The sequence below is a fragment of the Dyadobacter sp. CY345 genome, assembly GCF_021502725.1.
Lineage (GTDB): Bacteria > Bacteroidota > Bacteroidia > Cytophagales > Spirosomataceae > Dyadobacter.
In genome coordinates this window covers 115,343-173,013 of sequence record NZ_JAKFFS010000003.1, presented here as the reverse complement: position 1 = coordinate 173,013, position 57,671 = coordinate 115,343, and the positions used below count along the sequence as shown (strand labels likewise).

Sequence of the window (57,671 nt, the reverse complement as noted above, 5' to 3'; positions counted from 1 at the left end):
CAGGCTTTTGTCAGACGAAGATTGGCAGCTTAAAAAGCCAACTGTGATAAATAATGCAATTATTAATTTTATTGCTCTCATATTCAATTTATTGATGTAGAATTACAGGTGTCCAAAAAAAATTAAATCCCTACCGATGGGCAATTCGTACCATTGAAAATTGCTAAGTTTGTAACGGCCTCATGGCAAGAAATAGTTCCTATCTACGTTGCTTTTAATAAATGGATTTTCCAAGTACATATCATGAACCCGTAATGCTGTCCGAGTGCCTGGATGGTTTGAATATTCGTCCCGACGGCATCTACGTTGATGTTACGTTTGGCGGTGGAGGACATTCGCGGGCTATTTTAGAAAAATTAACAACCGGGCGACTTTTGGTTTTTGACCAGGATCCGGATGCGGTTGCCAATGCTAAACAATGGAAAGACGATCCTAGATTTACATTCATAGCAGCCAATTTCAGACATATAAAACGATACCTTAAACTGCATAAAGCAGAAAAGGTTGACGGAATACTGGCCGATCTGGGCGTTTCATCACACCAGATCAACACGCCGGAGCGGGGTTTTTCGACGCGTTTTCAAGCCGATCTTGATATGCGTATGAACCCGAATAATGAAAAAACGGCTCGTGAAGTTTTGAATGTTCGTTCTGCGACTGAACTTCAATCGATTTTAAGCCGCTACGGTGAAGTGACGAATGCGCGTACAGCTGCGGAAGCTATTTTTTCAGCGCGCCATAATGCACCCATTGAAACGGTTGATGATCTGAAAGGAATTTTGATGCGTTATGCGCCGAAACATCGCGAGAACAAATATTTCGCCCAGGTTTTCCAGGCTTTGCGAATTGAAGTGAATGATGAAATGAAGGTGCTGGAAGAGTTTTTAACCCAGGTACCCGAAGTTTTGAATCCGGGAGGAAGATTGGTAGTGATGTCCTATCATTCTCTGGAAGACAGGCCGGTCAAAAATTTTATTCAAAAAGGAAAATTTGACGGGGAAGTTGAGAAAGATTTTTATGGTAATGAAATCAAGCCATTAAAAAGTATCACGAGGAAGCCAATTGAAGCGACGGAAGAAGAAGTGAAAAGAAATCCCCGTGCCAGAAGTGCAAAATTGAGAATTGCGGAAAAGCCGGAATAATCGACTTGCAGCGGCCTTCTGCCACCCGTTCCGGGTTTTAAATTCGTATTTTATTACGTTTTTCTATAATACTGTCATCCCTTCGGGATTTTGGCGAAATAGTTACGAAGCGTTATTCAATCCCGTAGGGATGGCAGTATTATAGAGAAATCAGCAAAATCGGCTACTTTAAACCCCGAGGGGGTGACATTGCCGATAAATGGTAAACACAAAGAAGAATTCTATTACGTTTTTCTACAATATGATCATCCCTTCGGGGTTTTGATGAAATATTTAAAAAGCGCTATTCAATCCCGTAGGGATGGAAGTATTATAGAGAAATCAGCAAAATCGGCTACTTTAAACCCCGAAGGGGTGACATGACCGATAAATGGTAAACCAAAGAAGTTTTTTATTACGTTTTTCCAAAATACTACCATCCCTTCGTGATTTTGACGAAATAGTTACGAAGCGTTATTCAATCCCGTAAGGATGGAAGTATTATAGAGAAATCAGCAAAACCGGCTACTTTGAACCCCGAAGGGGTGACATGACCGATAAATGGCAAACCAAAGAAGCTTTTTATTACGTTTTTCTATAATACTATCATCCCTTCGTGATTTTGACGAAATAGTTACGAAGCGCTATCAATCCCGTAGGGATGGAAGTATTATAGAGAAATCAGCAAAACCGGCTACTTTAAACCCCAAGGGGTGACATTGCCGATATAAATTGTAGACCCAAAGAAGAATACCTATCAATCCAATTGATAAAAATGAAATTGTAATAAATGATTTTTGATAACATATTCTGTGGCAAAAAAACATGGCTGAAAATAAACGAAGACCGAAAATAGCACCAGAAAAGCCACCAAAACCGCCACGTGAATACAGTTTATTCAACTGGCTGAACCGATTTTTACCTCTTGACAAAATTTTCGGGGATAAGGTACCGGGTCAGGAAGAAAGGGTTCCGGTGAAATACTTTTACTATTTCGGTTGGATCGTAATTCTTTTGGTAGTTTACGAAAGAATTGGGTTTCAGTCTGAGGAATATGTCAGAAATAGTATCAAATTAAAAAAAGAGGTCGATGATTTACGGGCGGAATATACTTCGATCCAGGCCGAATATATGAAGAGCGGAAAGCAGTCTGTGGTGATTGAAAAAGTGAAGCCCGACGGATTGGAAGAAAATCTTAATCCGCCGAAAAAGATTGTTCTCAAAAAAGAAGAGTAAAATTTTAATCTCTGTTTATTGACCAGCCCCCATGAAAAGCGATATAGATAGCGGCCAAAATAATAAGAAAGCATTGATTACCAGAGCACGTATGGTTGCTTTGGTTTTGTTTGTATTTGCGATAATGGTTTTTTTTAAACTTATACATGTCCAGTATTATGCTTCACATAAAGGCAAAACCTGGTCGGAATATGCTGTAAAAAATGATTTGAAACTGGATACGATTCCGGCGATGCGCGGAAGTATTTTTTCAAATGACGGCAGTCTGCTCGCGACCTCACTGCCATATTATTATGTAGGCTTTGATACAAAAGTTGCCGATTCTACATACTTCTACAACAATATTGATCAGCTGGCCAGTTTGCTTGTAAAAAACTTCGGTGAAAATACTTTTGATGGCTATAAAAGTAAAATACTTCGCTATCGTGTCAGCAAAAACAAACGCTATCTAAGGTTAAAAAATAAAGAGATCGGATATCTTGAAAGAGAAAAAGTTAAAGAATGGCCTTTTTTTGCAAAAGAAAAGAAGGGCGGAGGTGGAAAATTCGAAATGATCTACAAACGCTATAAACCATTCAGTCCAATGGCTGACCGCACAATCGGTGGCACTGATCCTAAAAGCGGACGCGGTTATATCGGTGTTGAAGCCAGTTTTGATAAGGACCTTGAAGGCAAAGAAGGAGTCAATCTTGTGGAACAGGTCGAAGGTGGAATTAAAATTCCAGTCGGTGATGCACTTAATATTCAGCCGGAAACCGGGAAGGATATTTACACAACCCTGGACATGAACTACCAGGATATGGCTGAAATTGCGCTGCGCAGAAAACTTACAGAAGCTAACGCCGAGTTCGGCTGTGTTGTTATTATGGAAGTTGCAACGGGCGAAATCAGGGCAATGGCAAACCTTACAAAACGGGCGGATAATAAATACGAAGAGGTTTTTAATTATGCCTTGGCGGGAAGTACCGACCCCGGTTCGACATTTAAGCTGCCAACGATGATGGCGCTTTTGGAAGAAACAAAAATGAATCCGAATCAGGTAACTGTCAATACGGGAACAGGCTCTGTTCGTTTTCGTGGACTTTCTATCAACGATTCAAAACGAGGCGGACATGGTGTATTGACAGCTGCTCAGGTTTTTGAAAAATCGTCAAATATTGGTGTGCATTTGCTTATGCAGCGGTATTTTTTCTCAAAACCTGATACGTATCTAAATTATCTCAAACAATTTCACGTGACCGAGCCGACAGGAATTCACATGAAAGGTGAGAATCCGCCTTACATTAAAGACCGGTCTTCGAAACAATGGAATAATTATTCGCTCACTTTCATGTCTTATGGCTATGAAATGCGAATGACGCCGCTGCAAACACTTGCCTTGTATAATGCCGTTGCAAATGATGGCTACTGGGTCCGGCCTATGGTGGTGAAAGAAGTGAGAAGCGCTGAAAAAGTGGAAGATAAAATCCCGCCTTACGTCTCCGAAAAGCCGATTTGTTCCCCTGAAACTTTACGAAAAATTAAGAGTATGCTGGAAGGTGTTGTAGAACACGGTTCAGCGAAAAATATCAGGACGGATCTCTATAAAATTGCAGGAAAAACAGGAACTGCGCAGAAATTGATCAATGGAATTCATACGGCAGGTAAATATTACACTTCATTTGCCGGTTACTTTCCTGCAAATAATCCGAAATACAGCTGCATCGTGATCATTGATACGCCTCGTGGTGCCAAGGAAAATTATCAGCTCTATGCGGGAAGTGTTGCCGCTCCGGTTTTTAAAGAAGTAGCTGACCGAATTTATGCGTATGACGTTAGCATTCAAAAAATGGCGAAGGACACAACCCACGGAGAGGAAAAACCAGTGAAATGGGCGGGCAGAACTTCGGATCTGAAGGTGATCAGCGATTACCTGAAATTAACTCCTGTTACGGAACAAGAAACGGAATATCTTTCCGGCTCGATCGTTGGAAAAGGAAAAACCAATTGGAAATCGCGTGATATCCAGTCAAAAGATGTCCCAGATCTGCAAGGAATGCCGATGCGCGACGCGTTATTCATTCTTGAAAATAAGGGTTTCAAAGTTACTTTTAAAGGTTCCGGAAAAGTTGTGGAACAATCTCTTCCTCCCGGCACAAACAAAAGCGGACTTAAAACGATCCTGTTAACATTACAGTAAATCCATTTATGGAAATTATTCAAAAACCAATTCATAGCTTAATCAGTGGAATCGCTGGCGTAACGGTACACGGATCAGAAAATGTCAGCGTCAATAAAATAATCATTGATTCAAGGCGCGTTCTGCCAGGAAGTTTATTTGTCGCGCTTCGAGGCACGCAGACGGACGGACATCAGTATATTGAAACTGCGTCCGACCTTGGCACTTCAGCGATCCTTTGTGAAGAATTACCGGCGCAGCTGCGAGATGGAATAACCTACATTCAGGTTCAGGATTCAGCGGCTGCGATGGGTTTTATTGCAGCTTCTTTTTACAATCAGCCTTCGAAAAAATTAACGTTAGTTGGTGTAACCGGTACAAATGGTAAAACATCTGTCGCAACTTTTTTATTCCAGCTTTTCAGGGCGCTGGGTTATCGCTGCGGCATGTTGTCAACTGTTCAGAATCAGATCGAGGACGAAGTTATTCCTTCCACGCATACCACGCCTGATGCAGTTGCGCTTAACGAACTTTTAGCATTGATGCATGAAAAAGGCTGTTCACATGTTTTTATGGAGGTGAGCTCCCATGCGGTGGCGCAGCATCGCATCACAGGGTTACATTTTGCAGGAGGTATTTTTACAAATATTACCCACGATCACCTGGATTTTCACAAAACGTTTGACAACTATATTGCAGCAAAAAAAGGCTTTTTCGATCAGTTGCCTAAAAGCGCTTTTGCCTTGGTAAATATTGATGATCGCCGCGGTTCAGTAATGGTTCAAAATACCAAAGCGAGGATTGAAACTTATTCCCTGCAAACGCTGGCTACTTACAACGGAAAAATTCTCTCGGATACGCTTACGGGTATGCACATGGAAATTAATAATCAGGAAGTCTGGTTCCGTGTGATTGGCAGGTTTAACGGTTATAATTTGCTTTCGGTATACGGAGCAGCCGTAGCTTTGGGTGAGTCGCCGGAAGAGGTGCTTACTGCCCTTTCCAACCTGAACAGTCCGCCCGGACGATTTGAACAAATCCATTCTGTGGATAACATCGTTGGGATTGTGGATTATGCGCATACACCGGATGCTCTGGAAAATGTTTTGCAAACGATCGCGCATCTTCGTAACGGTAATGAACAGGTGATCACCATCGTTGGCTGTGGCGGAAATCGTGATGTTACCAAAAGACCAAAAATGGCCGAAATTGCCTGCAATTTCAGCACACGTGTTATTCTTACCTCGGATAATCCAAGATATGAAGAGCCGCAGGATATTCTGGACCAGATGCTGAAAGGTGTGCCGCCTTTAAAATTCAAAAATACAACCGTAATTCCTGACCGCCACGAAGCAATTTTCAAAGCTGTGGCTGAGGCAAATCCGGAAGATATTATTTTAATTGCAGGAAAAGGACACGAAACATACCAGGAAATTCGGGGCGTCAAACATAATTTTGATGACAGGCAGGTGTTGAGAGAAGCATTTTCCAGTTTTCATTCCCACAAAGAATAAAAATTCAGGACCCGTTGCGTAGTCTGCAAGAAAAAGGCAACTTTGCAAGCGCTAATCACGATTTACATGCTTTATTATCTATTCGACTACCTAGACAAGCACTTTAACATACCCGGAGCCGGCGTATTTCAATATATTTCTTTCCGCGCACTAGGCGCGACCGTGCTGTCTTTGTTCATCGCTGCCACGTATGGAAAATGGATTATCAACTTCTTGCGGAGACAACAAGTAGGAGAATCGATCCGTGACTTGGGCCTTGAAGGTCAGATGGAAAAAACAGGAACGCCGACGATGGGAGGGTTTATTATTCTTGCCTCGCTGCTAGTTCCGGTATTGCTTTTTGCAAAACTTACCAATGTCTATATCGTTCTTCTGATCATTACGGCCATTTGGACAGGCTTGATAGGCTTTATTGATGACTATCTAAAAAAATTCAAAAATAATAAAGAAGGACTTCACGGACGTTTTAAAATTGTTGGCCAGGTCGGACTTGGGCTGATTGTAGGATTGACGCTCTCTTTCAGCGACCACGTGAAAATTCGTATTTACGAGCAACCTTTGTTAAGTTCTACTATTGGGGAAGTACAACGCTATAAGGACATCGTTCACCCGACAGTAACTACACTTCCCTTTTTCAAAAACAATGAATTTGACTATCGTACGCTGCTTTTCGGCTGGCTTCCGGAAGAATATACCTGGGTAATCTACACGATTCTCGCAATCTTTATCATCACGGCGGTTTCCAACGGCGCAAACATCACAGACGGAATTGATGGGCTGGCGGCTGGTATTTCAGGTATTATCGCTTTGACGCTGGGTGTGCTGGCTTATTTATCTGGTAACACGAAATTTTCGCAATACCTGAATATTATGTATATCCCAAATTCGGGAGAGCTGGTAATTTTCTGTGCAGCTTTTGTCGGGGCCTGTGTCGGGTTTCTCTGGTATAATGCTTATCCTGCGCAGGTGTTTATGGGCGATACCGGAAGTTTAATGCTGGGAGGCGTGATTGCCGTAGTGGCGCTGGCAATCCGGAAAGAATTAATGATCCCCATTTTATGCGGTGTATTCCTTTCCGAGCTAGTTTCCGTCATTATGCAAGTCAGCTATTTTAAGTACACCAAAAAGAAATTCGGAGAAGGCAGGCGAATTTTACTCATGTCGCCGCTTCATCATCATTACCAGAAAAAAGGTATCCACGAAGCGAAAATTGTGACCCGTTTCTGGGTAGTCGGAATCATTCTCGCCATTTTCACACTGGCAACTTTAAAATTGAGATAAACAAAAATGAGCCTGCTGAAATTATTCGGCAGGCTCATTTTCTATGTTTACATCAAAACAAAAACGTAAAAATTATCTGCCCACAGCCTCACTGTATCGTCTTGGATCATATCCTTTGGCAAAAAGCGGATACTGGTCAAAAATCCTGCGCACCACACTTCTATAGTGATTATTTGAGTTTTCAACACCTTTAAAAATTCCCGAAGCGTAACCTCTCCACACCACCTGATCACTTTCTGCATCAATCAAAGAAACGATTAAAGTACCTTTATCGAGGGCGTATTTTATTGGCTCATACCGGAACCCATCATTTTCAGTATCCACCCAGTTTTTGATAACCGGCTGCATATAACCCTGGTAACGAAGGTTGTCGTAGAAGATACCGTAATTGACTAATAATGTTGGTTTTTCAGCGGTAAGTTTGTAGCCTCTCACCTGCATTTGACGACGGATTGCCTCGTAAATTTCTGTACAAAGATTGTTAGTGTCACGCTCACATTCCAGAAATGTGTAGGACGAGTAATCTTTAAAGTTTGTTTCATAACTGTAGTCATGCTCCACAAATACTTTACGACCACTCGAGCAACCCGCTAATATCAATATCACTAATAAAGCGGCATAAGGTTTAATAGACTTCAGCATAAGCATTACTTTTTGTCAGGTTAAAAATAGATATATTCACTCTAATGTTGAAAACCCACTAATCAATAGCTTATGCTGTTCTTCTTCCCCGGAACTACCCCATATAATAAGCTATTGCTTTACGCATTTCAGAAACCGGAACGGCAATGTCATAACCGCATTTTCCTGCTCCTTCCAACAGAGAAAAACGAACCTCATTTCCTCTGTTCTTTTTATCCTGACGTGTCAGCCCAACGATCGCTTCCACATCTTCCGGATTTATTATTACTCTGCCGTATGTGGCAAAAAGAAATTCTTCTATATCAATTAAAGTTTTCTTGTCAATCAAATTTCTTTTGAAAGCCAGGTAACTTTCCATAATCATTCCCACTGCAATTGCCTCCCCGTGAAATAGCCTTTCACTTTCTGACTTACTTAAAAAACAGGTCTCAACGGCATGGCCCAAGGTATGTCCAAAATTAAGGATTTTCCGTAGTCCTTTTTCCGTAGGATCCTGATCTACAATCTGTTGTTTAATTTTCACAGAGTGGGCGATCAGATCTTCCCAGTTTTGTTCTTCAAAATCATTCTGGCGAATCACCTTCCATTTGTCCGCATCAGCAATCAGGCAGTGTTTGATGATTTCAGCAAAACCAGACCTGATTTCTCTTTCCGGTAATGTTTTCAGAAAAAAAGGATCTATTAGAACGCTGTTTGGTATATTAAAAACACCTAAATGATTTTTAAATCCTTGAAAATCCACGCCTAACTTGCCACCTACACTCGCATCAACCTGCGATAAAAGTGTAGTAGGTACCTGAATAAAATCAATCCCCCGTTTGTAAACTGCCGCACAAAAACCACCCATATCACCTATCACGCCACCACCGATATTGATCACCAATGCATGTCTGTCTAGTTCTGCATCCGTCATGGACTCCCAGATGGTTGTGCATGTCGCCAGTATCTTATGTTTTTCTCCACTTGGAACCGTTACTAATCTGTGTTTCGGCAAAAGAGGTTTTATTAAAGAATAACAATACTTGCGGGTATTGGCATCGGCTATTACAAAAACTTTCGAATACTGTGCAGAATTAATAAACGCTGGTAAACTTTCGGTAATGGGTGCTAAAACTACGGACTGAGTCATTCTTATTATTTCAATAAAAAAATATAATGCTCATCAAATATACGATGATGAGACCAAAATGGATGCGTGGATAATCAATTATTTTAATACAATATTTTGAAATTTATTATTTGACACATTAATTATTGGGTTTAATATACCAAAGAGAATACTAAGCATAACAATCAATATTTCAACAACAACCAATTTCTTTGTTAAAGTTAATGTTTCTCTCTCACAAATTTTATCGCCAGCGTGACCATGTGTGCATTTAGACCATTGGATCTGTGATAATAACCATATCTAAGATTTAATTCGTCAAACGAAATCCTCTTCGTCAGATATGCGGATGGCAAATATCTCAGATTTATGCCCGCCTTATAACTCTGAAATGAAGCAAGGTCATAATCCGAGGTATAAAACTTTGCGGAAATCTCATGTTGTTTGTAAGCCTTAAAATATTCAGAGCCAGATTGTTTATAAAATCTGAAAAAAGGAGAAATAGTCCATTGGGGCGAGGTTTTAATCGCTGCTTCCAGTTCCAGACTATTGCCAAGAATATCGAAACTGTCATAGTAAAAACCATAATTCAGTTTCAGGATCGTGCGGCTTCCCATAAAATAATTCAGCCTTGTACTGACCGGAAATTTATATCGGTCTTGCGGCAGGTTTTCCACTTTCAAAGAATTGTCTTTAAAATAAACCCGGTGGAACGGCGTCGAGAGCAGACCTTTTTGATAAGAAAATTCCGGAAAAATTCCGAGAACCAGCCTTGGATTAATGATCTGAGTAAAACCTAATTTGAAATTATAAGAATCTCGACGGTAAGTATCAAACCATTGCCTGTTTCGCAACTCAACCGGATAGATCAGCTTGACTGGCCGGTAATGATCAGGATCCAGGCGTCCCCAGCGCATATCATCGAAATAAGCCTGAAAGTCAAAGGAATAAGTTCTGGTTTTAGTAGGATTTGTGTACTCTGCGGAAGCAAAAATTGGAATCGACAAATAATCAGATTCAATGGAAAACCCCGAACCAATTCCAAGCTTCAAATCTCTCTTTTTCAACTGCCGCTGGTAATTAAGATTTCCATAGGAGCGCGCATCGCGTTTGGAGGCAGAAGACATGACAAAGTCGATATTATCCGCGGACGCCGAGCTGACGATGTCAACGCCTCCAACAAAGCGCAGCGTGTTATATTCCTTAAACGTATGTCCAATCCGAACCGAAGGTGAATAAACCGTCAATTTTTCCGTCCCGATTCCGCCGGTTACAGCTGAGTTATGCCCGTCCTGAATATAGTGGTTGTAGACAAGCTCCACCTCCGTTTTTGACAGTGTGCTTTTTTGATAGGAACTATCTGCATTCTGGGCTTTGGATTGTAATAAAAATGCACTGAGTATTCCGGCAAGTAAAAATTTCCTTTTCATAAAACGCTAGTTACATCCGCATCCGCCACTTGATTTCGCTCCACCAGCCGGCGTGGCACCTTCACGGATAGTCTCAACGTAGTCCTCAAATTTTTTTCCAGAATTGTTGCCCATCTGCATCTCCGGATCATTCAGGTATACGCGTTGATAGGGTTTTACGGCCTGGCAGCCGATCCCACCGAACGTCAAAATGACTCCTATTACCAAACAGTAAATTTTATTTCTCCGCATATTTAAAGTTAAGGTTTCGCGAGTGGAACACCTCATTTTTATCTGTAATAATTAAACAATGCGTTTGCGGCAGCTGATTGATAAAATGGAGCCCCACTTCTACGCCCATCACAAAAACGGCCGTTGCCAAAGCGTCACAAAGTTCAGCTCCCGGGCTGACGACGCTCACGCTTTTTATTCCGCTTACCGGGTTACCAGTTCGGGGGTCAATGGTATGTGAATAACGTTTTCCACCCCGCATGAAATATTGCTCATAATCTCCGGAAGTCGCAATCGAAGCATTTTCGATAGGTAAAAAACATAAAATGTCGTCCGCCTGATCCGGATTGGCAATACCAATCTGCCATGGTCTTTCTTCTGTTTTTTTACCAATAACCGTTAAGTCACCGCTTGCATTGATCACACCATTTTCCACGCCCTTTTGCTGCCACATTTTTTTTACTTTATCCGCGGCATATCCCTTACCAATTGCTGCAAAACTGATAAACATCCCTTTCTTTTTCAGGAAAACATGATTGTCGGGCAGGAGTGAAATATGTTGAAAACCGACGAATTGAAGTACTTTTTTAACGGCACTTTTCTCTGGAAAAACAAATTGTTCGTTCTTGAAATTATATAATTTTTTCAAAGGCCCGACCGAGATATCAAAAGAACCTTGTGTCAAATTAGAAAGCCCGACAGAACGCTGAATCAATTGATAAACTTCGCCGTCAACCTGAACCGGCTTTACTCCCGCATTTTTGTTTATTAAGGATGTAAATGACGAATCAGCAAATTCTGTAAGCAGATTTTCCAACCGCTTAATCTCATCCCGTCCTTCCGCAAGAAATTTTTCTGCTCTCGCTTTATCATGGTCTTTAATAATCAGCTCAAAGGCTGAACCCATCAGCTTTTCAACCAGACGAAACTCATCCATTCAGTCTTTGTAATCGGTTTTTCAATTCACTTACAAATTCCTGCGGTGTCTGATTATTGTAAGCTATTATTTCAAACTGTGACCCGTCGTCAGATATCAGCACTAAATTTGGAAATACGCCTTTTGGATTATATTTTTCTGCCAGTGCCTCATTTTGCGCTACAACTTCTTTGGCAAGTTTCGTTCGCTGCGGAAAATCTGCAACTACGACTTCCAGATTTTCTTTCGCAAAAGATTCAAATGAGGGATCGCTCAGCACTTTTTTCCGAAATTGTATGCAGCCCTTACACCAGTCAGAGCCGGAGAATACGATAAATTTATTTTTAGAAACAGAAGTACGGACGGACTCGACAGCAACAGGATTTCCTGATTGTATCGGCAGGAACGGTGTAAAAATATCAAACAAAAATACGAGAACGAAGGAAATCATATCTGTCAGGAGTTAAGGCTAATTATCCAGAAAACAGCGAACGGTTAAGTTAGTTCCACTTACTTTAAACGCATTTTATAAATTTCGGTACTCGCTGATAAGACGTAAAACTATACGAATAATCTCTAATCTACGAAGTTACCGATGTCTGCTGTTAGTTTCAGGCCATTATTTATTCCATTTCCCAGCCTTTATTGCTGTTTTATTTTGTAAAATTGCGTGTCCTAAGATTACGAATAGAGTAAATTCTGGCTTGGGATACAATCTTTTTGTCGAATAGCTAAAAAAATATAACGCCTTCATGAGTGCTGCTCTTATTTCCGGAATACAACAAGTTGGTCTTGGTGTTCAAAATGTACCAGAGGCCTGGCAGTGGTATCGCCGGATTCTTGGTTTTGATGTTCCGGTTTTCGACGACAAAGCCGAAGCTCCTTTGATGACTCCTTATACCGGAGGAAAAGTTCACCAAAGACATGCAGCACTTGCCCTCAATCTGGCAGGTGGCGGAGGGTTGGAAATCTGGTCATTTACAAGTCGTGTTTCGCAACCCGCAAATTTCAAACTGGAAATTGGAGATTTGGGGATCAATGCAATCCGCTTCAAAACGCCTGATGTTAAAAAAGCGCATGCCTGGGTTAAATCGCAGTCAAAGGAGGCCGTAGGGCCGTTGGTATCCCTTCCGGAAGGTGAAGGCTTTTGGGGAAATGACCCTTACGGAAATATTTTTCAGATCACGAGTGATACTTCCTGGTTCCAGAACACCGGAAAACCGGTAGGTGGCGTTGCGGGGGTAGTTGTTGGTGTTACCGATATACACAAATCAATTTTATTTTATCAGACACTGATACAAAATCTGGAAGTCGTTTACGACAAAACAGATGTGTTTGATGATTTGCCAGCTTCAATCTCAGGCCAGCGTTTTCGTCGTGTTTTACTTAGAAAAAACTTTACACCGGAAGGAGCATTCAGTAGACTTTTGGGAAATATTCAGATAGAATTAATTCAGGCACTGGACCGCACGCCGAAAAAAGTTTTTGAGAATCGTTACTGGGGAGACTGCGGATATATCCATCTATGCTTCGACGCGCTGGATTTGGCGACGCTGAAAACAAAAATGCAGGCACAAGGATACAAATTTACAGTCGACAGCGAGTCTTCCTTTGGAATGGAATCGGCTGCGGGCCGGTTTGCCTATGTAGAAGACCCCGACGGGACTTTGATTGAAATGGTAGAAACACATAAATTGCCAATTTTGAAGAAAATCGGCTGGTTTTTAGATATCCAGAAAAGAAAACATCAGAAACCACTGCCCGACTGGATGTTGAAAATGATGGGCTTGAACAGAGTAAAAAATTAGGTTCGAAAAAAAAATTGCTTTAAATGCACAAATCCTCACGGACATTCGTGGGGATTTGTGCATTCAAGGCAACATAATTTTAACTGTATTTAGCGATACCGGTTTCCCATCCAGGCTAAAATTGGCAAAGCGGCAAAAACTGCAAGGGCCACTTTAAATCCGGCGAAGATTCCAACGATAGCGGATATTAAAAGGACGATCAGCGGATAGATATATAATAATAATCCAAAAAGCGCGGAATCATAAAAAACACTTCTGGCGGTAATTTTCGCAACCTTTTTATGAAAAATTTGATAAATCGGTCGATGAATTAAACGACCGAACCATCCCAGCCCTTGAAGCAAAAAGTTTCCTTTTGACGGTACAGAATTCGGACCGAAAAAGTTATTGAAAGCAGATACACGTTCCTCCTTTGTTGCATTGTCAGGAATTGTCAGAATTTCCTGGTTCATCTTGACATATAGTATTTCATTGAATTCCCGAAGCCATTTTTCATAATCGTCAGGACTTGTTTTGATATCCGTGTGGTGAATAGCATCACCGAATCGGATGGCGGCACGTTTGCCAGTTCCGCGGTAATGTTCGTAATTCATGCCAATCGGAATCACCTGCATTTCTTTCAGATTACTTTCTCCAAACCAGGCCTGATGCGCCATTCGGGCAGTTCCTTTTCCTAACGGACGCAATTTCCATTCATTCACACAAACACCTTCCGAAAAAATAATAACAGCATTTCCAGCACTCATCGCATCCAAACTTTCCTTCATGGTGGTGTCAATATTTTTAACCGCCAGTCTGCCTTCGGAGCCCCGGAAAACAGGTATCAGATTAATTTGTCTTAACCAAAACGCCACCGAAGGTTTTTTGAACGCATCGCCACGGGCAAGTGTAAAAATTGGCTGCGTAAGCGTTGCGCCGATCACAAGAGCATCAAAAAACGAGTCCGGATGGTTAGATGCGAGTAACAATGGTCCCTTGTTTGGTACTTGTTTAAAATTAATAACAAGCAGACGTCGCAGGAAAATTGGCAGCGCCAGACGGATCAGAAAGCGGGAAAAATAGAAAAAATACAAAATATATTAAGGTAAGTTTCGGCGCAAAACTAATGCTAAATTCTTTTTTAAAGAAGTATTGCAAAATTTCAATTTCCTTTTCCTCTGATTGTCAATATTTTATAAAAAACAGTCATCTTTAACATTAAGACAGCAACATATATTCTATCGGTGAAGTTGTTAACTTTGTAACACTTTATCACTAAAAAGTACCCGAATTCAGCGACAAACGAACTAATAATCTTGAGTAATTTCATGCGTATAAAAGACTATCCAGCCATTATTGAAAAGGCCTGGGCGGGATTTGACGATTCCATATCCATTAAATTGGTTGAAGACATAAGTGCCAAAGTATCAACCAATCACGTATTCAGAGTAACCTTAGACAACGACGATATTGTTATTGCCAAGCTTTCCTATTTTGGGAAATACGAACATTTTAAAGAAGATCACCGTATCATTCAGGCTGTTTCCAACAATCTGTTATATCCATTTGAGAACGTAGTTGCCAAATCACTTTTAAAAAATAATCAGGTTTACACTTACCGGTATCAGGAAGATTTTCTGGATACCTGGGTTGTTTTTTATAATCCGATCCGGGCTATGCACCGTATGCCAAAAAGACTGGACGAAGATCATATCCGGAAACTTGGCCGCGAGATGGCAAAATTTCACCAGGCATGTTACCGTGTCGGAAAATCTATTCCAAAATCTTCGAAAAAACTGAGAACGGATATTCAGCATTTGCTTGATATTCTGGATACCGAAGCAGGGCAATATGAGCACAGAATGCATGTCGATTTTTTAAAAGATCAATGTGAGATTTTCCTGAAAAATATTCAGAAATTAAATGTCATATCCTTCGATATGATGCCTGTTTTTGTAGACTGGAATATTGGAAATTTCTCCGTTACAGAAGATCAGCATTTATTTTCACGATGGGATTACGACTGGTTCCGGGTTTCGTCGCGTATCATGGATTTTTATTTTTTCAGCAGGGTAGTTTCCAACGTTGGCGACCGTACGGTCTTCAGTTATCTGATCACGCCGCTGATGGAAGATCGGTTTATGATTTTTCTTGAAGAATACCACAAAGTATATCCACTGTCGGAAAATGAAGTTAGGTTTATGAAAGAGGCATATCGCTTTTTTATTCTTAACTATGTAATAAAATATGGGAAATACTTTTTTCATAGAACTTACTCTACCAAATTGCAGCGAGAAGCTTACGAGCTTTATTTCCCGTCAATCGATACTTTTGACGCCGATAAAGTTATAAAAGTTCTCAATATAACACCAGCAGTTAAGGCAAGTAAGAAAAAAGCAAGTTTAGATAAATCGTAAATTCAAGACGCCAATTACATGATTTTAGACAATTTTAAGTCCGTACTTTCCAAGTACGAAGTTATTTTCTTTGATGCATTTGGCGTTCTTAAAACATATAATGGACTGATTCCCGGAATTGAGAATACTTTTGCATACCTAAAAGAGACAGGCAAAGATTTTTATGTTGTAACGAATGACGCATCTCGCAGTCCTGAACAACTTGCAGAATCTTATGTAAAATTAGGCATCAATGATGTGACGCCAGACCGTATTATTTCGTCGGGAATGCTGGCCAGGGAATATCTGGAATTGAAGGTAAGAAATGGGTTTGTGGCTTACCTCGGAACGGAAAATTCTGCACATTATATCGGAACAGATGAAATCAAAACCCTCTCGATCCGGGAAGTGGACCTGAGCGATATCAACGATGTCAACGCTTTGGTTTTTCTTGATGATGAAGGGTTTGACTGGAATACCGATCTCACAAAAACTTTAAACCTGTTACGTAAACGCAACATTCCTGTCATCGTTGCCAATACGGATAAAACTTATCCTGCTTCCAAGACCCGTCTTTCCATCGCCGTAGGAGCGTTGGCAAAAATGATTGAAGATACCATCGGAAGACAGTTTATCCGCTTCGGAAAACCTGATCCTCAGATGTTTATTTTCGCATATCAGCACATCAAAAACTACCCAAATGTCAGTAAAAGGGACATTTTAATGGTGGGCGATACGCTACATACTGATATACTCGGCGGGAATAAATTCGGACTGGATACTGCTTTGGTTTTAACAGGAAATACCCAAGCCATCGACGCAGAAGTCCGGATCAGGAGTACCGGAATTATCCCGACTTATATTTGTGTTTCGGCGGTTGTGGAGTAAATTGTTTTAGATACAGCAGTGTTGAATTTCATGGATATACAGACTAGTGGAAATGAAACAAGTTTGGAGAAAAGCTTTTCTCTAAATAGCTCGCGTGTCAGGTTTTGTATATCACTTTTGCTTTCAAAATATGACGCCAAATTTGACGTTATGCCTGAACTTGAACTTGAATTATTCAGCGGAAGGGCAAAACCTGATATCTCGATTTTTCAGAATTTAGTCTTCAACTGGGAAGAGGATATAATCCGTTATACAGAGCCGCCAATCACAGCAATTGAAATCCTTTCTCCGACACAGGCTTATGACGCCTTGACAGGAAAAATCCGGAAAATATATTTTCCAAGCTGTGTGCAATCTGCCTGGATCGTGATGCCTTCCGTCAAAACACTTCAGTTATTCTTACCTGATAATTCAGTTCAGTATTTTACCGATTCCTTATTTTTGGATCCGGTAACGAATATTGAGCTTGACTTGAAAATGGTATTTAAATAATTGCTACTTCTTACTTCCTATTTGATATAAATCCAGATGCCGGAGACAGGCAGCTCATTTATTGTTTACTCAATCTTAAACACGATTTTTGTGACCTTTTTGAAGGGTTTTAATCAAATTAAGAATAACAACCTCTCACGCCTGGCTTATCTTGATTTGCATATACAAGGTTATCACAAATCCTGTTAATTTTGGAAAGGATTTGTCTGCTGACTTCCACACACTATCAAATCAAAACCAGTATTATGCTTGCAAAAACTTTCGGAAGTGCTGTATATGGCGTCAATGCCAAAATGATTACGATTGAAGTACAGGTTGGACAAGGAATGCACTTTCACATTGTTGGCCTTGCAGACAGTGCTGTCAAGGAAAGTGAACACCGCGTTGAAGCTTCTTTGAAATACTTCAATTATAAAATGCCAAGACAAAAAGTGATTGTCAACATGGCACCTGCGGATATCCGCAAGGAAGGCTCTGCTTATGATCTCCCAATTGCACTTTGTATTTTACAATCCTCTGAACAAATCAGCTCCGTTCATAATCTTGAAGATTATGTGATCATGGGCGAGCTTTCGCTGGACGGAAAATTACGCCCGATCAAAGGCGTTTTGCCGATAGCGATTGAAGTTCGCAAACAAGGTTTTAAAGGTTTTGTCCTACCCGCAGAAAATGCGAAAGAAGCGGCGATTGTTAATAATATTGATGTTATTCCTGTGGAAACACTGGAAGAAGCGATCGCTTTTTTTGAGGGAAAAAGCAGCATAGAACCACTTGTGGTTGATACCCGGGATTTATTTTTTACTACTCAAAATGAATACGACGCTGACTTTGAGCATGTTCAAGGTCAGGAAAACATAAAACGTGCTTTGGAAATTGCTGCCGCAGGTGGGCATAATGCGATCATGATCGGGCCTCCGGGAGCCGGAAAAACAATGCTGGCAAAGCGCATTCCGAGTATTTTACCTCCACTGAGCTTACCTGAAGCGCTTGAAACGACAAAAATCCATTCGGTAGCTGGCAAGCTGGGGACACACATGGGCTTGGTTTCGCGCCGGCCATATAGAGCGCCACATCATAGTATCAGCGACGCAGCCTTGGTTGGAGGAGGAAGTTTCCCTCAGCCGGGAGAAATTTCGCTGGCGCATAACGGAATCCTGTTTCTGGACGAACTTCCTGAATTTAAAAGAACAGTGCTGGAAGTAATGCGCCAGCCATTGGAAGAAAGAAAAGTTAGCATTTCAAGAGCGAAATTGACGGTTGAGTTCCCGGCTAATTTCATGTTGATTGCTAGTATGAACCCGTGTCCTTGTGGTTATTATAATCATCCGGATAAAGAATGTGTTTGCGGGCCGGGCGTTGTTCAAAAATATTTAAATAAAATCAGCGGACCGCTCTTAGACCGGATTGATCTTCATGTAGAAGTCACGCCCGTGACTTTTGATCAAATCGCTTCCACACGAAAATCGGAAAGCAGCGCGCAAATCCGCGAGCGGGTGATAAGGGCGCGGGAAAGACAATTAGAGCGTTTTAAAGATAACAAAGAGATTTATTCTAACGCCATGATGCCTCCGGAAATGGTAAAGAAAATCTGTACGATTGAGCCAGCAGGGACGGCACTTTTACGCACGGCTATGGACAGGCTTGGACTATCTGCACGCGCTTATGACAGAATCTTAAAAGTTTCCCGCACCATTGCAGATCTGGCCGGGAGTGATGAAATCCGGGTAGAACATTTGGCTGAGGCAATTCAGTATCGTAGCCTGGATCGGGAAAATTGGGCTGGTTAAAATTGGCGACGCTATCAGGTTTGTTGGTGCGAGTGGTTTTGAAATTTCCGCTCGATTTCAAATGGGTGTAAAGTTTTGATGGAAGATTGCTGGACTGCTGTTTTATAACCATTCCGGATGTAAGTATTTGCCGGAATTTCGACGAATCTTGTTACGACGTATGCAAGCAAAATATTGAGTAAAACTACCAGAGCAATTACAAAGTAACTATTGGCGTGGGTATACGTCAACAGAGAGTCAATGATTTTGCGCCCCATATACTGATGCAAGAGGTAGAGGCTGTAAGAAATTGTCCCTAAAAAAACCAGCTGGGGCTTTGCCAAAAATTTCATTTTCCCATAAATCAGCAGCGCGAATACGACATGATAAAAAAGGATGATCAGCAAATGCTCCTGATATGAAATAAGGTACATGGCTCTTCCGCCTTTGTCGTGCAGATAAAATGCAGCAAAAATCGATATAAACATCAGCAAGAGATTTTCCATGGAAAAACCCCGGCACGAAAACTGGTAGAAAAGAATACCAGAAAAAAACAGTGGGAAGTGGTTAATCAGCTGAATTTTGGTAACGACCAACGTATACAGCGCTGGATAAAATGGCCGAAAAAAATGAAAGGCTAATATTACCATCAGCGTAAGCATTCCGGACAGTTCAATATCCTTAATTTTACCGGCCATGTAAATACAGAGAATCCAAAGATAAAATACCAGCTCTACTGCCAAAGTCCAGTAGGAACCATCCAGATCCTCGACTCCGAAATAGGCCGGAACCATGGTCATATTGATCAGGACATCAGAAAGTTTAAAGTGTTGAAAGTCGTATATTAAAACAAAGGCAGAGGTGATAAGCACACACATCCAGAATGCCGGATAAAGCCTGCCGAAGCGATAAACGACAAAACTTTTCCAATGACTAATTTTAGTCATGCTGAGGCTGATCGTAAATCCGCTGATCATAAAAAACAGATCTACACCGGTGATACCGTACGAAAATGCGAAATTGGAGTCGATGTGTGGCTGGTTGTGGGTATAATGAAAAAGCACGACGCTCAAAGCAGCCAGACCGCGTAGTGCATCAAGCTCTTGTAACCTGCCTGTTTGCCCAAACGCATTTTTACCATGCGAGGAGATTTGTCCCATCTATATAAAGATTTGATCATGACCCATTTACAGGTCACGGTAGATTTTTAATAAGATTACGTAAGAGAAATTACCCGTTTTGTTGCTGATAGATACAGACGGGAAAATTTACTTGCTGACCGGCTGCTGCAATGGGAAAACAGCATTCGGCAGATAAAATGAAGGAAAAGGACTTTGTTTTCATAATGATAGTGTGTATAATGGATATTACAGTCTTAATAACAGACCTTACCGTATTAATACTATACGTTATGCAAACCCGGAGGAAATGCGAATTCTGCTATCAATTACAATAATACAAAAGTTTAATTACGAATTAATAAATGCGTTTTAAGATTTTAAATCTCTGGCATAATTTCAATTCCCGATTTAATGATTTTTGATTAGACTGACAGTTTGAAGGCGATGATCGGCTTTTGAAGCAAATTGTATTTATTTCTCATAGTCCAGCTTAGCGGAAAGTCTGACCAATAAATCATTCTGCTGCAAAAAGTTGTATCCAAGATCCAGCGTCACATACTTGCCATCCTCGGACTTGATTTTGTAATATCGTCCATCCGTCGTAGCCTTTATTGACCCTTGCTCTCCGTAGGCATGTAAAGTGTATTTCTCAACAACTTTCTTATTAACAGAATTTGCAGTACGTAACAGATTTGCCAGGTAAAAGCTTTCTGATTTAGCAAGCCAGATCAACTTATTACCCTTCTCAAATGAAGAAATTTTTTGAATGTAAAATCTGTCCCGGCTAGTTAAATCATTGAGAGTCAGTTTTTGATCAATTAAGGTTATGGGAAAATAGGCCCAATAGAGTTCCGTTGGAGCCTGATATCCATAATCACTTATCGTTCTGTAAATTCTCCCGTTTTTTATTAGCGAAATCGTTATTTCGTTGTCATCAGTCCAACTTGCCTCATATTTGTCTTCCAACTTTTTCAAGTTAGCCTTCCTGAATTTTAGTTCAAGGTCCCGAAATTGTTTTGAAGACATTTTAGAAGAATATAATCCATTGTTTTTTGTATGATGCTCATTATGAATGATCACTTCGCCACTTTTTGATACCATTACATTATTTATTGGACAGCTTCCAAGGCAACCTGAGGAGGAAACAACTATTTGATCAAATGGAACTTGTGGAGCCAACTTGTAATTACTCTTTTCATAAATTACATTGGCTGAATCATTTAATGTAAGTTTTAAAACTTTACTATCCAGCTCTAGAACTACATACCGATCCCATACATTATTTGCCAGATCAAAGATTAACAATCGGTTGCCTTCGATACGATATTTCGTCTCAGTACCCAAAAACTGAGTGTTTTCCCGGTTATCGTTGGTGAAATACCCAAGTTTATTTTCGCAAAAACCAGATTCACTAAATGTATAACCGGGTTTAGATCCCACTTTTAAAGGTGGTATTTCAATTGAATCCGCAGGTGATTCATTTTTTAGTTCTACTTTAACAAATGTCCAGTCACCAATGATAAGACGGTCATATTCCTGGTGAACTTGTGGTGTAGAAGAAGAAGTTAGTAACCAAATCGTCCATATAACATAATTTACAAGTCTCATGCGAGTGTCTTAGTAGTTTATGTTGTTACAACTCATCAACACTTACCCCACCCAATTCCTGAAAAAGTGTTTGCCAATAATGCGTTACATGTGGATTATTTTCTTTTGACGAAGCTGTTGCTTCAAAGGGCGAAACGATGGTAATCTGAGGCGAACCGATTGCATATTTTGCCAGCTTCTTGACGTCGGATTTTGCTTCCTCTTCGGCTTCTGCATCCGAAACTGGTGGTTGCTTATGGAAATCGCGGCGATCTGCGCCTTTGACACTTTCGATCATATCACTGAAATAGTACACGCTGACTTGCGCACCGCTTTCGCCGGCTTTCGCGATGACAGGTAAACTTGCCCAAATGTCCGTTGACTGATTGGAAGAACCTGTATTTTGCTGATTTAACTTTAATAATAATTGTCTTAAAAAAATACCTTTCTCACGCTGTAAAGAAAGCTGAAATGCTGTTTCAATAGCCTCACGGTCTGTTGCATTCGCGCCGTCATTGATCTCTTTTTCGCTACGGATCATTAGAGACAAAGCACGTGCTTTTGAAGTATTTTCATGTATATAGTAAACTTCCAGCTTATCGCCTTTATTTTTCATGTTGGTCTCCATGATGTCTGTAAGCGTTTGCCGATACTTTTCATTGACATAAGCCCGGTTTACATTTACACTTTGAGTTTTATCTAAAAATACCAACGTGTAGACCGGAGTATCAGGAGTTGCCTCTGCTTTTTCTTTTTCACCACCGCAGGCAGCCAATAAGAAAACAAGCCCTGAAAGCACTGCATATTTGATTTTGAACAAACGTTGCATAGGAGACTTTTGATTAATAAGCGTATTCATGGCATTAGATTTACGAACGAAATTACTCAGTTCGCCATAACCATACAACGCCAAACGGGATGGACGGTTTAATTATTTTATCGACTCACAAAAATCCCTCCAGAACGGTCAGTTTTGGAGGGATTTTTCAATTAATTATGAAAAAACAGCCTTAAAATCAGTTTTAAGCTTTGTTTTGATTCTGAATCATTTGAACCAGTTCTTCCGAAATACCGGTTGAAGAATAACCTCCGTCATGGAACAAATTCTGCATTGTCACCATACGTGTCAGGTCAGAGAATAGCGAAATTGTATAATTCGCACAATCATCAGCCGTAGCATTTCCCAACGGACTCATCTTTTCTGCAAACTCATAAAAAGCATCAAATCCACCAATTCCTGAACCTGCCGTCGTTTTGGTAGGAGACTGAGAAATCGTATTAACACGCACATTTTTAGCTTTTCCATAACGGTAACCGAAGCTGCGCGCAATACTTTCAAGCATCGCCTTCGCTTCTGCCATATCCGTATAGAAAGGATATGTGCGCTGTGCTGCGATATAAGATAAAGCAACAACAGAACCCCACTCGTTGATGGCATCCATTTTCTCTGCAACTTGTAAAAATTTGTGCAGAGAAAGTGATGAAACATCAAGACTTTTTAAGTAATAATCATAGTTCAGGTCGCCATATGGTTTTCCCTTACGAATGTTTGCGCTCATGCCAATCGAGTGCAAAACAAAATCTACTTTTCCGCCCAATACATCGATCGACTCGGTATATAATTTTTCAATATCCTCAACAGAAGTGGCATCCGCAGGAATAATTTGCGCATCACAAACTTTCGCCAATTCATTGATTGCGCCCATACGCATTGCGATAGGTGCATTTGTTAAAGTGAATATAGCTCCTTCCTCTTTTGCTTTCAGCGCAACTTTCCAGGCAATTGAATTTTCATCCAGTGCTCCGGATATTATCCCTCTTTTTCCTTTTAATAAACCGTATGCCATGATTTTTTTATTGTTAATTACGAGTTAACGCCCTTTTTGGCCGACAAAGTAACAAAATTTTGACTGCTTAAACCACAATCTTTTATAATAGAAAGCATTGGGATTGTAGCAGTCAAGGTTATTATTTAACTGATTCTACTGGTTTTAATAATAATTTTTCTTCAAGAAACTGCTCCGTGGCCTTGTAAACTCCCTCCACATCCTTTGAGCGGATGTACGAACCAATTACGTGATCACCGCTATTTGGAAATGCCTTCTCAACTTTAAGGTTGGGCGGTGTTCCAAGTTTCGAAAACATATCCAGCATTGCTTTTACAGAAACAACCTTATCCTGCTCTTCTTCATTTTTGTAATAATAAGCCAGAAAAACAGGCATTTTAATCTTTTCGTAGACTTCCGGCTTGGCCACTGCATCAATCGTTTGCTGAAGCGCCATGAGTCCGTTGGTATGATAACTTTGCAGCCAGAAATTAGCGCGGTCAGGAATTGTGTCCGCTGACTTGCGGCGGTCGCCCATAATTCCATGCAAAATTTGTTTTCCCCATGGGCCTGTAATCAGTTTCAGCGCCGGCGAGGCTACGGCCATACACGGAGAATAAAGTACGATACCTTTGATTTCAGGATTTGTTGAGGCCAGATAAACAGTCAGCAGCCCGCCTGCGGAAGTGCCGACTATAATCACACTATCGCCTATGGCTTTACCGATTGACAAAGCACGTTTTGCTCCTGCGATAAAATTTTCAGATGTAAGATCGTCAAAAGCGTTGGAATCACTGATGCCCGCATCGTGCATACGCGCCAGATATAGATTCGCCCCATATCGTTTGGCAAGATTTCTATGAATGGGCTCGCCCTCAGCCCAACTGGCTCCAAAGCCGTGTATGTAGACAATACTGTATGGTGTTTTTTCTTTTTTAGAGGTATCCGCCCAAACTATTCTGGCCTGATTATCTCTTTTCATGTCTTTTATCGCAGCCTCAGATGCATTGATTTCCTGTTCAAGTTGTGGCAGATTTTGGCTTACCTGAGGAAGTGCAGGGTCTGGCACTGTGGCAGTTACTTTCGGACCAACAAAATACACGATGACGAGCAAGGCCAGTATGGCAACGATCCACACAATAATTTTTAACATATATTATGATTTTTGAAGGTTTCTTTACTCCGAAAGTTCGCTAGTTTTATACTGCATTCCAATTAAGACAAGCAAGGAAGCAATAAACAATTAATAATTTTAGCCAGGAAAAAATGCCCAACCTCTTACTTGTTGAAGACGACGCTAATTTAGGATTACTACTTCAGGAATATCTGATCGATAAGGGATTTTCGACAGACCTCGCCACGGACGGTCAGAAGGGCTGGCAATCTTTTGTTGACAATCAATATGATCTCTGCATTTTTGACGTAATGATGCCAAAAAAAGATGGTTTTTCACTAGCAAAAGAGGTACGAATGAGTGGCCGTGATGTTCCGATTATTTTCCTGACTGCCAAATCGATGAAGGAAGATACCATGCAGGGATTCCGGGTTGGTGCGGATGATTATGTAACAAAACCTTTTGACCGTGAAGAACTTATCCTGCGCATTGAAGCAATACTGAGAAGATATCGAAAACAATCGGATCTGCCCGAGGAAAGCGCAGTATTTCAAGTTGGCAATTATACTTTTGATTATAGTCACCATCAATTATCTGCTGACGAAAAAAATACAAAACTGACCAGCAAAGAGTCCGAATTACTCAAACTTTTTTGCCAGAACCTTAACCAGCCGATCAGTCGCAGTTATGCACTGAAAACAATCTGGGGAGACGATTCTTATTTTAATGCGCGCAGTATGGACGTTTATATCACCAAACTCCGGAAACATTTCAAAGAAGATCCCAATATCCAGATCATGAATTTACACGGAGAGGGTTTTAAATTAATGGTAGGATAGGGCAGAAAAATTACTGGTGTGAAACTCAAATTATTTCTCCGCGGTTTTCTGTGTAAGAAATTATTTACTAAAAAAGCGATAAGCGAAAGCTGATCGCCCATAGCTGACCGCCCGTATAAAATGATCTATTTAACCCGTCGCCCAAGACGTAACCGAAAATCCTCTGCAATCCGGGATTTGGTCCAGGAAACCACACTTCAGGTTTCGGATTTTATTTTTCCAATGTTTATCCAGGAAGGCACCAACCAGAAAGTTGAGATTAAATCAATGCCTGGCATGTACCGTTTTTCTCTTGATACAATTCTTGAAGAACTAAAAGAAGTAACTGATCTGGGAATCCGTGCCATTGATATTTTCCCGAATTATGCCGAAGCCAAAAAAGATAAATATGCTTCTGAAAGTTATAAGGAAGACACATTTTATTTAAAGGCCATCACGGCAATCAAGGAAAAATTTCCTGAGCTGGTCATTATGACCGACATCGCGATGGATCCATACAGTTCTGACGGTCACGACGGCCTGGTTGAAAATGGCGAAATTGTTAACGACGCAACCATTGAGATTTTAGGAAAAATGGCTTTGGCGCAAGCGAAAGCAGGTGCCGACATTCTTGGCCCAAGCGATATGATGGATGGCCGTATCGGTTATCTGCGTGATACGCTGGACCGTGAAGGACATTCGAATGTCAGTATCATGTCTTATTCCGCGAAATATGCCAGCGCATTTTATGGTCCTTTCCGCGATGCACTGGAATCTGCCCCAAAATTTGGTGATAAAAAAACTTACCAGATGAATCCAGCCAACACCCGTGAAGCTTTGCTGGAAGCACAATTGGATTTTGCAGAAGGTGCTGATATGCTAATGGTTAAGCCTGCGTTATCCTATCTCGATATCATTCGCCAACTTGATGAAAATTTTGATATCCCGATTGCAGCGTATAATGTTTCCGGGGAATATGCAATGATCAAAGCAGCCTCCCTAAATGGCTGGCTGGACGGCGACCGTGCGATGATGGAAGTTTTGATGAGTATTCGTCGGGCTGGCGCGAAATGTATCCTGACTTATTTTGCGAAGGAGGCAGCTGTGATACTGAATAAGAGGTAGTTACCTTTATAGAATATCTAACAAAAGAGGGTAAGCGGAAGGATATTCTTGCTTACCCTTTTTCATTTGCTTATTTTACGGGAGAACTGTTGCAAATTACAGTTGTTGCATCATTTAGCATAATATCGTCAACTATGGATGAACAGGATGTACGTTGGAAACAGCGATTTCAGAATTTAGAAAAATCACTTAGCTTTCTGGAATTGGCAATAAAAATTGAAAATCCTGATATTATTCAAAAGGCAGGACTGATCCAGTTTTTTGAGATCAGCTTTGAGCTGTCATGGAATGTACTAAAAGATTATCTTGAAGACCAAGGCTTTTTTGAATTGCGATCACCGCGTGATACGATCAAAAAAGCATTTCAGGTTGGGTTAATCACAGACGGTCATTTGTGGATACAGGCACTTCAAAACAGAAATCTGACTGCACATACCTATGATGAAAAGATGGCAGATCAAGTAGCTGACGAAATTAGATTAGTTTATTATCCACTGATTCAGGAAATTTATACTAAACTTAAATTAATGCTTTGATATGTTTGGCCTTAGTGAATCCGATATTCTGGCTATAAATCAAGTTCTGGCATCCTATCCCGGTATTGGAGAGGCATATATTTTTGGAAGTCGCGCCAAAGGAAATTATAAAAATGGCAGCGACGTAGATATTGCAATTAAAGGAGAAAATGTATCTTTTAATTTAATCATGGATATTTCAGACTATTTGAATGAAGAAACCATGATGCCTTATTATTTCGATGTTCTCAACTATCATTCAATAAATAATAAGGAGCTGTCTGAACACATCGACAGAGCCGGTGTTTTAATTTACAAAAACAAATACCTTGAAAAAACTAAACTTCAATGAAAAAATCAACTCTCCTGCTAATTTCTACATCACTACTATTTAATGTCTCGGCATTCGCCCAAAAGAAAGCCGCTCTTCCGCCAGAATTCAACATCAAACAGTCAGAAACAGAGGCACATATCCGTTTTTTGGCTGGCGATGAGCTTATGGGAAGACGTACGGGCGAGCAGGGAAATTTTGTAGCTGCCCGGTATATCGCTGAACAATTTAGAAAATCAGGCGTTGTTCCCGTTCCTGGAAATACGGCTTCCGGCACTTCTGGTTATTACCAAAATGTTCCTTTTGAAAAAATTGGATCCAATGGTGCCGGAGAAATTATTGCTGATGCTGAAAATTTAAAAAGCGGGGAAGACTGGATTTTGATGAATGGAGAAACAACCGACCTGACTGCTCCTCTGGTTTACGCTAGTTATGGTCTTGAAAATTCTACAAAAGGATGGGATGATTATAAAGGACTGGATGTGAAAGGTAAAATTGTCCTGTTGCAAAGCGGAACTCCGGACGTGCAGACGCCTTCGGAAATCATCGCTTCTTCGGCAGAAAAAAGAAAAATAGCAGCAGAAAAAGGAGCAATTGCCATTATAGAATTATTTAATGCACCAATGCCCTGGAATATGGTTAACCGCTATTTTGCAGGTGAACGCATTGCTCTGGCAGATTCAAAAAGTGATTTGAAATCAATTCCTCATGCCTGGGTAAATGGAAAGGAAGCAAAGATTACACGAGCACTTCGCGGTGCACAAAATGTAACTTTTAAGAGTTCAGGCCGCAAAAGTCAGTTGGTAAACAGCTACAATGTTGCCGGTTATATCAAAGGTTCTGATCCTGTTTTAAAAGATGAATATGTCCTGCTGACTGCACATTATGACCATGTCGGTGTTGGAAAGCAAGGCGGACAACCTTTTACGTCCGAAGACAGTATTTTCAACGGAGCACGAGATAATGCTTTCGGAACTGTTGCACTTTTGACAGCAGCAGAAGCCCTTGCCAAAAATCCACCGAAGCGGTCGGTATTGATCGTAGCCTTAACCGCCGAAGAGGTAGGACTTTTGGGAAGTCGTTATTATGCGGCACATCCTTTACTTCCATTGAACAAGTGTATTCTCAACCTGAATTCTGATGGCGCGGGCTATAACGATACCACAATTGTTTCTGTTATGGGATTAAACCGTACCGGCGTAAAAACTGAAATTGAAACAGCCAGCAAAGCTTTCGGATTGGGTGTTTTTGCTGATCCATCGCCGGAACAAGGACTATTTGACCGTTCTGATAATGTTAATTTTGCAAAAGAAGGAATTCCTGCACCAACATTTACGCCCGGTTTCAAAGAATTTAATGGTGATATTATGAAAAATTATCACCAGGTTTCGGATAACCCTGAAACGGTTGACTTTGGCTATTTATTAAAATTTTGCCAGGCCTATACTTACACCGTAAGACTTGTCGCTGACCGGAAAACAGCTCCACAATGGATTGCTGGAGATAAGTACGAGGCGGCAGCCAAGAAACTTTATGGTAAATAAAGTATCAGGATTTACAATTTACTCAATGGATCGATTAAATTTACTCATTGCATTGAGTAAATTGTAAATTATGTACGAACGATCTCATTTAAAGCAACTTAGCGAACGATTAAATGAACAACGTCGGTTCATTCAGGTCATTATGGGCCCGCGTCAAGTTGGAAAAACGACATTGGTAACGCAACTGGTTGAAAAAACAAAGGTGAATTATCACTTTGTTTCAGCAGACTCTTTACCCATTTCCGATTCCCTTTGGCTTCAACAGCAATGGGAGATTGCCCGTCTGAGATTAAATAATTCCCCGGAAAAAGAGTTTCTGCTTATTATAGACGAAATTCAAAAGGTTACCAATTGGAGTGAAAAAGTCAAACTTCTCTGGGACACTGATACGCGTGAAAAAACAAATATCAAATTAATACTTTTGGGTTCTTCAAGATTGCTTCTGCAAGAAGGATTAACAGAATCGCTTGCCGGTAGATTTGAAACAACCTATATGGGACACTGGTCTTTCGATGAGATGCATTCCACATTTGGGTGGAGCCCTGAGGAATATGCCTGGTTTGGCGGATATCCCGGCTCAGCAGATTTGATAAAAAACGAAGCAAGATGGAAAGCTTATGTCAGCAACTCCCTTATTGAAACCAGTATTTCAAAAGATATCTTGATGTTATCACGCGTTGCGAAACCTGCATTAATGAAGGTATTATTTGAACTCGGTTGCCTTTATTCGGGCCAGATTCTGTCATTTACTAAAATAATGGGACAATTGCAGGATGCAGGCAATACGACGACCCTTTCTCATTATCTTCACTTATTGGATACCGCAGGACTGTTGGCGGGGTTTGAAAAATATTCAGCAGATATTGTAAGAAAAAGATCTTCAAGTCCCAAGTTTCAGGTTCATAACACAGCATTGATCAGTGCACAGCGTCAGGAAACTTTCTCAGAAATTAAATCAAATCCTGCGGAATGGGGAAGGATTGTTGAATCAGCAATCGGCGCGCATTTGTTAAATAAGGCCTTCTCAGAGCAGTTCAAGGTCTACTATTGGCGGGATCGTGATCAGGAAGTAGATTTTGTTTTACAATACAAAAATCAGATTATCGGTCTGGAAATTAAAATTGGTGCTAAACAATCTTCCTCCGGAATGTCTGCTTTCCAGAAAAAGTTTAATCCTAAAAAAATCTATCTTATCGGAGATACAGGGTTACGATGGCAGGAATTTCTGACCATAAACCCGCTTTCATTATTTTAAAAAATCCCGGATCGTGCATGATCCGGGATTTCTATTTTACCTCGCGCCCGGAGGACAATTCTTCTTCAGATATTCAGTAAACAAAGTTTTCAAATGCAATGACGTTCCCTCGCCCTCGTAAATCCCGTGGGAGCGGTTTGGATAAGCCATGAACTGAAACTGCTTGTTATATTTGATCAATTCATTGACCAGCATTTCTGCGTTCTGATAATGAACATTATCGTCGCCCGTTCCGTGGATGTATAACAAATTTCCTTCCAGATTTTTCGCGTTCGTAATCGGCGATCCTTTCACAAAATCTTCACGATTTTCCTGAGGTAGTCCCATGTAACGTTCCTGGTAGATATTGTCATAGGTTAGCTGATTACCTACGGCAGCAACAGCGATACCCGTTTTGAAAATTTTAGGGTATTTAAACAAAAGATTCAATGTGGAAGAACCTCCACCGCTCCATCCGTGCACAGCCACGCGGCTGGTATCAATGAATGCATATTGCTTAAACATGGAAGTTGCAGCACCAGCCAGATCATTAATATTGACTATTCCGATATTGCGGTAAATCGCTTTGCGCCACGCGCGACCTTTCGGCGACGGCGTACCTCTATTATCCACGGATGCATAAATATATCCGTCCTGCTGCATGTTCCCGGCATAAAGTCTGTTTCTTCCCGTTCCATAACTGTCATGAACGGTACTCGAAGCAGGTTCTCCATAAACTGAAAACACGATCGGATACTTTTTCGCCGGATCAAAATTATTTGGTTTCACCATCCAGCCATCAACCTCAACACCTTCGGCTGTTTTGATTTTGAAAAATTCAATGTCGATACTAGCTGGTCTAATACGCATCATCGTCTGACTGATCGAATTATTCGGGTCAATCGATTTATGGTCAGGAAGGGTAATCCATTCCATCATCGTTGGCATACGTGCATTGGAAAAACGATGTGTCGCATATTTGGCCAAAGGAGAAATCTCATAACCGTGTGTGCCTGACTGATCGGCTGGCGATAGTCTCTGCGCTTCACCTTTTCCGTCTAGCGGCGCGCGATACAAATATTCCTGGGTTGCATTTTCCGGCGAGGCTGTGAAATAGTAAGAATTACTTTTTTCATCAATTAGAACCGGACTGATCAAATCATATTTTCCTGTCGTGATCAACGTTTCCTTTTTCCCGTCCCTGCTTACGCGATAAGCATGTCTCCAGCCATCTTTTTCGCTCACCCACACAAATTCTTTTCCATCACTAAGCCAATCCCAACCGGCAGGACTACTTTCCCAGCGACTTTTGATATCAATCCATGCTTCATCTGTTTCCGAATAAAATGATTTTGAAACACCCGTTTTAGCATTGATATACATCAGCAAACTGACATTTTGTTTCCTGTTCAATTGTTGAATAACAAGTTCATTTGCGCTTCCTGCCCATTCCATACGAGGCACATAAGTATTCTGCGGATCGCCCGGGATATTCATCCATTTGGTTTTGGCAGAAACAACATCCACAACACCGATTTTATAAGGGGAAGGCGTTTGTCCAACTTTCGGGTATTCAACCGGGATCGTATGGGAATAAATGGAATCCGTTGTATTAATCATCAGGAAATTGCGAACTTTCCTGGCGTCAAGCTGCCAGTAAGCAATAGTTTTGCTATCCGGACTCCACCGAAAACCATCACGGCAATCGAATTCCTCTTCGTAAACCCAGTCAAAGGTCCCATTGATAACACGGTCCGTTCCATCAATGGTAATTTGTTTGATCTGACCTGTTTGAAGGTCTTCCGAAAAAATATTATGCTGGCTTACATAAGCCACTTTTTTTCCATCGGGAGAAAATTTTGCAAACATCAGCGAAGATTCCGGACGACCTGTTCCAAGTTGTTTTAACGTGTTTGAAGTCAGATCCAAAACCCAGTAGTCACCTTTGGTATCGTAACGCCAAACTCTTTTCGAATTGGTATAAATCAATACTTTATTACCGGCCTGATTAAATGAATAACTGCGTACTGCCAAAGCTTCGCCGGCTCCTTTTGGCGTAAGCTGCTGTTTTGAAACAATAATTTTTGGCTGTTGTGCGGGTAATTTTATTTCTACAATTTCTCCTTCTGCCACATCTCTGTAACCACTGCCGTCATTCAGCCACTGGAAATTATCAGGTATTTGAGCAAATAAAGGAGAAGAAATAATAACAAAGACTAGTGCTTTGATCAAATGCTTCATCTGAAAATGGATATGAATTAATATTTATACAAACAATTGCTAATGCAATTTTAACACTTTGAAACGCAAATCCCATACACAGATCATAATAGCATAATAACAGGCAATTTTTGGTAAAGATGAGTTACCAAAAATCGCCTGTTTATTTTTAATCGTGTTTTTCCTTAGGATCTGGTTTTGTATCCTTTATTTTCGAGCGCCGCTGCTTTTTCAGCGATTCGCTAAGTAAAAATTCAATTTGTCCGTTCAAACTTCTGAAATCCTGCTGCGCCCAGGCTTCTAATTCTTTGAGCATTTCAGGATTGATCCGTAGAACGAACGCTTTTTTTTCTGCCATATCAAGGATACAAAGTTCCGGCGTTCAACACAGGTGTAACTGATTTTTCACCACATAAAACGACCAACAGGTTACAAACCATGGCGGCTTTTCGTTCTTCATCCAGGTTGACAATCCCTTTTTCAGATAGCATTGCCAGCGCCATATCCACCATGCCAACAGCACCATTCACAATCTGACGCCGCGCCGCCACCACCGCAGAGGCCTGCTGACGCTGCAGCATTGCTCCTGCAATCTCAGGCGCATAGGCAAGGTGACTGATTCGTGCTTCGAGCACGTCCACTCCAGCCCTACTCAGCCGCTCAGTCAGCTCAGCTTCAAGCATTTCATTAATTTTTCCGCTTCCATCACGTAATGTAAATTCCGGCACTTCCACTTCCTCAGCTTCCATCGTATCATAAGCATAAACACCTGCCAAATGCCGCACGGCTGCTTCTGACTGGATTTCCACATATTTGGTATAATCATCGACTTCGAAAGATGCTTTGGCCGTATCTCCTACACGCCACACAACCACCGCGGCAATTTCTATCGGGTTACCGAGCTTGTCGTTAACCTTTAATTTCTGGCCATTCAGGTTTCTCGCCCGCAGACTGATCTTTTTTCTACGAAATAACGGATTCACCCAGCGCAAACCGCTTTGTTTCATCGTTCCCATGTAATCGCCAAAAAATGTTGTCACCACTGCTTCATTCGGGTTAATAACGGTAAGTCCGATCAGAATAATAAATCCGATAATAGAAACCAAAATGCCAATATTAGGACGGCCTTCATAAATTGAAAAACCAAATCCCCCAAACAACATGATCAAACCAATCGCGAACAGCAAAAAGCCTGACATCGAACGTAATTCTTTTTCATTCATAGCTTTAATGTGATAGTAAAATGATATCACAATGTTATCAAAAGCATATATAATATTTTCATAAAAAGGGATAAAAAAATCCCAAAGCTTTTGACTGGCTTTGGGATTGGATAAACGGTAAAATACCTTAATTTGAATTGAAATTTATTGGTAGTGTATATCGGATTTTTACTTTTTGCCCTTTCAGAATTCCCGGCTCCCACAATCCGCTCGATTTTTTCACAACTCTTAAAGCTTCCTCGTCCAGGCTTTTCTCTACATTCTTTTCAATTTTATAATCTGTTAAAGTTCCATCTTCCAAAACAGTAAAGGAAATTACAACTCTTCCCGTGATTCTACGTCGCGAGGCCTCATAGGGATACTGAATGTTTGCCCCCAGGAACTGATACATTTTTGAAGGTCCTCCTTTAAATTGTGCCGGCTTATCATCTTCCGCTGTATATTCTGTTTTATCCGACCGAATTCCTTTTATTAATTTTCCAGCTTCATAAAATTCTTCAAAAATTAAAGTACTGTCTGCCAGTTTGCTCGTCCATCGGCCGGATTTATCTCCGTTAATCACTTTCCCCTCCTCAAAAGTGGCATTTCTATTGTATGAATTGCCATTGATTTTCCCCCAACCATTTCCATCTATTACGGTCTGCTTCCCATCACGTTCCCATACATCTTTGATACTCTTTCCTTTTTCATTCACAATTTCAGTTATGCTGTGAACCTGCCCATTATCAAACCAGTCTGTTACTTTAATAGTGCCGTTAACATCTGTATGATTTTCCCTTAACATCCCGCTCAGAAAATAAAACTTTCCTGTTGAGGGCGGCAGTCCGCTACCCGGATAAGTGCTGTGCGAGAGCAGTTTTCCATCCTGCTGCACAATCACTTCTTCATACGCACTTTCATAATCATCCATTTTGGCTGAAATACGAAAAGCCTTGACAGAATCCGGCGTAGCGGTGCCTGATACATGAGCCCAAATTTCCTTCTTTTCAAAAGGAATTGTTTTTACCGTTTTCCATTTATCAAGCCGAAATTCCTCATACAAAATATTATCCCGGACAAAACCGCGGTTATCCACAGGAATAATATTTCTAAACTTAAACTTTTTTGGATCGCTGGTCAGAACGTTGTTCTTGTCAAAATACTCAATGATTGCATTTTCAGTACTGTCAAATTCCGGAATCGCGCTGGTTCTGAATGATACCGGAAAAATGGTCGTTTGTCTTACCGCCTTATCTTTAATCAAAGCCGGTTTCCAGGCCTTGTATAATGATAAAAGGCGAATCGCCTCTGCATCACTTGATTTGTCAACAGATCTCGCAATTTCAAGTCCGGACATACTTCCGTCGGGTTCAACAACTCCTTTCACAAAAACCTTTGCGTTCATTCCCCTGGCCGCTGATTTGATAGGAATCTGAATATTGGCCGCAATAAACTGATTTAGAAACGCCGCACCTCCCGCGGGTTCAGCAGGCTTTTCTACTTCGTGAACCTGGAAAATCTGTTGGCTAAGCGCCGGAAAACTTAACAGAGCCAAGGCTAAAATTAATTTTTTCATCGTAAGCGGCTAGGTGTGTAAATCAGATTAAATTCAAAAATAAATTCCCCGGACTACTGCAATTGAAAATTAACCGGCAAATTATACTTGACCTTTACTTTTTGCCCGCGCATTTCTCCCGGTTCCCATTTCCCGCTCATTTTTTTAACAACTCTTAGCGCTTCTTCATCAATATCTTTCGTTACGCTTTTTTCTACATTATAATCACAAAGGCTTCCGTCTTCGCAAACCGTAAAAGAAAGCAGCACTTTACCGGAAACTCCCTTTCGGGCAGCATCCGACGGATATTTGATATTTTGTCCCAGAAATTGATAAAATGCGCTCGTTCCACCGTGAAATTTTGGCTGGATTATCTTGTTTTTATAACTGATTTTTTCTCCGTTTACGAAGCGCGTTCCTTCTTTCAGTTTTCCCTTCTCATATTCTTCAATATAATAAACGGTACTATCTTTAAATTTGCCAACCCACTTCCCGTCTTGTGATCCGGAATGTATGGCACCCGATTCTAATACTAATTTATCGTCTGCGTAACTGGTATAAGTCCACCAGCCGTTTCCGTCTTTGACCGTTTGTTTTCCATTGGCTTCCCATGCACCAATTACCTTATTTTCTTCATAACGCTCTTTGTTTATATGCATGTTGAGGACATTGCTTATCTGCCCGTTGCCATACCAGGTGACACGCGTACTGGTGCTGTCCTCAAAAGTTTCAACATTTTTCAACATTCCACTGAGGAAGTATTCTTTGGTAAGCTGCGGTTTACCCGATATGCCGTTTTGCCTGTAAGCGAGCAATTTCCCATCTTTTTGAAAAGTTACAAACGGTGCATAATTGCTCTCATGATTGTCCTCGGCTGATAATTGATATGCCTGAACCGAATCCACGCCGGGCTCCTCACTTACTTTATACCATAATTCTTTCCGCTTAAACGGAATAGCATTAATTTGTCTCCACTTTCCCCATTCCAGACCTTCATAAGAAATATCACTTTTCAGATAACCCTGCTCATCGACTGGCATAACACTCCTGTATTTGTAATCCTTAGTGATTTTTGTTGGCTGATATTTGGCGTCGTAGTAGTTGACATAACTCCCTAAAGTCGTATCAAAGTTTTCCCTCGCTTCACTGACAAAAGCCACTTGATATACAACAGCTTGTCTGACTTTTTGATCTTTTAAAACGGCCGGATGCCATGCCTTATACAACCCCAGCACGCGAATCGCTTCCTGATTGCATAAGGAATCAATTCCTCTTACTATACTCAGCCCCGTTATCGATCCGTCCGTTTCGACAACTCCTTTGACGAATACTTTTGCATTAATTCCTTTGATCGAAGATTTTAAGGGAATCTGAATATTGGATTGAAGAAACTGATTCAATATCGTGACTCCTCCTTTCGGAATTGCCTGGGTTTCTACCTCGTGCGGCTGGTAAATATTCTGGCTTATAGCCTGATAACCAATAAGTAACAGGATTAATAAAATTTTTTTCATGCGTCGGGTGAGTTTACTGTTCCCAAATATAAAGAATCTCTTATTTACCTTAATTATACTTAGTGTTTTATAATGAATAAATTAAAAATGCTTCGTCGTACTAGTTTTACAAGCAATCTTAACTTACTGATAACCTGTTAGTAATATCCAGGTAACACGAAATGAGAATATTTGTAACATGGGAGAAACAACTCATTTTCGAACGATTATTATTTCTGACTTACACCTCGGAGCGGGTGGCTCGAAGGCAGAAGAAGTTACCAATTTTCTAAAAAGCTATTCTTGTAAAAAGCTTATTTTAAATGGTGATATTATTGATGCCTGGCAGTTGAAAAAATATGGTGTCTGGAAACGGAAACATACCATGTTTTTCAAACGTGTCCTTAAAATGATTGAGGAAAATAAAACCAAGGTAATCTACATACGCGGGAATCATGACGATTTCCTGGATCAGATTATTCCGTTGCGTTTGGGAAAACATTTCCAGATCAGAAAAGATTATATCCTTAATTCCGGCAGCAAGCGGTTTTATGTCACGCATGGTGATGTTTTTGACTCAATTACGACGAATCTTAAATGGCTCGCTTACCTGGGCGATATCGGCTATACCTTTTTGCTTTGGATCAATAAATTTTACAACAAATACCGTGAATGGAGAGGATTACCATACTTTTCATTATCTCAGAAAATAAAACAGTCCGTTAAAATGGCGGTGAATTATATGTCGGATTTTGAAGAAAAACTGACAGAACTGGCGCGTTCACGTGATTGCGACGGTGTCATTTGCGGACATATCCATCATCCTGCAATACGGGAAATTGATGGGATCAGCTATATGAATTCAGGCGACTGGGTTGAAACTTTAAGCGCTCTGGTTGAAGATTTCGACGGAAACTGGAATCTGGTATACTATAATCAACAGGATTTCCAGGAAAAAGCAGGGGAACAGAAAACGCCTCAAAAAAAAGTTATTGAAAATTTCCCGACAGTGGATAAGCAAGTTGCTTTTACAGGCATGATCCTGGGTCAGGATAAAAGACAGATTATCTAGCTATATGAGAATATTGTTTTTGGTACAGGGAGAAGGTCGCGGGCATCTTACACAGGCAATTTCAATGGGGCAGATTTTACGAAATGCCGGTCATGAAATTTCTGGTGTGATGGTAGGCAGTGCCGTTGGACGAGAAATTCCTTCCTTTTTCACTGAACAAATCAAAGCTCAGGTTTATTATTTTAACGCGCCCAGCATTGTTTACAATGGCGGAGGTATGAACACCAAAAAGACGCTTTTAAGTCTGGTGACAAACCTGCCGACCTACGTCAAAAGCTTACACTATATACACAAAACAATCCGAGGAATTCAGCCGGATCTCATTATCAGTTTTTACGAAACATACAGCGGACTTTACAATATCGTTTTTGGTAATAAAATACCGATGGTTTGTGTCGCTCATCAATATTTGATCCTTCATCCGGATTTCACTTCTCCCAAAGACAGCCGGCTCAACCGTGCGCTCATCAACCTCAATTCCAAAGCTGCTTCCTGGAAAGCAAGTCAAAGGCTCGCTTTGTCGTTCCGGGAAATGGAATCCAGGCCTGATGAAAAACTGATTGTTGTCCCACCGCTTTTAAGACAGGAAATTCAGGATCTTCATCCTGTCACCGATGATTTCTTCCTGGTGTACATGACGCATCACAGCCTTAGCGAGCAGATTATTTCATGGCACCGCACTCATCCGGAGATACGTTTGCATTGTTTTTGGGACAAAGCCGACGCTCCGGATGAGTTAATTCACGACAGCACGCTGAGCTTCCACCGCATCAACAGCCAGAAATATTTAACAAAACTGGCAAGCTGCCGGGCACTGGTTACCACGGCTGGTTTTGAATCCGTTTGTGAGGCGATGTATCTCGGAAAACCTGTGATGATGGTGCCCGTTCCTAATCATTATGAGCAGGAATGTAACGCACTGGATGGTGTGATCTCCGGCGCAGGGGTTACTTCTAAAACCTTCAACTTGTCAGTATTGCTGGATTATCTTCCCCATCACATTGACCAGTCACAGAAATTCAGACATTGGTACCACCGCGGAAATGAGATGTTTGTAAAAAATGTCGAGGTTTTTGATAAGCATTCATCAAAAAAACCTTACACCGAAACATTTACTTTTTCCTGAAAATCATCTTTTCTGAATCTGTTTCCTGATAAATAGATAACCAATTGTCACGGATTTCGTAACGATATTCGCCATACCGGAGCCATGCTTTTCCGCTCCACTCCGGTTCCCCAACTTTTGATCCGCCGAAATTGGTAACCATCAATTTTGAACCTCCCAAAATTTCATAAGAACCTCCAACAGTATTTGAATAAGTCTTACCCGATATCATTCCTTCCTGACCGTCGTCCTGAAATGTATAAACTACATTTCTGCCATCGTTAGCGGGAATTTCTTTCAGCATATTAGTTTTAAGATCCCGATATCCTTCCAATTGCCAAGTTCCTTCCAAATCCTGATTTTCCGGATTGCAGCAACTTTCTTTTTTACAGCCAGACACTGAAAGCCATAAAAAAATGATCATCAATACTATTGAGGCTAACTTTCTCATGACGATTTCATTAAAAACTTATCCCAATCCTGGCTGCGATCCGGTTATAAACACGTTCTTCATCACGTTCGATCTGATTCCAGAGCAATGGCTTTTCAGCAGAAACTTCCTGTCTCTTATAGGTGAGTGAAAGCGTGAAAGATGATGTACTTACATTTCCAATTCGCAGCCCGATACCGGGGTTTACCATCCAGCCGCCCTTAGTTTTATATCCATCTGAATCCTGATGAAGCCAAGTAAAACCATAACCAGCATCAGCAATGACAAAGAAACGGGCATTGGGTCGGCCTGAAAGGTCATAGCGGATTCCGGCTGCCACAGGATTTATCAGCGCACTTTTATACCAGTCAGCGCCAAGTATTATTCCTGCACCAAGTTTTCTGCTCACTTGTATGCCGTTAAAAGTCTGAAGTGTCAGGCTGGTTCTGCTTTCGACCGTATTTTGCTGAGAGCCGCTTGAATACTTGACCCGGCCAAACAATCCACCGAATTCCGTGTGGTTAACAAACCTATTTTTAACCACTACGTCCTGAGCGTTGACAGAGCCTAAAACCATTATTGATATGAATAGAGAAAATAGAATTTTCATCGTGCTTATGTGTTTTGGAGATGAGTAAATAGCTTAATAGGTCACAACACTTATGGAATGGCCTTATTCACCGGGATTTTACTCAGTTCACGGATATTTCTCGGATCTGTTACATCGAACTGATAAAACCCATCCTTGCCGATCAGCATCAATGTCTTGCCAAGGGAAATAACATCATAAGCATCAATATCTTGAAAATGAGAGATCATGTGTTTATCAATTTCCATCTTATCAGTCACGTCAAAAACTTTCAAACCTTTGTCACCTTCACATAAATACAAAGTCGGGAAATCGATACTCAAACCATGCGGGTTTTCCATTTGGTAGGTTTTGATCAATTTGGGGTTGCTGGGGTTACTGACATCCACCAAATCCAATTGATTTTGGATTCCCTGGCAAGCCGTTCCCGTTCGCAGCGTTACATACGCGATGTCGTTGTGTACAACCACCGGATCGCAAGCCCGGCCATGCTGGAATACTGAAATCTGCGTTGGAGCAGCAGGGTCGGAATTATCGAAAATGATCATACCAGTTGTTGTTCCAAGAAAGAGTTTGTTCTGATAGGGGAAAATGGTTTCGATACTGAAATTTGTGTTAACCGTCGTGAAGTCGGTAGGCTGCGCCGGATTTGAAATATTAAATAAGTGCAGCCTGTTTTGCTGAACGGTATATAAGAATTTGTCATACAAGGCAAAACGCGCCATAGATCCCGCCTGCCCATTAGGCTGAGCAGAAGAAGCAGATCCGGCAGAATTGAATGAAGCAGATGACAAGAACCCAGAGTCAAGCCACGATGATAGCATAGGCGAAACATTTTCCTCACAGCTTGTCGTAACAGTTTCCGTTACAAAATCAACTGTAAAATCCTGAATCGAGATCATTCCGGTAGAACTATTCTGTCCCATTAAAGACCAGCCTACACCATCAAATTGTCCAAACTGAAACACATTTTGCACCCGTCCCACTTCCTTTGCATTGGCAGGATCTGTAATGTCCAGTGAAACAAGATCAGAATAGCTGTCTGCATACAGAATATTATTACGAACAGCGATATCCCCATTGCCAGGAATATTGATAAAGGAAATAAATTTTGGATTGGATGGGTCACTGTTATCAATTACGTGAATACCTTCTTTTATTTCATTGATAAACAGATAATTACCCTTGGTATAAATTTTACCCGGCCGGATCAATTCCCGTTTTGATTCTGCTTTCACACTGCTTCGGATCTCCGCAAGTGATCGGGTAAAGGGAGTAAGCCTGCGCGTTACGCGTGTCTCTTTACATTGGTCATTACAGGAAAATAATCCAAAAGAAAAGACGACGATAATCAGTGGAAGTAATTTTGTTTTCATGATCGATGCGTTTTTCGTTAGGTGATCTGAGTTTATATTTTTTCTCAGTTTTATCCTAAGACACCGCGTATCTTAAAAAGGTTGTAACCTTTTTCAACAAATTTGTCTGAAAATGAATGGAATAGCTCATAAAGCTCAGATTTCGTTACCAGGATTCGGCTTAGTTCTTTCAAATTTTTAGGATCGCTGGCATCAAATTGATAAAGGCCGTTCTTGCCAACGACCATTACCGTCGTTCCCATTGATATTACATCGTATGCCCCCATATCCTTCTTGAAAGATAACAAATGCTTATCAATCGCCATTTTGTCTTTTACATCAAATACCTTGAAACCTTTGTCACCCTCGCATAAGTACAAAGTCGACTGATCAATGCTTAGTCCATGCGGGTTTTCCATGGGGTATGTTTTTACCAGTTCCGGCTTTGAAGCATCAGCGATATTTATAACATCAAGCTGATCGAGGTTATTTCGACAAAAATTTCCGGAACGCAAGGTCACATAAGCCGTATCATCCTGAACAACAACCGGATCGCAAGCTGTTCCATGTACATAAACCGACACTTGCTTTGGAGCGGAGGGATCCGAATTATCTAAAATAACCATTCCGGTTGTGGTTCCCAGAAACAATTTGTCTTTATAAGGAAATATTGTCTCAATGTTCATTCCAATGATAACAGTGGAGAAATCAACAGGCTGGGCAGGATTGCTGATATCAAATAAATTAAGATGCCAATTTCCAACGATGTACAGATATTTGTCATATAAAGCAAAACGCGACATTGATCCTGCTTTGCCGGATGTGTTACCTGTATTTAGCTCCATTGTAATATCTGGATCTACAGGCTCTCTGACATCTTCACAGCTAGTTTCAACGGTTTCTGTAACAAAATCTGTTGTATATTCCTGAAGAAACAACGCATCCTGCCCATCCGGCATCTTTTGTACCGACCACGGTTCGCCATTAAACTGTCCGTAACTGAATACATTTTTTCTTCTCCCCACCTCATAAGCATTCCCCGGATCACGCACATCTATCGAAACCAGGTCCGAATAGCTATCCGCATAGAGAATGTTCCCACGAATCGCGATATCGCCATTTCCGGGAATATTAATAAATGATAACTGCTTCGGGTTTGAAGGATCGCTATTGTCAATAACATGGATTCCTTCTTTTATTTCATTGATATAAAGGCAATTATCCTTAACGTAGATCTTTCCCGGATTGGATAATTGCCTCGCTGGCAATGCTCTGACACTAATTCTCAAATTGGCAATCGGGTGTAATATGGCAACTTTTTTTTTAACAATTCTTGTCTCTGTACATTTATCCGTACAAGACGAAAAGGCACAGAAACTCAATAAAATCATAGAAGAAAGTAACAGATTTTTCATAACGTTGAGGATTTAATTTTTGAAATTATATCAAACTATTTCTTCATTAAATGATATACAATTTAATGAAATAATATGTCTCCGTTCAAAACAAAATCGTCCGTAAGCAATGCCAACGGACGATAACGCACCCCGAAAACGTCGATTGACACCAACGTTTGTTTTCTTAAATATCACTTCGGCCGTCGGCGATCGACTTTCACATAACCAAGTCGCAATTTCTTACCATTTGAAAGCTGACAGCCGAGTGCCGAAAGCCAAATTGCCTATTTACTTTCCGGATTCATTATCCTTCCCATAAAAAGAATTGTATTTGATGTTTTTTCACTGATTATTATTCCAAATGGGCGGTCACAGATGATTTGAAGAGGTTCAGCTGGTCCAACGTTGGTAGCAATCATACCAATCGTCGTTACTGCCGCAGCTTCAGTTCCACTTTCATCAATGCCCAGGTAAGTATCTTGCTTTACAAAGCTTACCAGCGTTTTATTTGATTTACTAATTTTTCCAAATTCCGCCAGATTTGTAAGCGCTTTGTTAATTCCCATTCCAGCCAATGTTTTATTCAGCTGAATCGAATAATCCAGTGAAAATCGCGGCAAGCCGATATTAACTTTTCTGGTTCCTGAAGCTGACCGGATCTTTGTCCATTCCGCCGTTGTAAAAGAATTTAAAACATCATTTATTGAAGTTCCTGCCTGAGGCAATAAAATGGTCATTTCAAACTGGCCATTACCATTCGGAAGTTTGGCAGCTGAATACTTATCCGAAGCCAGGGCGACAAAGTCTCCATTGTTATACATCATCTTTACGTTCTTATCTGTTCCGCTTTGAAGATGAAATGCCTTGTCCTGAGTATTTTTTAAATCAAATTTTGCTGCCCAGTCCCCTTTAAAATAAAGTGCATTTAATAAATACATCACATCATTAGGATCGATCTGGTCTAAGACTTTCTTGATCTTTCCATTAGTCTTATCACTGGCCCACTGGTTGATCTTATCTAATGCAGCCTTATTAAATTCCAGCCCGGTAATTTCTGCGTTAAAGGATTGATTCAAAACATTTTTGAAATCAGTTTCTACCTGAACTGTATTCCGGTACCAAACCGAATTTGCCAGGCCCAGCGTGACTTTTGAATCCGCTGCCGGCATATCATTTAATAATGTCTTGTAAGCGTTATTTAAATCTGCCTGCGAAACGCCTTCCATTTTCAGCGTTTTCAAAATTTCAGAAGCTGTTTCATTTTCCGCTCCGTTCAGCAGCATTCCCAAAGCGATATGAAGACTTAGTGGCGAGACAAATAAATTTTTGTCAGAATTCTCAACCTGCTGTAAGTTTTTGAAAAAATCGAAGGCAAAATCGTTGGTTCCAGTTGAAATTCTCTCAGGAATAACCACCGCACGAACCGGATCTGGTCGGGAGTCAACGTTGTCATCATTGCATCCGAACGCCATCAGGCCCACGGATACAATGAACAACTTGCTGATTTTAAGAATTTTATTCATGGCTAATAAATAAAATGTGCGTATAACATGCACCTGATAGACTGCTAGTATGTGCTTCTGTTACTATGAGTCTTTCACGGTTGAAATGGTTGGAACCAAGATCATGTTTTTTTAAAAAGAATATCTAACACCCCAGGAAACTCCATAGAGGTAGGGGCGAGATTCCAATGTTTCGTTGCTCTTAAATCCTGACGTAATCGACTTTTGGTATGATCCCGTTAACGTTGCTTTCCATTGAGATGATAACCTGTAATTAAAACGAAGCCCCGTTGTCGCGGCCCAGTTCAGGCTGCGGTACACATCGTCGCTCGCAGTGGTAGTAATCACGGTACCAGAAGCTGATTCAATTTCATTATTCATGAAGAAATTAGCCATCATCCCGCCAAGTACAGAATAACTGAATTTCTTGTCCGGGTTCAAAGTATATCCTGCCTGCACCGGCACCTGAAGATACCTATAATCATTACGGACATCCTTTGTCACATCAATGTAAAGCGAATTCGCAGGAGGACTTGAAGTGGGCGTGTTACCGCCAGTATTCTGTCCCGATTTATCCATCAATGCGCTTTGCAAAACATTTTGTGAACGGCTTGTGGCCGCATCCAGCAAATAACCGCCGCCCTCATAAGTCGAATTTCCCTGCAGATAACTGACGCCGGTTTCCACAGACCAATGTTTGGAAAGTCGCTTACCACCCTGGGTTTGAACAGCATAAGAAGTTCCTGCATGGCTATTTCCACTCAGCGATTGTCTCGACGCATTGGCACTGGCAAAAGCAGCAGGGGCCGAAGTAACCTTAACATCCGGATTGAAAGTAGCAGGCATCAAACCAACAGCAGCATAATACTCACGGTTTTTGGGTGCCTTTTCAACTGGTTTTTCCGTAGTTGCATCAGCTTTGAAAAATACATACCTTTTCTGAACATAAACATCCAGATCTTTATATCCGATCGGAGTAAGTGCCTCAGCTACAATGCGACTTGCAGCATCAAGATTTGCAGGATTTAAAGGCGCAGCTGCAACATTATTGCTTTGCGCAGCGGCAAACTTATCCGCATTGAATACATCATTATTGCCTGTTATAGCATCGGCTGAAACAGTATTATTTTCCTGCTTACGAGCTGCCACTTTATTGTCAACAGAGGAAACCGCAGCCTGATCTTCGTCCGCTTGTTTTTGCGTATCTGCCGAAGCCAGAGACTCATTCCGCTTCTTTAATGCATTATTGTCAGCATTATTTTTCCTCCGTCGATCAGATTCTACTTGCGCAATACCAGTTTCCGGCTGGATCGAAGGAACTTCAATCGCCTCTTTCTGTTTCGCGGATTCACCTTCTACTGAATTTTTTGAGCTCGTGTTGGTATCTGCATTTGGGCTGACTAATTCTGATTTACCGGCTGCCAGCTGCTCATCTTTTTTCTCCTCTGAATTGAACGAGCCATTCCACAAACCTATACCAACCATTAATAATGCGGCTACGGATGCGGCTGCATACCAAAGCCGTGGTGTCTGCCACCACAGCGGCACCACTTTTCTCTCCTCTTTGTCAAGGCGAGCCTCTATGCCTTCCCAGGCAGAGAGAGGAGGTGTTTCAGAAGCTTCCTGAAACGCCTTCTTCCATTGCTCTTCAAAGCTATTTTTTTCGGACGGATCCATCATCAAATCTTGTTTCTTTGTTCAATTTTTCCTGAAGAAGCGTACGAGCCCGCGAGTATTGCGATTTCGAGGTTCCTTCGGATATACCTAATTTCTGGGCTATTTCATTATGCTGGTAACCTTCAATGGCGTATAGATTAAAAATAGTCTGGCAACCAATGGGCAGTTCTTTAATAAACTCCATCAGCTGCTGCCACTGAAAATCCGCCAGGACTAATTCCTTTCCCGCCAACACGTTTTCATGTCCATCAATGTCGTCCAGCTGCTTCAGATGTTTCTGCTGTCTCAAATGATTTAATGCCGTATTCACTACAATCGACCGAAGCCAATACTCAACCGGGCTGTCGTTTCGGAACGTAACTATATTTTCATAAATTTTTATAAACGCATCTTGTAAAACATCTTCCGCATCTGTGCGGTTTTTGGTGTAACGCAGGCATATAGCAAACAGCTTCCCCCCGAAAACATCATATAGCTGTTTCTGGGCGACGCGGTTGCGCTGTTGACAGCCAATCACCAATTCCTGTTCGTTAAAAGTCATCCGAAGCTCAAGGGGTGCTACTTCCGGTTTATTTATTTTGTTTTTTCTCCTACTGTAAACAATAAGAAGCTGCTTTTATTCTTAAATATCCGCCATCTGTTATTAATCGGTCAACCCAAACGCTTGCTCAATAATTAATTGACACTATTATTTGTCAAAGGGTTGGAACGGATATTTAATTATTAAAAACTTTTTTTAACTTACCTAAGTTCAAGGGTTTCAATTCATACCTTATAAAAATCTTAAATCCGTGGCCAGGAATATGCCACAGGAACTATTACCTTACGCATATCCTTTTATAAGAGTAGAATATAAATTGGACTTTTTACGTAACTAACCTCTTTCGCTCATGAGTCAATATATGGTTGAAATCCAACTTCCGGCTGTTATGACGGAGGAATACACAGAAAAAATACCGGCGCAGAGAAAGAAAATCAATGAAATGATGGAGCAGGGGCGGCTTATGTCGTATGCTTTATCAGAAGATCGAATGAAACTCTGGTGCGTGGTAAGAGCGGAAAGTGAGTTTGAAGTAATGTCGCTTGTGTCAGAATTTCCGCTGATCGATTACATGGACCCGACTATCTGCAAACTTATGTTTAATAATGTTGTGGCCCTAAGATTGCCGATGTTCTCACTGAATTAATAAAAAAATAACTTTCCGTGAACCTCATTGTTCAGACAATGAGGTTCTTTTATGTTCAATTTCCTGATTTTACTGTTACTTATTTTAACATGCCTACAAAGAATTTCTCTCTGACTTTTGTGAATTTTCTAAAAAGAACACTGTTTGCCGTGGCAACTTTGTTTGCTGTGGCCTGTTCTGGAAACACCAACCAGGATATTTCCCAAACGCAGCAAAAGACTGAAAAAACGCAAGGGACTTTAAAAAGGTCCGGGAAAGCGGCCAGGGAAGATCTTCAGAAAAGTCAGCGAAATGATATTCCACAAAAGGTCTACAAAGTACTGGCTTATGTGAGAGAAACCGGCCGGGCACCGGAAGGCTATCAGGGAGGCCGGAAATTTGGGAATTATGAAAAACATTTGCCTTTGAAAGATGAATCCGGGAAACCGATGAAGTATAGGGAATGGGATGTCAACCCCAAAAAGAACGGGAAAAACCGCGGTGCGGAACGTCTGGTGACAAGTGAAAATGAGCATGCCTGGTATACGCGGGACCATTATAATTCATTTATCGAAATCGAATAAAAACTTTTCATTGCAGGTACTTATCTTTGCCTGACTATTTAATTTTACAGCTGATTGATCAGTGTTATATTTTATGAAAAACACACATTTTCTTCTTGCAAAAAAAGGATTTGACCTTCGTAAGTCGTTTTTGGGCGCGTTTATCGGCACGGTTGACGGCCAGAAAGCAACTTCAATAAAGGATTTTCACGAACAGATTGGTCAGGCACTGAATTTCCCAGATTATTCCGGTAAAAATCTGGATGCGCTGGATGAAATGCTGAACGATCTTGAATGGATCGCAGAGGAAAAGGTTGTTATTTATATCACAAATTCTGCTGACTGGCTTTCGAAAGAAAAAACGGACGACAAAATTCTCGCACTTATTGACATTTTCGACGCAACAGCGGAAGACTGGAAATGGATGGACGAGGAGGAAGATGTTGCTAAAAAAGAGCTGCGAATTGTTTTTGAAGATTCACCAAGAATCCGGACCATTCTGGAAGAACAGGAAATTCCTTTTGGTGATTGTTAAGCATTTGAGCCTGACAATTTCTTCAAATCTCTTTTCCATTGCACATAACCCATGGCTGCTAATGCCAGAAAAACGGCATATAAAATAGCGGTGAGGTGCAGATCTTTATAAAAATACATGACGGTATAACAGGCGTCAGCGACAATCCAGACAATCCAGTTTTGAATATATTTCCGGACCATCATCCATTGTCCGATCAGACTTGCAATGGTTAACGCAGAATCTGCGTAGGTCAGGCTGGCATTTGTGAAGCGGCCCAGAAGAAAACCCCAGGATAATGTTCCGACAATAAAAATAACTGCGAAAATTACATAAAGTCGGGTTGGTGTGTTACTCACCGAAATCCCATCGTGGCTTTTCCCACCATATAACCACATCCACCAGCCATAAATACTGGTGAAAAAATAATAACCCTGCAAGCCCATATCTGCATATAACTTAACCTGCCAGAACACGATCACATAAAGTACGGCATTGATGATACCGAAAAACCAACCCAATACATTTTGACGGGTATTGAGATAAACACAAATTGCGCCTGTCAGAAAACCGAGTATTTCAAGAATCGTTGTGGTTATACCTGCGAAAGTTATGGATTGATTGAGCCAGTCGATCATTTTATCAAATTAACACATTCATTACACATGCTATTTATTTACCAGTTATTTTTGTAAAGTAATCAATGGTATCAACAAAAGTAGAAAAACTGTTGTTATCATTTAAGCCGACCGGGAAAATCCCTGGAACGGCTTTTTGTGTTTGATATAGTTTATAAAACCGGGGAATTTCCTCTAATAATTAAGATATACTTTTGGAAGTAAAAGATTTATTGACGCTATACGGAGGTGACAGTTATCTCGATCTGTTCATATCACAAATTGCCTCGAAAAAAGAAGATGCCGCACATATCCAGATCAAAGGATTAGTCGGGAGTCTGGATGCGGTAATTGCTGCGGCCATTCAGAAAAAAAAGAAAAGTCCGGCTTTATATATTTTGAGCGATCGGGAAGAGGCGGCATATTTTCAAAATGACTTGCAGAATTTGTTGGGCAAAACGGAGGTTTTATACTATCCAACGTCCTACAAACGCCCGTATCATTACGAAGAAGTGGATAATGCCAATGTTCTGATGCGCGGAGAAATCCTGAACAAACTGAACGTTGCCAAGCCAGGACCTTTTCAAATTGTAACATATCCCGAAGCACTATTTGAAAAAGTAATCAACAAAAGATCGTTGATTGCCAACACTTTTTCTGTGAAAGTAGGCGAGAAGCTGGATCCGTCATTTCTGACAGAATTCCTGACCAGTTATGGGTTTGAAATTACCGACTTTGTTTTCGAAGCCGGACAATTTTCTGTGCGTGGAGGTATCCTGGATGTTTTCTCATTTGCCAGCGAACATCCGTTCCGTATCGAACTTTTTGGAGATGAAGTGGAAAGTATCCGATCTTTTGATCCCGATACCCAGCTTTCGATTGAATCGGCAAAACAAATTAATATTGTTCCTGATATCCAGCAAAAACTGGTTCATGAGACGAGAGAATCTTTCATGGATTTCCTCGACGAGAGTGCTGTGTTATGGTTTAAAGACGCAGAATTGACACTCGAAGTAATTGAAAATTGTTTCGAAAGAGCAGAAAAAGCCTTGCAGGAAGTCACCAGCGGAGGCGTTCAGATCGTTTCGAATCCGGCCGATTTGTTTGAAACAAGACGTGGTTTTTTAAATCAGGTCAAGAAATTCAAAACCGTAGAATTCGGACGGAGATTTTATTTTAAAACTGAAAACAAACTCCCCTATTCCTCCAAACCGCAACCCTCTTTTAACAAGGACTTTAAGCGTTTGCTCGACGATCTTTCTGAAAATCAATCCAAAGGTTTTGTCAATATCATTGTTGCAGAACAGCCGAAACAGCTGGACCGTTTGGAAAGGATTTTTGAAGATCTTGATCCCTTTGTGAAATTTCAGCCAATACCGAACATTTCACTCCGGGAAGGTTTTATTGATGAAAATCTGAAAATTGCCTGTTACACCGATCACCAGATTTTTGCCCGTTTTCATAAATATCGTTTAAAAGAGAAATTCAGCAAGTCGAAAGCGATTACGCTGAAAGAACTGAAATCGCTTCATCCGGGCGATTTTGTTACGCACGTGGATTATGGTATCGGCCGTTTTGCCGGTATGGAGCGGAAAGATGTGAATGGAAAAGAGCAGGAAGCAATCCGTCTGATTTACCGAGACAATGATTTGCTATATGTAAGTGTGCATAACCTGCATAAAATTGCTAAATATACCGGCAAGGAAGGCACGCCGCCAGCGATGAGCAAATTGGGTTCGGGAGAATGGGAAGCGAAAAAATCAAGAGTTAAAAAACAACTTAAAGATATTGCCCACGAGCTGATTGCGCTTTATGCAAAACGTCGCCAGGCACCTGGTTTCCAGTTTTCTCCCGACAATTATATGCAGGCCGAATTGGAATCGTCATTTATTTATGAGGATACGCCGGATCAGGCAACGGCTATTTCCAGTGTCAAAGATGATATGGAAAAAGGCCATCCGATGGATCGTCTCGTTTGTGGTGATGTTGGTTTTGGAAAAACGGAAGTGGCAATCCGGGCTGCTTTTAAGGCGGTTTGTGATAGCAAACAAGTGGCTGTGTTGGTACCAACGACGATTTTGGCAATGCAGCATTTTAAAACTTTCAGTGAACGTTTGTCTGATTTTCCGGCAAAAGTCGGTTATATCAACCGATTTAAATCGACAAAACAAATTAAAGACACGCTGAAAGAAGCAGCCGAAGGCAAAATTGATATCCTGATCGGGACGCACCGCATTTTGAATAAAGATGTGCAGTTTAAAGATTTGGGTCTTTTGATTGTAGATGAGGAACAGAAATTTGGTGTAAAAGCAAAAGACCGTTTGAAAGAAATGCGCGTGAATGTGGATGTTTTGACGTTAACAGCTACGCCGATTCCAAGAACGCTTCATTTCTCATTAATGGGTGCACGTGATCTTTCGGTTATTGCCACACCACCGCCAAACCGCCAGCCGGTAACGACGGAAGTTCATTCATTCAGTGAAGAATTTATTCGCGATGCCATCAGTTTTGAAGTGCAGCGCGGCGGACAGGTTTTCTTTGTGCATAATCGTGTGAATGATATTGAGTCGATTGCCAACATTATTATGCGTCTGGTTCCGGAAGTAAGAATCGGTGTGGCGCATGGACAGATGGATGGCGACAAGCTTGAAAAGGTAATGGTAGATTTTATTGAAGGAGAATACGATATTTTGGTTTCAACTAATATTATTGAATCCGGAATTGATATTGCCAATGCCAATACGATCATTATTAACTCTGCGCACATGTTCGGACTTTCGGATCTGCATCAGATGCGTGGCCGGGTAGGGCGTTCCAACAGAAAAGCATTCTGTTACCTTTTAACACCAAATGCGTCTACCTTAGCCAGTGATTCCAGAAAACGTTTGCAAACTTTGGAGGAATTCTCGGAACTTGGAGATGGTTTCAAGGTGGCGATGCGCGATCTTGATATTCGTGGGGCAGGAAATTTATTGGGTGCTGAACAAAGTGGTTTTGTAAATGATCTGGGTTATGAGTTGTATCACAAAATGCTGGATGAAGCGGTTGCTGAGTTGAAAAATAATGAGTTTAAAGATTTGTTCTCAAACGCACTTGGTCTTCCTAAAAAACTATTGCCGGATTGCCAGATTGAGACAGATTTTGCAACCTTGATTCCAGAAACTTACGTTAAAAATATTTCGGAAAGACTTTCGTTGTATACGCGTCTTGATGATATGAAGACAAATGAGGAACTGATTGGTTTTGAAAAAGAAATCCTTGACCGTTTCGGGCCGTTGCCAAAAGAAGTGGAGGATTTGCTGAAAACAGTCCGGTTGCGTTGGGAAGCAGAAGGGTTGTATTTTGAAAAATTGACATTGAAAAGCAATACATTGAAAGGATACTTCGTTACTTCGCAGAACGATGAGTTTTTTCAGTCGCCAAGATTTGGGAAGGTTATCGATTATATCAAAATGCATCCAAGACAAAGCTCATTGAAAGACCAGAAAGGGAAACTGATGCTGATCTATGAAAATGTGCAAAGTATTGACCAGGCGCATAAGATTTTAGTGGAAATGTGTCAATAATGGATTTATAGCAAATAAGTTCGATTGATTTCATACATTTGCAGTTTCGCATACTATTAAATACCAAACACTCTAAGTCACTTTAAAGCAATGATTTGCATGCATAAGATGGGTATCCGATCGATCGCGTTGATACTGATTGTGTTATTAGCGGCTACTTCGTGTAGTAAGAAAAAAAGGCCAACGAGCTTAAAGCCTGGAAAAGAAAGTTCAAAAACAGGCCTGGCGTATAATGGCAAGGATGGATATCAGGTGAAACAATACAAAGCATTGCCTGCTGGTCCTGACTTGGTTTATATTGAAGGAGGGCGTTTCACCATGGGATCTTTGGAAGAAGATGTTATGAACAGACGCGATAATCCGAAACGTACGGTAAGTATCCAGTCGTTCTATATGGACCAGACGGAAGTTGCCAACGTTCATTACCTTGAATATTTAAATGCTATTCAAAAGGATTCATCTGAAGAATTTTACAGTAAAGCTTTACCTGATACCGCTGTTTGGTACAATGAATTATCCTTTAATGATTCATACGTAACGATGTATCTTCGTCACCCTGGTTTCCGTTTATATCCTGTTGTAGGGGTTTCATGGGTTCAGGCAAATGATTACTGTGCGTGGAGAACGGCTGCTGTCAGCATAAGCAATAATGCTGCTGGTACAAAAGCAGGTCAGCCTAAAAAAGGATTTTCGATTGGGAAAAAGAAGAAAGCTGCCGCTGCTGCCGAAGCTGAGTCAGTTGCTTCTGCGGAACCTGCAAAACTTACTATTGAAAGTGGTTATGTAATGCCTCCGTACCGTCTTCCAACCGAAGCAGAATTTGAATATGCTGCCATCGCGATGATCGGTACGCAATATGCTGATGAGAATCAGTCAAACCAGCGTATCTATCCATGGGATGGCTCAACAATGCGTCAGCCACGTGGTCGTAAGCAGGGAACTATGCTTGCAAACTTCAAACGCGGACCTGGGGATTATGCAGGTATTGCAGGTAAATCGAATGATGGTGCGATTATTACACAAGAGATTCGTTCGTATCCAGCAAATGATAATGGTCTTTACGATATGGCTGGAAACGTTAGCGAATGGGTATATGACGTTTACCGTCCGCTTTCCAACAATGACGTAAATGATTTGAATGCATTCCGTCGTGATGGATATCAGGATGAAGCAAAAAATTACGATGCTAAAAACAGCAATTCGTTAATCAATGATAACCTTCGTGTATACAAAGGTGGATCATGGTCTGACGTAGCATACTGGTTATCTCCTGGAACGCGTCGTTACATGGATCAGGATTCTGCTACTGCATCAGTTGGTTTCCGTTGCGCAATGATTGCTACAGGTAGCCACAAATAAGAAATATATTTTTGTTTAAATATGAAAAGAGCCGTTGCCTGTTTGGCGACGGCTCTTTTTTGATACATACAAGATAATTTAATGCTGAGTAGAGGCAATGGTCAGGACTATAAACTCGGTACAGCCGGCATCCAGTAAAACCTCGATACAAGCTTCAATCGTCGCGCCTGTGGTCAGTACGTCATCCATAATAATTACCTTTTTACCTTTAACATCTCCTTTTACAACAAAAACACCACGTACATTTTCCCATCGTTCATTTCTTGTTTTTCCTGTCTGAGTTTCGGTATACTTCGCCCGCAAAAGCACATCGCCTGACCATGGAATAGTTGATGCTTTTGAAAATCCCTCTGCCAGTTTATCACTTTGGTTGTAGCCGCGGCTCTTCAATTTTCTTTTATGGAGCGGCACACTGATAATTAAATCAGCATCGGGCAGCATATTATTTTCTAACATTTCCTGTCCAAACATATAACCCAATTCCACACCGACCTCAGGCTGTCCCTTATATTTCAAGGCATGCAAAAGCTTTTGAACCTTGCCCTTTTTTGTAAATAAAAGGAAGGCATGCGTTTCCGATACTTCATGACGGTCTAAAAACTTTTGTCCGATTGTTTCAGAGAAAATACTATCCTGACTTGCGCGAGGAAGTGCAATCCGGCATGCGGTACAAATGACATTTTCATTGCCGATCAATCCTTTATCACAAGCCGCACAGCAACGCGGAAAAATTAAATCCACAAAATCAAACCAAATGGATATCAGGCTCATGAAGAATTTTGAATGATAGAGTGAGAGAATGACCGAATTATTTAGCCTGTCAGCGCAGACTTGTTAACTTTACCACTTCAATACTATCTTTGGATTTTTACTTAACTATTCCGGTTACGCGATGAATACCCTTATTCTGAATGCCCGCGTCGTGAACGAAAACACGATTCAGGAATCTGACGTATATATTAGCAATGGTCACATTGAACGTATTGGCAAAAACCTGCAGCATCTTGCAGCCGACAGAATTATCGATGCAAAAGGCACGTATTTACTTCCCGGCGTAATAGATGATCAGGTTCATTTCAGAGAACCCGGTTTGACTTATAAGGCAGATATTCATTCAGAAGCGCGCGCCGGGGTCGCAGGAGGCGTAACTTCTTTCATGGAAATGCCTAATACTGTTCCGAATGCGCTGACGCAGCAATTGTTACAGGATAAATATGACATTGCAGAAAGAACCTCTCTGGCCAATTATTCCTTCTTCATGGGCGGCTCAAACAGCAATTATGACGAGGTAATGCGTACTGACCCGACGCAGGTTTGTGGTATCAAAATCTTCATGGGCTCTTCCACTGGAAATATGTTGGTAGATTCGCCGGAAGTGCTTGAAAAACTCTTCGCCAATGCACCCATGTTGATCGCGACACATTGTGAAGACGAAGCAACAGTTCGCCACAGAATGGAATTTTATAAAGAGAAATACGGCGAAAATGTTCCCTATGATATTCACGCTTTGATCAGAAATGAGGAAGCCTGTCTGATTTCTTCTTCATTTGCCAGTGGACTTGCACATAAACATGGCACGAGATTACATATCCTGCATATCTCAACGGGAGATGAAGTATCTCTTTTTGAAGTAGGAGAGCGTAAAAACGGGAAAATATTATTGGCAAATGGTTCTCCGAAACTGGTAACTTCGGAAGCATGTGTTCATCATTTATGGTTTGACGCCGAAGATTACCACACGCTGGGAAATAAAATAAAATGTAATCCGGCCATCAAAGCACCTCATCATAAGGAAGCCATTTTCCAGGCACTTTTAGATAACCGCATCGATGTAATTGCAACCGATCATGCGCCACATACCATCGAAGAAAAAGCACTTCCATACTGGCAGGCACCTTCCGGTTTGCCTTTGATTCAGCATACGCTGAATGTGATGCTGGAATTCAGCAAAAAGGGAAAGATTCCATTAGAACGGGTAGCTGAAAAAATGAGCCATGCGGTGGCAGATTGTTTCCAGATTAAAGAGCGCGGATATATTCGTGAAGGTTACTGGGCAGATCTGGTATTGGTTGACCTTGACGGAACGACATCGGTACAACCTTCAAATTTGTATTCAAAATGCGGCTGGTCTCCATTTGAAGGAACAAATTTCCATTCTGTGATCACACATACTTTCGTCTCAGGCCACCTTGCCTATGAAAACGGGAATTTTGACGAAACAGTGAAAGGAAGCAGATTAGAATTTTCCCGCTAGGTAGTCAAAGTAACTTTTGATAACACCTAAATCGGCTTCTGTCCAATCGAGCGAGGGTAGATCTTCTGGTGTAAGCCATAAGATCTGCTCATGTTCGGTAAGCGTAATATTGTAAGTGCGAAGGTTACAAACGAAAGGAACAAGAATAATTTCCCGCCATCCCTGATCTTTGGTTGTGACCGGCAGTTTTTGAATTATATCAATTTCGACGTCAAGTTCTTCCCGGATCTCACGAACCAGCGTTTCCTCATCCGTTTCATTGTCTTCCTGCTTGCCACCGGGAAATTCCCATTGCAGGGGAAATGAAAGCGCAGCATTACGCTGACCAGCTAGTACTTTTCCATTATGCTCAATAATGGCGCAAGGAACGCGGACGACTAATTTTACAGCAACAATACTTTCGACCATACCCAACGGTGACACAAAATTTACCGCAAAAGTACAGAGTATAATCGAGAAAAACCAGCGAGTATTGAATTGATTTTCAAGACTTCACTGGTTTTACCGTTAAATAAAAATATGAAAATTTCGTGATCTTGTTTTGGGTTAAAACAGTTCTCCTGATCTGTGTCTGGGCAGTATTCCCAAATGCCTGTAAGCTTTTTCAGTCACTTCCCGTCCACGCGAAGTCCGCTTCATATAACCTTCCTGGATCAGGAACGGCTCATACACTTCCTCAATCGTTTCTGCCTCTTCTCCGCAGGCTGTCGCGATGGTTGAAAGTCCGACTGGCCCGCCTTTAAATTTTTCTATAATGGTCGTCAAAATCCGATTATCCATTTCATCCAGTCCATTTTGATCAACGTTGAGCGCCAATAATGCCATTTGGGCAATAGGAATCGTAATTTTACCAGTGCCTTTTACCTGAGCAAAATCCCGGGTCCGGCGTAACAGATTATTGGCAATACGAGGGGTTCCACGGCTGCGTCGGGCAATTTCGAACGCGGCGTCGTCTTCCAGCGGCGTTCCCAGAATAATAGCGGAACGTTTGAGGATTGAAGCCAATAATTGCGCATCATAATATTCGAGCCGCGCATTGATACCAAAACGCGCACGTAGTGGCGAAGTCAGCATACCCGCCCTCGTTGTAGCACCGATCAATGTAAACGGATTCAGGCCGATCTGGATACTGCGTGCATTAGGCCCGCTGTCGAGCATAATATCGATCTTGTAATCTTCCATCGCAGAATACAGATATTCTTCAACAACCGGATTCAGACGGTGGATTTCATCGATAAAAAGTACATCGTGTTCCTGCAAATTTGTTAACAGACCTGCAAGATCGCTTGGTTTATCTAAAACCGGCCCGGACGTTATTTTGATACCTGCCGCAAGTTCATTGGCTATGATATGCGACAAAGTAGTTTTGCCCAAACCCGGAGGCCCGTGCAGCAAAACATGATCCAGCGCATCACCGCGTTGTTTGGCCGCCTGAACAAATATTTTAAGGTTTTCAAGAATTTTATCCTGTCCTGTAAAATCGTCAAACGACAACGGACGCAGTGCCCGGTCAATATCTTTGTCAGTATTGGAAAGAGTTTCTTTATCTCCGGACAGATAATCCTGGCGCATAAGCTTTTTGCTACTATTAAGTTACGTTCTGATTAAAACATAACGATTTTTTAATCAAAAATAACCGTTTTTAATGGCAAAACCGAACTTCTAGCGCACCACCATCACCGACCCGCGAATTACGACCGGATTTCTTTCAGGGAAATATTCAGCTTCGTATGACACCACATAAGGATAAACGCCCGGCTGCACTTTGACACCCTTGTAAGTTCCGTCCCATTTATCTTCAATGGAGTTTGTCGCATAAATCACTTCTCCCCAACGGTTGTAGACTCTGATGGAATAATTGATATAATAAGCGCC

The 57,671-nt window shown here is 41.1% G+C and carries 54 protein-coding genes (2 of these 54 running past the window's edge); 24 read left to right on the top strand and 30 right to left on the bottom strand.

Features of this window, described 5'->3' with window-relative positions:
- A protein-coding gene (locus tag L0657_RS14560) for a peroxiredoxin (protein WP_235151532.1) crosses the window boundary here: on the bottom strand, positions 1-81 show its 5' portion. The gene continues 1,167 nt to the left of window position 1, outside the view; 81 of the gene's 1,248 nt are visible here — the first part of the coding sequence; the start codon lies at positions 79-81; its stop codon lies beyond the left edge, outside the window.
- A 140-nt stretch (positions 82-221) separates the two neighbouring features.
- Between L0657_RS14560 and rsmH the strand changes: the two genes are divergently transcribed.
- The 5 genes from rsmH (at position 222) to mraY (ending at position 7,310) form a co-directional block, all read left to right on the top strand.
- Complete coding sequence (gene rsmH / locus L0657_RS14555) at positions 222-1,142, top strand: 16S rRNA (cytosine(1402)-N(4))-methyltransferase RsmH (protein WP_235151531.1); 921 nt, start codon at positions 222-224, stop codon at positions 1,140-1,142.
- 804 nt (positions 1,143-1,946) lie between these two features.
- A complete protein-coding gene (locus tag L0657_RS14550) occupies positions 1,947-2,357 on the top strand; it encodes an FtsL-like putative cell division protein (RefSeq protein WP_235151530.1) in 411 nt (136 codons plus the stop codon).
- Positions 2,358-2,388: 31 nt separating this feature from the next.
- Entirely contained in the window at positions 2,389-4,536 is a 2,148-nt protein-coding gene (locus tag L0657_RS14545) for a penicillin-binding protein (RefSeq protein WP_235151529.1), read from the top strand.
- An 8-nt stretch (positions 4,537-4,544) separates the two neighbouring features.
- Entirely contained in the window at positions 4,545-6,029 is a 1,485-nt protein-coding gene (locus tag L0657_RS14540) for a UDP-N-acetylmuramoyl-L-alanyl-D-glutamate--2,6-diaminopimelate ligase (protein WP_255717866.1), read from the top strand.
- A gap of 66 nt (positions 6,030-6,095) precedes the next feature.
- Complete coding sequence (gene mraY / locus L0657_RS14535) at positions 6,096-7,310, top strand: phospho-N-acetylmuramoyl-pentapeptide-transferase (RefSeq protein ID WP_235151528.1); 1,215 nt, start codon at positions 6,096-6,098, stop codon at positions 7,308-7,310.
- Between the two features lie 72 nt (positions 7,311-7,382).
- On the opposite strand, the gene L0657_RS14530 is transcribed toward mraY, so the two are convergent.
- The 6 genes from L0657_RS14530 to L0657_RS14505 form a co-directional block, all read right to left on the bottom strand.
- Positions 7,383-7,958 (bottom strand): DUF4136 domain-containing protein, encoded by a 576-nt coding sequence (locus L0657_RS14530; RefSeq protein ID WP_090340468.1) that lies wholly within the window; start codon positions 7,956-7,958, stop codon positions 7,383-7,385.
- 88 nt (positions 7,959-8,046) lie between these two features.
- Complete coding sequence (gene aroB / locus L0657_RS14525) at positions 8,047-9,081, bottom strand: 3-dehydroquinate synthase (protein ID WP_235151527.1); 1,035 nt, start codon at positions 9,079-9,081, stop codon at positions 8,047-8,049.
- Positions 9,082-9,281: 200 nt separating this feature from the next.
- Positions 9,282-10,490, bottom strand: a complete 1,209-nt coding sequence (locus L0657_RS14520) for a DUF3570 domain-containing protein (RefSeq protein WP_235151526.1) — start codon at positions 10,488-10,490, stop codon at positions 9,282-9,284.
- 6 nt (positions 10,491-10,496) lie between these two features.
- Positions 10,497-10,721, bottom strand: a complete 225-nt coding sequence (locus L0657_RS14515) for a DUF4266 domain-containing protein (RefSeq protein WP_235151525.1) — start codon at positions 10,719-10,721, stop codon at positions 10,497-10,499.
- The gene (locus tag L0657_RS14510; protein ID WP_235151524.1) at positions 10,708-11,637 is read right to left on the bottom strand and encodes an FAD:protein FMN transferase; all 930 of its coding nucleotides are present in this window, start codon (positions 11,635-11,637) and stop codon (positions 10,708-10,710) included. Before L0657_RS14510 ends, L0657_RS14515 begins: the two co-directional genes overlap by 14 nt.
- Positions 11,630-12,067 carry a thioredoxin family protein gene (locus L0657_RS14505; RefSeq protein ID WP_235151523.1) on the bottom strand — a complete coding sequence of 146 codons (438 nt, stop codon included), beginning with the start codon at positions 12,065-12,067 and terminating at the stop codon, positions 11,630-11,632. Before L0657_RS14505 ends, L0657_RS14510 begins: the two co-directional genes overlap by 8 nt.
- 301 nt (positions 12,068-12,368) lie before the next feature.
- Between L0657_RS14505 and L0657_RS14500 the strand changes: the two genes are divergently transcribed.
- Complete coding sequence (locus L0657_RS14500; RefSeq protein WP_235151522.1) at positions 12,369-13,424, top strand: VOC family protein; 1,056 nt, start codon at positions 12,369-12,371, stop codon at positions 13,422-13,424.
- Between the two features lie 89 nt (positions 13,425-13,513).
- Here L0657_RS14500 and L0657_RS14495 read toward each other — a convergent pair whose 3' ends face one another.
- A complete protein-coding gene (locus L0657_RS14495; RefSeq protein WP_235151521.1) occupies positions 13,514-14,497 on the bottom strand; it encodes a 1-acyl-sn-glycerol-3-phosphate acyltransferase in 984 nt (327 codons plus the stop codon).
- A 234-nt stretch (positions 14,498-14,731) separates the two neighbouring features.
- On the opposite strand from L0657_RS14495, the gene L0657_RS14490 reads away from it, so the two are divergent.
- The 4 genes from L0657_RS14490 to L0657_RS14475 all read left to right on the top strand — a co-directional run bounded on the left by L0657_RS14490 (position 14,732) and on the right by L0657_RS14475 (position 18,966).
- Positions 14,732-15,820, top strand: coding sequence for a hypothetical protein (locus tag L0657_RS14490; RefSeq protein ID WP_235151520.1), 1,089 nt, complete (start codon positions 14,732-14,734; stop codon positions 15,818-15,820).
- Between the two features lie 18 nt (positions 15,821-15,838).
- Complete coding sequence (locus tag L0657_RS14485; protein WP_235151519.1) at positions 15,839-16,687, top strand: TIGR01459 family HAD-type hydrolase; 849 nt, start codon at positions 15,839-15,841, stop codon at positions 16,685-16,687.
- Between the two features lie 30 nt (positions 16,688-16,717).
- Positions 16,718-17,179, top strand: a complete 462-nt coding sequence (locus tag L0657_RS14480; protein WP_235151518.1) for a Uma2 family endonuclease — start codon at positions 16,718-16,720, stop codon at positions 17,177-17,179.
- A 245-nt stretch (positions 17,180-17,424) separates the two neighbouring features.
- A complete protein-coding gene (locus L0657_RS14475) occupies positions 17,425-18,966 on the top strand; it encodes a YifB family Mg chelatase-like AAA ATPase (RefSeq protein WP_235151517.1) in 1,542 nt (513 codons plus the stop codon).
- Positions 18,967-18,980: 14 nt separating this feature from the next.
- On the opposite strand, the gene L0657_RS14470 is transcribed toward L0657_RS14475, so the two are convergent.
- From L0657_RS14470 to L0657_RS14450, 5 genes are all read right to left on the bottom strand, one after another.
- Positions 18,981-20,105, bottom strand: coding sequence for an acyltransferase (locus tag L0657_RS14470; RefSeq protein ID WP_235151516.1), 1,125 nt, complete (start codon positions 20,103-20,105; stop codon positions 18,981-18,983).
- Between the two features lie 432 nt (positions 20,106-20,537).
- Positions 20,538-21,674, bottom strand: a complete 1,137-nt coding sequence (locus tag L0657_RS14465; RefSeq protein ID WP_235151515.1) for a DUF6438 domain-containing protein — start codon at positions 21,672-21,674, stop codon at positions 20,538-20,540.
- A gap of 25 nt (positions 21,675-21,699) precedes the next feature.
- Positions 21,700-22,482, bottom strand: coding sequence for a hypothetical protein (locus L0657_RS14460; protein WP_235151984.1), 783 nt, complete (start codon positions 22,480-22,482; stop codon positions 21,700-21,702).
- A 193-nt stretch (positions 22,483-22,675) separates the two neighbouring features.
- Positions 22,676-23,500: an enoyl-ACP reductase gene (locus L0657_RS14455; RefSeq protein ID WP_235151514.1), complete on the bottom strand. Its 825-nt coding sequence runs from the start codon at positions 23,498-23,500 to the stop codon at positions 22,676-22,678.
- Positions 23,501-23,621: 121 nt separating this feature from the next.
- A complete protein-coding gene (locus tag L0657_RS14450) occupies positions 23,622-24,632 on the bottom strand; it encodes a carboxylesterase (protein WP_235151513.1) in 1,011 nt (336 codons plus the stop codon).
- Positions 24,633-24,745: 113 nt separating this feature from the next.
- On the opposite strand from L0657_RS14450, the gene L0657_RS14445 reads away from it, so the two are divergent.
- From L0657_RS14445 to L0657_RS14420, 6 genes are all read left to right on the top strand, one after another.
- Positions 24,746-25,432 carry a response regulator transcription factor gene (locus L0657_RS14445; RefSeq protein WP_235151512.1) on the top strand — a complete coding sequence of 229 codons (687 nt, stop codon included), beginning with the start codon at positions 24,746-24,748 and terminating at the stop codon, positions 25,430-25,432.
- 120 nt (positions 25,433-25,552) lie between these two features.
- Positions 25,553-26,536 carry a porphobilinogen synthase gene (gene hemB / locus L0657_RS14440; RefSeq protein WP_235151511.1) on the top strand — a complete coding sequence of 328 codons (984 nt, stop codon included), beginning with the start codon at positions 25,553-25,555 and terminating at the stop codon, positions 26,534-26,536.
- Between the two features lie 134 nt (positions 26,537-26,670).
- Positions 26,671-27,072, top strand: coding sequence for a nucleotidyltransferase substrate binding protein (locus L0657_RS14435; protein WP_235151510.1), 402 nt, complete (start codon positions 26,671-26,673; stop codon positions 27,070-27,072).
- A gap of 1 nt (position 27,073) precedes the next feature.
- Entirely contained in the window at positions 27,074-27,403 is a 330-nt protein-coding gene (locus L0657_RS14430) for a nucleotidyltransferase family protein (protein ID WP_235151509.1), read from the top strand.
- Positions 27,400-28,926 (top strand): M20/M25/M40 family metallo-hydrolase, encoded by a 1,527-nt coding sequence (locus tag L0657_RS14425; protein ID WP_235151508.1) that lies wholly within the window; start codon positions 27,400-27,402, stop codon positions 28,924-28,926. The genes L0657_RS14430 and L0657_RS14425 overlap by 4 nt, the downstream gene beginning before the upstream one ends.
- A 70-nt stretch (positions 28,927-28,996) precedes the next feature.
- A complete protein-coding gene (locus L0657_RS14420) occupies positions 28,997-30,181 on the top strand; it encodes an ATP-binding protein (RefSeq protein ID WP_235151507.1) in 1,185 nt (394 codons plus the stop codon).
- Between the two features lie 36 nt (positions 30,182-30,217).
- On the opposite strand, the gene L0657_RS14415 is transcribed toward L0657_RS14420, so the two are convergent.
- From L0657_RS14415 to L0657_RS14395, 5 genes are all read right to left on the bottom strand, one after another.
- On the bottom strand, positions 30,218-32,401 hold the full coding sequence (locus tag L0657_RS14415) for a DPP IV N-terminal domain-containing protein (RefSeq protein WP_235151506.1): 2,184 nt from the start codon (positions 32,399-32,401) through the stop codon (positions 30,218-30,220).
- A gap of 148 nt (positions 32,402-32,549) precedes the next feature.
- On the bottom strand, positions 32,550-32,738 hold the full coding sequence (locus tag L0657_RS14410) for an Arc family DNA-binding protein (protein WP_235151505.1): 189 nt from the start codon (positions 32,736-32,738) through the stop codon (positions 32,550-32,552).
- Position 32,739: 1 nt separating this feature from the next.
- Positions 32,740-33,603 (bottom strand): SPFH domain-containing protein, encoded by an 864-nt coding sequence (locus L0657_RS14405; RefSeq protein ID WP_235151504.1) that lies wholly within the window; start codon positions 33,601-33,603, stop codon positions 32,740-32,742.
- 127 nt (positions 33,604-33,730) lie between these two features.
- Positions 33,731-35,158 (bottom strand): energy transducer TonB, encoded by a 1,428-nt coding sequence (locus L0657_RS14400; protein WP_235151503.1) that lies wholly within the window; start codon positions 35,156-35,158, stop codon positions 33,731-33,733.
- Between the two features lie 53 nt (positions 35,159-35,211).
- The gene (locus tag L0657_RS14395; protein WP_235151502.1) at positions 35,212-36,651 is read right to left on the bottom strand and encodes an energy transducer TonB; all 1,440 of its coding nucleotides are present in this window, start codon (positions 36,649-36,651) and stop codon (positions 35,212-35,214) included.
- 178 nt (positions 36,652-36,829) lie between these two features.
- Between L0657_RS14395 and L0657_RS14390 the strand changes: the two genes are divergently transcribed.
- A complete protein-coding gene (locus L0657_RS14390; RefSeq protein WP_235151501.1) occupies positions 36,830-37,702 on the top strand; it encodes a UDP-2,3-diacylglucosamine diphosphatase in 873 nt (290 codons plus the stop codon).
- A 4-nt stretch (positions 37,703-37,706) separates the two neighbouring features.
- Positions 37,707-38,828 (top strand): glycosyltransferase family protein, encoded by a 1,122-nt coding sequence (locus tag L0657_RS14385; protein ID WP_235151500.1) that lies wholly within the window; start codon positions 37,707-37,709, stop codon positions 38,826-38,828.
- Here the strand turns inward: L0657_RS14385 and L0657_RS14380 are convergent.
- The 7 genes from L0657_RS14380 to L0657_RS14350 form a co-directional block, all read right to left on the bottom strand.
- The gene (locus tag L0657_RS14380; RefSeq protein ID WP_235151499.1) at positions 38,815-39,258 is read right to left on the bottom strand and encodes a lipocalin-like domain-containing protein; all 444 of its coding nucleotides are present in this window, start codon (positions 39,256-39,258) and stop codon (positions 38,815-38,817) included. The two genes, L0657_RS14385 and L0657_RS14380, sit on opposite strands and share 14 nt — an antisense overlap.
- 10 nt (positions 39,259-39,268) lie before the next feature.
- Positions 39,269-39,847, bottom strand: a complete 579-nt coding sequence (locus tag L0657_RS14375; protein ID WP_235151498.1) for a hypothetical protein — start codon at positions 39,845-39,847, stop codon at positions 39,269-39,271.
- Between the two features lie 50 nt (positions 39,848-39,897).
- Positions 39,898-41,202, bottom strand: coding sequence for an LVIVD repeat-containing protein (locus L0657_RS14370; RefSeq protein WP_235151497.1), 1,305 nt, complete (start codon positions 41,200-41,202; stop codon positions 39,898-39,900).
- A gap of 50 nt (positions 41,203-41,252) precedes the next feature.
- Complete coding sequence (locus tag L0657_RS14365) at positions 41,253-42,596, bottom strand: LVIVD repeat-containing protein (RefSeq protein ID WP_235151496.1); 1,344 nt, start codon at positions 42,594-42,596, stop codon at positions 41,253-41,255.
- Between the two features lie 266 nt (positions 42,597-42,862).
- Complete coding sequence (locus tag L0657_RS14360) at positions 42,863-44,101, bottom strand: serpin family protein (RefSeq protein ID WP_235151495.1); 1,239 nt, start codon at positions 44,099-44,101, stop codon at positions 42,863-42,865.
- Positions 44,102-44,212: 111 nt separating this feature from the next.
- Entirely contained in the window at positions 44,213-45,760 is a 1,548-nt protein-coding gene (locus L0657_RS14355; protein WP_235151494.1) for an outer membrane beta-barrel protein, read from the bottom strand.
- Positions 45,735-46,298 carry an RNA polymerase sigma factor gene (locus tag L0657_RS14350; protein ID WP_235151493.1) on the bottom strand — a complete coding sequence of 188 codons (564 nt, stop codon included), beginning with the start codon at positions 46,296-46,298 and terminating at the stop codon, positions 45,735-45,737. The genes L0657_RS14355 and L0657_RS14350 overlap by 26 nt, the downstream gene beginning before the upstream one ends.
- Positions 46,299-46,647: 349 nt before the next feature.
- Between L0657_RS14350 and L0657_RS14345 the strand changes: the two genes are divergently transcribed.
- The 3 genes from L0657_RS14345 (at position 46,648) to L0657_RS14335 (ending at position 48,021) form a co-directional block, all read left to right on the top strand.
- Positions 46,648-46,944 (top strand): muconolactone Delta-isomerase family protein, encoded by a 297-nt coding sequence (locus tag L0657_RS14345; RefSeq protein ID WP_090340560.1) that lies wholly within the window; start codon positions 46,648-46,650, stop codon positions 46,942-46,944.
- Between the two features lie 89 nt (positions 46,945-47,033).
- Complete coding sequence (locus tag L0657_RS14340; protein ID WP_235151492.1) at positions 47,034-47,507, top strand: ribonuclease domain-containing protein; 474 nt, start codon at positions 47,034-47,036, stop codon at positions 47,505-47,507.
- A gap of 73 nt (positions 47,508-47,580) precedes the next feature.
- Entirely contained in the window at positions 47,581-48,021 is a 441-nt protein-coding gene (locus L0657_RS14335; protein ID WP_235151491.1) for a barstar family protein, read from the top strand.
- Here L0657_RS14335 and pnuC read toward each other — a convergent pair.
- Positions 48,018-48,638, bottom strand: coding sequence for a nicotinamide riboside transporter PnuC (pnuC, locus tag L0657_RS14330; RefSeq protein ID WP_235151490.1), 621 nt, complete (start codon positions 48,636-48,638; stop codon positions 48,018-48,020). The two genes, L0657_RS14335 and pnuC, sit on opposite strands and share 4 nt — an antisense overlap.
- 194 nt (positions 48,639-48,832) lie before the next feature.
- Between pnuC and mfd the strand changes: the two genes are divergently transcribed.
- Positions 48,833-52,183, top strand: a complete 3,351-nt coding sequence (mfd, locus tag L0657_RS14325; protein ID WP_235151489.1) for a transcription-repair coupling factor — start codon at positions 48,833-48,835, stop codon at positions 52,181-52,183.
- 99 nt (positions 52,184-52,282) lie between these two features.
- A complete protein-coding gene (gene gldJ / locus L0657_RS14320) occupies positions 52,283-53,542 on the top strand; it encodes a gliding motility lipoprotein GldJ (protein ID WP_235151488.1) in 1,260 nt (419 codons plus the stop codon).
- 78 nt (positions 53,543-53,620) lie between these two features.
- On the opposite strand, the gene L0657_RS14315 is transcribed toward gldJ, so the two are convergent.
- Positions 53,621-54,313: a ComF family protein gene (locus tag L0657_RS14315; protein WP_235151487.1), complete on the bottom strand. Its 693-nt coding sequence runs from the start codon at positions 54,311-54,313 to the stop codon at positions 53,621-53,623.
- A 121-nt stretch (positions 54,314-54,434) separates the two neighbouring features.
- On the opposite strand from L0657_RS14315, the gene L0657_RS14310 reads away from it, so the two are divergent.
- A complete protein-coding gene (locus L0657_RS14310; protein ID WP_235151486.1) occupies positions 54,435-55,796 on the top strand; it encodes a dihydroorotase in 1,362 nt (453 codons plus the stop codon).
- Here L0657_RS14310 and L0657_RS14305 read toward each other — a convergent pair.
- The 3 genes from L0657_RS14305 to L0657_RS14295 form a co-directional block, all read right to left on the bottom strand.
- Positions 55,779-56,204 (bottom strand): (deoxy)nucleoside triphosphate pyrophosphohydrolase, encoded by a 426-nt coding sequence (locus tag L0657_RS14305; protein ID WP_235151485.1) that lies wholly within the window; start codon positions 56,202-56,204, stop codon positions 55,779-55,781. The two genes, L0657_RS14310 and L0657_RS14305, sit on opposite strands and share 18 nt — an antisense overlap.
- Positions 56,205-56,342: 138 nt before the next feature.
- The gene (ruvB, locus tag L0657_RS14300) at positions 56,343-57,368 is read right to left on the bottom strand and encodes a Holliday junction branch migration DNA helicase RuvB (RefSeq protein ID WP_235151484.1); all 1,026 of its coding nucleotides are present in this window, start codon (positions 57,366-57,368) and stop codon (positions 56,343-56,345) included.
- A 90-nt stretch (positions 57,369-57,458) separates the two neighbouring features.
- A protein-coding gene (locus L0657_RS14295; RefSeq protein WP_235151483.1) for a PKD domain-containing protein crosses the window boundary here: on the bottom strand, positions 57,459-57,671 show its final stretch. 2,661 nt of this gene lie beyond the right edge of the window; the window shows 213 of its 2,874 coding nt (coding positions 2,662-2,874); its start codon lies off the right edge, out of view; the stop codon is at positions 57,459-57,461.

What these genes read in the sequence shown, in the direction of transcription:
- rsmH (WP_235151531.1), top strand. Translation starts at nt 222, where the DNA reads ATGGATTTTCCAAGTACATATCATGAACCCGTAATGCTGTCCGAGTGC.
- L0657_RS14550 (WP_235151530.1), top strand. Translation starts at nt 1,947, where the DNA reads ATGGCTGAAAATAAACGAAGACCGAAAATAGCACCAGAAAAGCCACCA.
- L0657_RS14545 (WP_235151529.1), top strand. Translation starts at nt 2,389, where the DNA reads ATGAAAAGCGATATAGATAGCGGCCAAAATAATAAGAAAGCATTGATT.
- L0657_RS14540 (WP_255717866.1), top strand. Translation starts at nt 4,545, where the DNA reads ATGGAAATTATTCAAAAACCAATTCATAGCTTAATCAGTGGAATCGCT.
- mraY (WP_235151528.1), top strand. Translation starts at nt 6,096, where the DNA reads ATGCTTTATTATCTATTCGACTACCTAGACAAGCACTTTAACATACCC.
- L0657_RS14530 (WP_090340468.1), bottom strand. Translation starts at nt 7,958, where the DNA reads ATGCTTATGCTGAAGTCTATTAAACCTTATGCCGCTTTATTAGTGATA.
- aroB (WP_235151527.1), bottom strand. Translation starts at nt 9,081, where the DNA reads ATGACTCAGTCCGTAGTTTTAGCACCCATTACCGAAAGTTTACCAGCG.
- L0657_RS14520 (WP_235151526.1), bottom strand. Translation starts at nt 10,490, where the DNA reads ATGAAAAGGAAATTTTTACTTGCCGGAATACTCAGTGCATTTTTATTA.
- L0657_RS14515 (WP_235151525.1), bottom strand. Translation starts at nt 10,721, where the DNA reads ATGCGGAGAAATAAAATTTACTGTTTGGTAATAGGAGTCATTTTGACG.
- L0657_RS14510 (WP_235151524.1), bottom strand. Translation starts at nt 11,637, where the DNA reads ATGGATGAGTTTCGTCTGGTTGAAAAGCTGATGGGTTCAGCCTTTGAG.
- L0657_RS14505 (WP_235151523.1), bottom strand. Translation starts at nt 12,067, where the DNA reads ATGATTTCCTTCGTTCTCGTATTTTTGTTTGATATTTTTACACCGTTC.
- L0657_RS14500 (WP_235151522.1), top strand. Translation starts at nt 12,369, where the DNA reads ATGAGTGCTGCTCTTATTTCCGGAATACAACAAGTTGGTCTTGGTGTT.
- L0657_RS14490 (WP_235151520.1), top strand. Translation starts at nt 14,732, where the DNA reads ATGCGTATAAAAGACTATCCAGCCATTATTGAAAAGGCCTGGGCGGGA.
- L0657_RS14485 (WP_235151519.1), top strand. Translation starts at nt 15,839, where the DNA reads ATGATTTTAGACAATTTTAAGTCCGTACTTTCCAAGTACGAAGTTATT.
- L0657_RS14480 (WP_235151518.1), top strand. Translation starts at nt 16,718, where the DNA reads ATGGATATACAGACTAGTGGAAATGAAACAAGTTTGGAGAAAAGCTTT.
- L0657_RS14475 (WP_235151517.1), top strand. Translation starts at nt 17,425, where the DNA reads ATGCTTGCAAAAACTTTCGGAAGTGCTGTATATGGCGTCAATGCCAAA.
- L0657_RS14470 (WP_235151516.1), bottom strand. Translation starts at nt 20,105, where the DNA reads ATGGGACAAATCTCCTCGCATGGTAAAAATGCGTTTGGGCAAACAGGC.
- L0657_RS14465 (WP_235151515.1), bottom strand. Translation starts at nt 21,674, where the DNA reads ATGAGACTTGTAAATTATGTTATATGGACGATTTGGTTACTAACTTCT.
- L0657_RS14460 (WP_235151984.1), bottom strand. Translation starts at nt 22,482, where the DNA reads ATGCAACGTTTGTTCAAAATCAAATATGCAGTGCTTTCAGGGCTTGTT.
- L0657_RS14455 (WP_235151514.1), bottom strand. Translation starts at nt 23,500, where the DNA reads ATGGCATACGGTTTATTAAAAGGAAAAAGAGGGATAATATCCGGAGCA.
- L0657_RS14450 (WP_235151513.1), bottom strand. Translation starts at nt 24,632, where the DNA reads ATGTTAAAAATTATTGTGTGGATCGTTGCCATACTGGCCTTGCTCGTC.
- L0657_RS14445 (WP_235151512.1), top strand. Translation starts at nt 24,746, where the DNA reads ATGCCCAACCTCTTACTTGTTGAAGACGACGCTAATTTAGGATTACTA.
- hemB (WP_235151511.1), top strand. Translation starts at nt 25,553, where the DNA reads ATGATCTATTTAACCCGTCGCCCAAGACGTAACCGAAAATCCTCTGCA.
- L0657_RS14435 (WP_235151510.1), top strand. Translation starts at nt 26,671, where the DNA reads ATGGATGAACAGGATGTACGTTGGAAACAGCGATTTCAGAATTTAGAA.
- L0657_RS14430 (WP_235151509.1), top strand. Translation starts at nt 27,074, where the DNA reads ATGTTTGGCCTTAGTGAATCCGATATTCTGGCTATAAATCAAGTTCTG.
- L0657_RS14425 (WP_235151508.1), top strand. Translation starts at nt 27,400, where the DNA reads ATGAAAAAATCAACTCTCCTGCTAATTTCTACATCACTACTATTTAAT.
- L0657_RS14420 (WP_235151507.1), top strand. Translation starts at nt 28,997, where the DNA reads ATGTACGAACGATCTCATTTAAAGCAACTTAGCGAACGATTAAATGAA.
- L0657_RS14415 (WP_235151506.1), bottom strand. Translation starts at nt 32,401, where the DNA reads ATGAAGCATTTGATCAAAGCACTAGTCTTTGTTATTATTTCTTCTCCT.
- L0657_RS14410 (WP_235151505.1), bottom strand. Translation starts at nt 32,738, where the DNA reads ATGGCAGAAAAAAAAGCGTTCGTTCTACGGATCAATCCTGAAATGCTC.
- L0657_RS14405 (WP_235151504.1), bottom strand. Translation starts at nt 33,603, where the DNA reads ATGAATGAAAAAGAATTACGTTCGATGTCAGGCTTTTTGCTGTTCGCG.
- L0657_RS14400 (WP_235151503.1), bottom strand. Translation starts at nt 35,158, where the DNA reads ATGAAAAAATTAATTTTAGCCTTGGCTCTGTTAAGTTTTCCGGCGCTT.
- L0657_RS14395 (WP_235151502.1), bottom strand. Translation starts at nt 36,651, where the DNA reads ATGAAAAAAATTTTATTAATCCTGTTACTTATTGGTTATCAGGCTATA.
- L0657_RS14390 (WP_235151501.1), top strand. Translation starts at nt 36,830, where the DNA reads ATGGGAGAAACAACTCATTTTCGAACGATTATTATTTCTGACTTACAC.
- L0657_RS14385 (WP_235151500.1), top strand. Translation starts at nt 37,707, where the DNA reads ATGAGAATATTGTTTTTGGTACAGGGAGAAGGTCGCGGGCATCTTACA.
- L0657_RS14380 (WP_235151499.1), bottom strand. Translation starts at nt 39,258, where the DNA reads ATGAGAAAGTTAGCCTCAATAGTATTGATGATCATTTTTTTATGGCTT.
- L0657_RS14375 (WP_235151498.1), bottom strand. Translation starts at nt 39,847, where the DNA reads ATGAAAATTCTATTTTCTCTATTCATATCAATAATGGTTTTAGGCTCT.
- L0657_RS14370 (WP_235151497.1), bottom strand. Translation starts at nt 41,202, where the DNA reads ATGAAAACAAAATTACTTCCACTGATTATCGTCGTCTTTTCTTTTGGA.
- L0657_RS14365 (WP_235151496.1), bottom strand. Translation starts at nt 42,596, where the DNA reads ATGAAAAATCTGTTACTTTCTTCTATGATTTTATTGAGTTTCTGTGCC.
- L0657_RS14360 (WP_235151495.1), bottom strand. Translation starts at nt 44,101, where the DNA reads ATGAATAAAATTCTTAAAATCAGCAAGTTGTTCATTGTATCCGTGGGC.
- L0657_RS14355 (WP_235151494.1), bottom strand. Translation starts at nt 45,760, where the DNA reads ATGATGGATCCGTCCGAAAAAAATAGCTTTGAAGAGCAATGGAAGAAG.
- L0657_RS14350 (WP_235151493.1), bottom strand. Translation starts at nt 46,298, where the DNA reads ATGACTTTTAACGAACAGGAATTGGTGATTGGCTGTCAACAGCGCAAC.
- L0657_RS14345 (WP_090340560.1), top strand. Translation starts at nt 46,648, where the DNA reads ATGAGTCAATATATGGTTGAAATCCAACTTCCGGCTGTTATGACGGAG.
- L0657_RS14340 (WP_235151492.1), top strand. Translation starts at nt 47,034, where the DNA reads ATGCCTACAAAGAATTTCTCTCTGACTTTTGTGAATTTTCTAAAAAGA.
- L0657_RS14335 (WP_235151491.1), top strand. Translation starts at nt 47,581, where the DNA reads ATGAAAAACACACATTTTCTTCTTGCAAAAAAAGGATTTGACCTTCGT.
- pnuC (WP_235151490.1), bottom strand. Translation starts at nt 48,638, where the DNA reads ATGATCGACTGGCTCAATCAATCCATAACTTTCGCAGGTATAACCACA.
- gldJ (WP_235151488.1), top strand. Translation starts at nt 52,283, where the DNA reads ATGCATAAGATGGGTATCCGATCGATCGCGTTGATACTGATTGTGTTA.
- L0657_RS14315 (WP_235151487.1), bottom strand. Translation starts at nt 54,313, where the DNA reads ATGAGCCTGATATCCATTTGGTTTGATTTTGTGGATTTAATTTTTCCG.
- L0657_RS14310 (WP_235151486.1), top strand. Translation starts at nt 54,435, where the DNA reads ATGAATACCCTTATTCTGAATGCCCGCGTCGTGAACGAAAACACGATT.
- L0657_RS14305 (WP_235151485.1), bottom strand. Translation starts at nt 56,204, where the DNA reads ATGGTCGAAAGTATTGTTGCTGTAAAATTAGTCGTCCGCGTTCCTTGC.
- ruvB (WP_235151484.1), bottom strand. Translation starts at nt 57,368, where the DNA reads ATGCGCCAGGATTATCTGTCCGGAGATAAAGAAACTCTTTCCAATACT.